67 protein-coding genes and 3 pseudogenes (2 of these 70 only partly in view) are annotated in these 56957 nt (G+C 40.7%); 11 read left to right on the top strand and 59 right to left on the bottom strand.

Annotation, left to right across the window (positions count from 1 at the left end; translation table 11 throughout):
- Positions 1–95 carry the 3' end of a recombinase family protein gene (locus tag CH76_RS01780; protein WP_036141996.1) on the top strand. The gene continues 1771 nt to the left of window position 1, outside the view, so the window shows 95 of its 1866 coding nt (coding positions 1772–1866); its start codon lies beyond the left edge, outside the window; it ends in the stop codon at positions 93–95.
- A gap of 34 nt (positions 96–129) precedes the next feature.
- On the opposite strand, the gene CH76_RS13640 is transcribed toward CH76_RS01780, so the two are convergent.
- From CH76_RS13640 to comGA, 3 genes are read right to left on the bottom strand one after another with little or no spacing between them, the layout of a single operon-like run.
- Entirely contained in the window at positions 130–231 is a 102-nt protein-coding gene (locus CH76_RS13640) for a prepilin-type N-terminal cleavage/methylation domain-containing protein (protein WP_081892591.1), read from the bottom strand.
- Positions 232–242: 11 nt separating this feature from the next.
- On the bottom strand, positions 243–1292 hold the full coding sequence (gene comGB / locus CH76_RS01775) for a competence type IV pilus assembly protein ComGB (RefSeq protein ID WP_036141994.1): 1050 nt from the start codon (positions 1290–1292) through the stop codon (positions 243–245).
- On the bottom strand, positions 1289–2284 hold the full coding sequence (gene comGA / locus CH76_RS01770; protein WP_036141992.1) for a competence type IV pilus ATPase ComGA: 996 nt from the start codon (positions 2282–2284) through the stop codon (positions 1289–1291). Before comGA ends, comGB begins: the two co-directional genes overlap by 4 nt.
- Positions 2285–2573: 289 nt before the next feature.
- Between comGA and CH76_RS01765 the strand changes: the two genes are divergently transcribed.
- The gene (locus CH76_RS01765; protein ID WP_036141988.1) at positions 2574–2816 is read left to right on the top strand and encodes a DUF2626 domain-containing protein; all 243 of its coding nucleotides are present in this window, start codon (positions 2574–2576) and stop codon (positions 2814–2816) included.
- 40 nt (positions 2817–2856) lie between these two features.
- Here CH76_RS01765 and CH76_RS01760 read toward each other — a convergent pair whose 3' ends face one another.
- On the bottom strand, positions 2857–3501 hold the full coding sequence (locus tag CH76_RS01760) for an MBL fold metallo-hydrolase (RefSeq protein ID WP_036141985.1): 645 nt from the start codon (positions 3499–3501) through the stop codon (positions 2857–2859).
- 153 nt (positions 3502–3654) lie between these two features.
- Between CH76_RS01760 and CH76_RS13635 the strand changes: the two genes are divergently transcribed.
- On the top strand, positions 3655–3831 hold the full coding sequence (locus CH76_RS13635; RefSeq protein WP_036141981.1) for a DUF2759 domain-containing protein: 177 nt from the start codon (positions 3655–3657) through the stop codon (positions 3829–3831).
- An 89-nt stretch (positions 3832–3920) separates the two neighbouring features.
- On the opposite strand, the gene CH76_RS01750 is transcribed toward CH76_RS13635, so the two are convergent.
- From CH76_RS01750 to rpmG, 4 genes are all read right to left on the bottom strand, one after another.
- Entirely contained in the window at positions 3921–5822 is a 1902-nt protein-coding gene (locus CH76_RS01750) for an LTA synthase family protein (protein WP_036141979.1), read from the bottom strand.
- A gap of 236 nt (positions 5823–6058) precedes the next feature.
- The gene (locus CH76_RS01745; RefSeq protein WP_036141975.1) at positions 6059–6274 is read right to left on the bottom strand and encodes a YqgQ family protein; all 216 of its coding nucleotides are present in this window, start codon (positions 6272–6274) and stop codon (positions 6059–6061) included.
- A complete protein-coding gene (locus CH76_RS01740) occupies positions 6271–6849 on the bottom strand; it encodes a 5-formyltetrahydrofolate cyclo-ligase (RefSeq protein WP_036141972.1) in 579 nt (192 codons plus the stop codon). Before CH76_RS01740 ends, CH76_RS01745 begins: the two co-directional genes overlap by 4 nt.
- A gap of 57 nt (positions 6850–6906) precedes the next feature.
- Positions 6907–7056, bottom strand: coding sequence for a 50S ribosomal protein L33 (rpmG, locus tag CH76_RS13630; RefSeq protein WP_008408521.1), 150 nt, complete (start codon positions 7054–7056; stop codon positions 6907–6909).
- A 164-nt stretch (positions 7057–7220) separates the two neighbouring features.
- Between rpmG and CH76_RS01735 the strand changes: the two genes are divergently transcribed.
- Together CH76_RS01735 and CH76_RS01730 are read left to right on the top strand one after the other, a co-directional pair.
- Positions 7221–7601 (top strand): hypothetical protein, encoded by a 381-nt coding sequence (locus CH76_RS01735; RefSeq protein WP_036141970.1) that lies wholly within the window; start codon positions 7221–7223, stop codon positions 7599–7601.
- Complete coding sequence (locus CH76_RS01730; protein WP_036141966.1) at positions 7598–8020, top strand: hypothetical protein; 423 nt, start codon at positions 7598–7600, stop codon at positions 8018–8020. The genes CH76_RS01735 and CH76_RS01730 overlap by 4 nt, the downstream gene beginning before the upstream one ends.
- A 31-nt stretch (positions 8021–8051) precedes the next feature.
- Here the strand turns inward: CH76_RS01730 and phoU are convergent, their stop codons facing one another.
- The 8 genes and pseudogenes from phoU to CH76_RS01690 all read right to left on the bottom strand — a co-directional run bounded on the left by phoU (position 8052) and on the right by CH76_RS01690 (position 16132).
- Positions 8052–8711 carry a phosphate signaling complex protein PhoU gene (phoU, locus tag CH76_RS01725; protein WP_036141964.1) on the bottom strand — a complete coding sequence of 220 codons (660 nt, stop codon included), beginning with the start codon at positions 8709–8711 and terminating at the stop codon, positions 8052–8054.
- A 12-nt stretch (positions 8712–8723) separates the two neighbouring features.
- A complete protein-coding gene (gene pstB / locus CH76_RS01720; protein ID WP_036142236.1) occupies positions 8724–9530 on the bottom strand; it encodes a phosphate ABC transporter ATP-binding protein PstB in 807 nt (268 codons plus the stop codon).
- Between the two features lie 36 nt (positions 9531–9566).
- Positions 9567–10445 (bottom strand): phosphate ABC transporter permease PstA, encoded by an 879-nt coding sequence (gene pstA, locus CH76_RS01715; protein WP_036141962.1) that lies wholly within the window; start codon positions 10443–10445, stop codon positions 9567–9569.
- A 1-nt stretch (position 10446) separates the two neighbouring features.
- Positions 10447–11391 carry a phosphate ABC transporter permease subunit PstC gene (gene pstC / locus CH76_RS01710; protein ID WP_036141959.1) on the bottom strand — a complete coding sequence of 315 codons (945 nt, stop codon included), beginning with the start codon at positions 11389–11391 and terminating at the stop codon, positions 10447–10449.
- Between the two features lie 65 nt (positions 11392–11456).
- Positions 11457–12424, bottom strand: a pseudogene (locus CH76_RS01705) (PstS family phosphate ABC transporter substrate-binding protein).
- 161 nt (positions 12425–12585) lie between these two features.
- Positions 12586–14781, bottom strand: coding sequence for a penicillin-binding protein 2 (locus CH76_RS01700; RefSeq protein WP_036141957.1), 2196 nt, complete (start codon positions 14779–14781; stop codon positions 12586–12588).
- Positions 14782–14925: 144 nt separating this feature from the next.
- The gene (locus tag CH76_RS01695; RefSeq protein ID WP_036141953.1) at positions 14926–15531 is read right to left on the bottom strand and encodes a superoxide dismutase; all 606 of its coding nucleotides are present in this window, start codon (positions 15529–15531) and stop codon (positions 14926–14928) included.
- 118 nt (positions 15532–15649) lie between these two features.
- Positions 15650–16132: a DUF456 domain-containing protein gene (locus CH76_RS01690; RefSeq protein WP_036141949.1), complete on the bottom strand. Its 483-nt coding sequence runs from the start codon at positions 16130–16132 to the stop codon at positions 15650–15652.
- 113 nt (positions 16133–16245) lie between these two features.
- On the opposite strand from CH76_RS01690, the gene CH76_RS01685 reads away from it, so the two are divergent.
- The 3 genes from CH76_RS01685 (at position 16246) to CH76_RS01675 (ending at position 18522) form a co-directional block, all read left to right on the top strand.
- Positions 16246–16758, top strand: coding sequence for a DUF1189 family protein (locus CH76_RS01685; RefSeq protein ID WP_036141946.1), 513 nt, complete (start codon positions 16246–16248; stop codon positions 16756–16758).
- A 95-nt stretch (positions 16759–16853) separates the two neighbouring features.
- On the top strand, positions 16854–17960 hold the full coding sequence (gene ispG / locus CH76_RS01680) for a flavodoxin-dependent (E)-4-hydroxy-3-methylbut-2-enyl-diphosphate synthase (protein WP_036141944.1): 1107 nt from the start codon (positions 16854–16856) through the stop codon (positions 17958–17960).
- Positions 17953–18522 carry a hypothetical protein gene (locus CH76_RS01675; protein ID WP_200877317.1) on the top strand — a complete coding sequence of 190 codons (570 nt, stop codon included), beginning with the start codon at positions 17953–17955 and terminating at the stop codon, positions 18520–18522. The genes ispG and CH76_RS01675 overlap by 8 nt, the downstream gene beginning before the upstream one ends.
- A 32-nt stretch (positions 18523–18554) precedes the next feature.
- Here CH76_RS01675 and CH76_RS01670 read toward each other — a convergent pair whose 3' ends face one another.
- Positions 18555–19637: a PLP-dependent transferase gene (locus CH76_RS01670; protein ID WP_036142234.1), complete on the bottom strand. Its 1083-nt coding sequence runs from the start codon at positions 19635–19637 to the stop codon at positions 18555–18557.
- Between the two features lie 294 nt (positions 19638–19931).
- Here CH76_RS01670 and CH76_RS01665 point away from each other — a divergent pair, with 294 nt between their 5' ends.
- The 3 genes from CH76_RS01665 (at position 19932) to CH76_RS01655 (ending at position 22226) form a co-directional block, all read left to right on the top strand.
- On the top strand, positions 19932–21113 hold the full coding sequence (locus CH76_RS01665; RefSeq protein WP_036141938.1) for a YbfB/YjiJ family MFS transporter: 1182 nt from the start codon (positions 19932–19934) through the stop codon (positions 21111–21113).
- Positions 21114–21167: 54 nt separating this feature from the next.
- Positions 21168–21398, top strand: coding sequence for a CsbD family protein (locus CH76_RS01660; RefSeq protein ID WP_036141935.1), 231 nt, complete (start codon positions 21168–21170; stop codon positions 21396–21398).
- Between the two features lie 99 nt (positions 21399–21497).
- Complete coding sequence (locus CH76_RS01655) at positions 21498–22226, top strand: metallophosphoesterase family protein (protein WP_036141932.1); 729 nt, start codon at positions 21498–21500, stop codon at positions 22224–22226.
- Positions 22227–22243: 17 nt separating this feature from the next.
- On the opposite strand, the gene cyoE is transcribed toward CH76_RS01655, so the two are convergent.
- The 42 genes and pseudogenes from cyoE to ndk all read right to left on the bottom strand — a co-directional run.
- Entirely contained in the window at positions 22244–23176 is a 933-nt protein-coding gene (gene cyoE / locus CH76_RS01650; protein WP_036142232.1) for a heme o synthase, read from the bottom strand.
- Positions 23177–23418: 242 nt separating this feature from the next.
- Complete coding sequence (locus CH76_RS01645; RefSeq protein WP_036141929.1) at positions 23419–24060, bottom strand: alpha/beta hydrolase; 642 nt, start codon at positions 24058–24060, stop codon at positions 23419–23421.
- A gap of 18 nt (positions 24061–24078) precedes the next feature.
- Entirely contained in the window at positions 24079–24636 is a 558-nt protein-coding gene (locus CH76_RS01640) for a hypothetical protein (protein WP_036141926.1), read from the bottom strand.
- A gap of 22 nt (positions 24637–24658) precedes the next feature.
- Positions 24659–25366: an O-linked GlcNAc transferase gene (locus CH76_RS01635; protein WP_036142231.1), complete on the bottom strand. Its 708-nt coding sequence runs from the start codon at positions 25364–25366 to the stop codon at positions 24659–24661.
- A gap of 75 nt (positions 25367–25441) precedes the next feature.
- Positions 25442–25915 (bottom strand): thioredoxin family protein, encoded by a 474-nt coding sequence (locus CH76_RS01630; RefSeq protein WP_036141924.1) that lies wholly within the window; start codon positions 25913–25915, stop codon positions 25442–25444.
- Between the two features lie 66 nt (positions 25916–25981).
- Positions 25982–26278 (bottom strand): YpoC family protein, encoded by a 297-nt coding sequence (locus tag CH76_RS01625; RefSeq protein WP_036141921.1) that lies wholly within the window; start codon positions 26276–26278, stop codon positions 25982–25984.
- The gene (gene nth, locus CH76_RS01620; protein WP_036141917.1) at positions 26271–26936 is read right to left on the bottom strand and encodes an endonuclease III; all 666 of its coding nucleotides are present in this window, start codon (positions 26934–26936) and stop codon (positions 26271–26273) included. Before nth ends, CH76_RS01625 begins: the two co-directional genes overlap by 8 nt.
- Before the next feature lie 12 nt (positions 26937–26948).
- Positions 26949–27656: a DnaD domain-containing protein gene (locus CH76_RS01615; protein WP_036141914.1), complete on the bottom strand. Its 708-nt coding sequence runs from the start codon at positions 27654–27656 to the stop codon at positions 26949–26951.
- 54 nt (positions 27657–27710) lie between these two features.
- Positions 27711–29006 carry an asparagine--tRNA ligase gene (asnS, locus tag CH76_RS01610; RefSeq protein WP_036141912.1) on the bottom strand — a complete coding sequence of 432 codons (1296 nt, stop codon included), beginning with the start codon at positions 29004–29006 and terminating at the stop codon, positions 27711–27713.
- 28 nt (positions 29007–29034) lie between these two features.
- On the bottom strand, positions 29035–30228 hold the full coding sequence (locus tag CH76_RS01605) for a pyridoxal phosphate-dependent aminotransferase (protein WP_036141909.1): 1194 nt from the start codon (positions 30226–30228) through the stop codon (positions 29035–29037).
- On the bottom strand, positions 30225–30725 hold the full coding sequence (locus tag CH76_RS01600) for a DUF5590 domain-containing protein (protein WP_036141907.1): 501 nt from the start codon (positions 30723–30725) through the stop codon (positions 30225–30227). The genes CH76_RS01605 and CH76_RS01600 overlap by 4 nt, the downstream gene beginning before the upstream one ends.
- 36 nt (positions 30726–30761) lie before the next feature.
- Positions 30762–33530, bottom strand: a complete 2769-nt coding sequence (gene dinG / locus CH76_RS01595; RefSeq protein WP_036141904.1) for an ATP-dependent DNA helicase DinG — start codon at positions 33528–33530, stop codon at positions 30762–30764.
- 18 nt (positions 33531–33548) lie between these two features.
- Positions 33549–34730 (bottom strand): hypothetical protein, encoded by a 1182-nt coding sequence (locus CH76_RS01590; protein ID WP_036141902.1) that lies wholly within the window; start codon positions 34728–34730, stop codon positions 33549–33551.
- Positions 34723–35568 (bottom strand): hypothetical protein, encoded by an 846-nt coding sequence (locus CH76_RS01585; protein ID WP_036141899.1) that lies wholly within the window; start codon positions 35566–35568, stop codon positions 34723–34725. Before CH76_RS01585 ends, CH76_RS01590 begins: the two co-directional genes overlap by 8 nt.
- Positions 35565–36068 (bottom strand): sigma-70 family RNA polymerase sigma factor, encoded by a 504-nt coding sequence (locus CH76_RS01580; RefSeq protein ID WP_036141896.1) that lies wholly within the window; start codon positions 36066–36068, stop codon positions 35565–35567. The genes CH76_RS01585 and CH76_RS01580 overlap by 4 nt, the downstream gene beginning before the upstream one ends.
- Before the next feature lie 89 nt (positions 36069–36157).
- Positions 36158–36541 carry an aspartate 1-decarboxylase gene (gene panD / locus CH76_RS01575; RefSeq protein ID WP_036141893.1) on the bottom strand — a complete coding sequence of 128 codons (384 nt, stop codon included), beginning with the start codon at positions 36539–36541 and terminating at the stop codon, positions 36158–36160.
- A complete protein-coding gene (gene panC, locus CH76_RS01570; protein WP_036141891.1) occupies positions 36542–37360 on the bottom strand; it encodes a pantoate--beta-alanine ligase in 819 nt (272 codons plus the stop codon). It lies immediately after the preceding gene.
- Positions 37357–38196: a 3-methyl-2-oxobutanoate hydroxymethyltransferase gene (gene panB / locus CH76_RS01565; protein WP_036141888.1), complete on the bottom strand. Its 840-nt coding sequence runs from the start codon at positions 38194–38196 to the stop codon at positions 37357–37359. Before panB ends, panC begins: the two co-directional genes overlap by 4 nt.
- A 209-nt stretch (positions 38197–38405) precedes the next feature.
- The gene (locus CH76_RS01560; RefSeq protein ID WP_036141885.1) at positions 38406–39392 is read right to left on the bottom strand and encodes a biotin--[acetyl-CoA-carboxylase] ligase; all 987 of its coding nucleotides are present in this window, start codon (positions 39390–39392) and stop codon (positions 38406–38408) included.
- Positions 39373–40542 carry a CCA tRNA nucleotidyltransferase gene (locus CH76_RS01555; protein WP_036141883.1) on the bottom strand — a complete coding sequence of 390 codons (1170 nt, stop codon included), beginning with the start codon at positions 40540–40542 and terminating at the stop codon, positions 39373–39375. The genes CH76_RS01560 and CH76_RS01555 overlap by 20 nt, the downstream gene beginning before the upstream one ends.
- Positions 40532–41671 (bottom strand): N-acetyl-alpha-D-glucosaminyl L-malate synthase BshA, encoded by a 1140-nt coding sequence (gene bshA, locus CH76_RS01550; protein WP_036141879.1) that lies wholly within the window; start codon positions 41669–41671, stop codon positions 40532–40534. The genes CH76_RS01555 and bshA overlap by 11 nt, the downstream gene beginning before the upstream one ends.
- A gap of 15 nt (positions 41672–41686) precedes the next feature.
- Entirely contained in the window at positions 41687–42091 is a 405-nt protein-coding gene (mgsA, locus tag CH76_RS01545) for a methylglyoxal synthase (protein WP_036141876.1), read from the bottom strand.
- A 14-nt stretch (positions 42092–42105) separates the two neighbouring features.
- Positions 42106–42900 carry a 4-hydroxy-tetrahydrodipicolinate reductase gene (dapB, locus tag CH76_RS01540; RefSeq protein WP_036141872.1) on the bottom strand — a complete coding sequence of 265 codons (795 nt, stop codon included), beginning with the start codon at positions 42898–42900 and terminating at the stop codon, positions 42106–42108.
- On the bottom strand, positions 42897–43232 hold the full coding sequence (locus CH76_RS01535) for a nucleotide pyrophosphohydrolase (RefSeq protein WP_036141869.1): 336 nt from the start codon (positions 43230–43232) through the stop codon (positions 42897–42899). Before CH76_RS01535 ends, dapB begins: the two co-directional genes overlap by 4 nt.
- Positions 43233–43344: 112 nt before the next feature.
- A complete protein-coding gene (locus CH76_RS01530) occupies positions 43345–44025 on the bottom strand; it encodes a zinc metallopeptidase (RefSeq protein ID WP_036142230.1) in 681 nt (226 codons plus the stop codon).
- A gap of 41 nt (positions 44026–44066) precedes the next feature.
- The gene (locus CH76_RS01525) at positions 44067–44675 is read right to left on the bottom strand and encodes a DUF1405 domain-containing protein (protein WP_036141866.1); all 609 of its coding nucleotides are present in this window, start codon (positions 44673–44675) and stop codon (positions 44067–44069) included.
- A gap of 68 nt (positions 44676–44743) precedes the next feature.
- Positions 44744–45559 carry a menaquinol-cytochrome c reductase cytochrome b/c subunit gene (locus CH76_RS01520; RefSeq protein WP_036141863.1) on the bottom strand — a complete coding sequence of 272 codons (816 nt, stop codon included), beginning with the start codon at positions 45557–45559 and terminating at the stop codon, positions 44744–44746.
- Between the two features lie 43 nt (positions 45560–45602).
- On the bottom strand, positions 45603–46277 hold the full coding sequence (gene qcrB / locus CH76_RS01515) for a menaquinol-cytochrome c reductase cytochrome b subunit (RefSeq protein ID WP_036141859.1): 675 nt from the start codon (positions 46275–46277) through the stop codon (positions 45603–45605).
- Positions 46278–46298: 21 nt separating this feature from the next.
- Complete coding sequence (locus CH76_RS01510; RefSeq protein WP_036141856.1) at positions 46299–46808, bottom strand: ubiquinol-cytochrome c reductase iron-sulfur subunit; 510 nt, start codon at positions 46806–46808, stop codon at positions 46299–46301.
- A 155-nt stretch (positions 46809–46963) separates the two neighbouring features.
- Positions 46964–47413, bottom strand: coding sequence for a DUF2487 family protein (locus CH76_RS01505; protein ID WP_036141853.1), 450 nt, complete (start codon positions 47411–47413; stop codon positions 46964–46966).
- Between the two features lie 90 nt (positions 47414–47503).
- Complete coding sequence (locus tag CH76_RS01500; protein WP_036141851.1) at positions 47504–48025, bottom strand: YpiB family protein; 522 nt, start codon at positions 48023–48025, stop codon at positions 47504–47506.
- 4 nt (positions 48026–48029) lie between these two features.
- Positions 48030–48569, bottom strand: coding sequence for a tetratricopeptide repeat protein (locus tag CH76_RS14245; RefSeq protein WP_369792346.1), 540 nt, complete (start codon positions 48567–48569; stop codon positions 48030–48032).
- 3 nt (positions 48570–48572) lie between these two features.
- Positions 48573–48626 (bottom strand): annotated as a pseudogene (locus CH76_RS14240) (hypothetical protein); the annotation flags it as partial.
- Positions 48614–49297: a tetratricopeptide repeat protein gene (locus tag CH76_RS14235; RefSeq protein WP_369792345.1), complete on the bottom strand. Its 684-nt coding sequence runs from the start codon at positions 49295–49297 to the stop codon at positions 48614–48616. The pseudogene CH76_RS14240 and the gene CH76_RS14235, both read right to left, overlap by 13 nt.
- Positions 49298–49368: 71 nt before the next feature.
- Positions 49369–50663 (bottom strand): annotated as a pseudogene (gene aroA / locus CH76_RS01490) (3-phosphoshikimate 1-carboxyvinyltransferase).
- Between the two features lie 13 nt (positions 50664–50676).
- Entirely contained in the window at positions 50677–51774 is a 1098-nt protein-coding gene (locus CH76_RS01485) for a prephenate dehydrogenase (RefSeq protein WP_036141848.1), read from the bottom strand.
- Positions 51771–52871, bottom strand: a complete 1101-nt coding sequence (gene hisC / locus CH76_RS01480) for a histidinol-phosphate transaminase (protein WP_036141845.1) — start codon at positions 52869–52871, stop codon at positions 51771–51773. Before hisC ends, CH76_RS01485 begins: the two co-directional genes overlap by 4 nt.
- Before the next feature lie 16 nt (positions 52872–52887).
- Complete coding sequence (aroH, locus tag CH76_RS01475; RefSeq protein ID WP_036141843.1) at positions 52888–53250, bottom strand: chorismate mutase; 363 nt, start codon at positions 53248–53250, stop codon at positions 52888–52890.
- Positions 53247–54338: a 3-dehydroquinate synthase gene (gene aroB / locus CH76_RS01470; protein WP_036141840.1), complete on the bottom strand. Its 1092-nt coding sequence runs from the start codon at positions 54336–54338 to the stop codon at positions 53247–53249. Before aroB ends, aroH begins: the two co-directional genes overlap by 4 nt.
- Positions 54339–54340: 2 nt before the next feature.
- Positions 54341–55522: a chorismate synthase gene (gene aroC / locus CH76_RS01465; RefSeq protein ID WP_036141837.1), complete on the bottom strand. Its 1182-nt coding sequence runs from the start codon at positions 55520–55522 to the stop codon at positions 54341–54343.
- Positions 55523–55695: 173 nt separating this feature from the next.
- Positions 55696–56469: a protein-glutamate O-methyltransferase CheR gene (locus tag CH76_RS01460; RefSeq protein WP_036141835.1), complete on the bottom strand. Its 774-nt coding sequence runs from the start codon at positions 56467–56469 to the stop codon at positions 55696–55698.
- A 134-nt stretch (positions 56470–56603) separates the two neighbouring features.
- On the bottom strand, positions 56604–56957 hold the 3' portion of the coding sequence (gene ndk / locus CH76_RS01455; RefSeq protein ID WP_036141833.1) for a nucleoside-diphosphate kinase. Its footprint extends 63 nt past the window's final position; only the last 354 of its 417 coding nucleotides appear in the window; its start codon lies off the right edge, out of view; the stop codon is at positions 56604–56606.

Genomic DNA, 56957 nt, shown 5'->3' with positions numbered 1-56957 from the left:
AAGACATTAAAATGAGTAGTTATAAAATTGCAGATCGCGCTAAAATTAATCAAGGTACTGTACTTAAATACATCAAAAAATATAACCTAAGGTAAGAACATACACTTTATGTTGCTACCTTAAGTTACATTAGATAATACGATAGTTGTTGTTTTCAGTTATTAACACAATCGCAATAATAAATAAAACAACAAGCATTTCAACTAGAGTAAAACCTTTTTCATTTCGCACAAAAAAACCTCCTAAAATTTCATCATATTATAAATAGGTACTAATAGGCTGACATAAGCCGCCACAATACAAAGCGCAATAATTACAAATAACAAGGGTTGCATAGCACTAATTAAGCGCTCTAACCACTTTGTTGTGCGCTCCTCTAGCAACTCACTATAAATTAATAACTCCTTACTTAAAAACCCGCTTTTTTCGCCATGCTCAATAAACATCAGCAGTTGTGGCGCTAAATCATCACTTAACGCAATGACTGTTGGCAGTGGCGTGCCCTGTAACACTTGTTCATGTGTTGCCATAGCAATATAACGGATATAAGCGTGGTACGTTTGCTGACGCAAAATTAGCAAGCTGTCTTGCAAAGAGATGCCTGCATGTAGCAGCGCGCCTAAGTGTGCGGCAAACTGTCTTGTTAAACGTGTTTTATGAATAGTGCGCCAAAGCACAAGACGGCGCTGAATACGAAGTTGTTGTTCAATGGGTTGTTTACGAATGTAGTAGGTCACTGCAATAATGCTGAGGGATATACTAACAAAGAGGAATAAAAAGAAGTCAGGTAAATACAGTAATAGCTCATATAGCCGCACCTCATCAGCGGCAGTTGTTTGTCGCTCTGCAGTAATTGCAGCAATACGTGGAAAAAAGGCTGTGCGAAAAACTAAAAACATAAAAAATAAGAGTGTAAGTAACGTTGCTGGATACAGCATCGCCTGCCTAAATTTTTGTTTAAGACGTTCTTCTGTAGCAATTTGTTCAGCTACACGTGCAAAGGCAGCAATCATCTCTCCGTCACGCTCAGCAATTGTAAAGGTAATTAAATGATGCGGGGCTACTGCAAAAAGCTCCATTACCTCTACTACACCATGCCCCTCACGCAACTGCTCCATAATTGTTGTTGTAGCAAGTTCCACATTTTTCACATGGTGCGGTAGCAACACAATAATAGCCTCCGAAAAATGATAGCCTTCTGCTAATAACTCACTTAGTTTTTTCATAAAGCTCACCTTATCCTTAATAAACAAATCACGCTTACTGCGCCGCTTGGCTAGCCACTGCTTCAAGAACTCGTCTCCAAGTTGGCAATGCAGCGCTTTTGATAAGCTAAAGACAGCTCTGTTGGAATGCTATACCAGTCCCCTGCACGAATCGCACTAAATGCTTCGCGTAGCGCATCACCCTGCAAAATTTCATAAATTGCGGTGCGTTCATCAGCAACTGTTATAAGTTGCTGTGCAACAATACCAACTACACTTTGGCGCAAATCTTCAAAGCTAATGCCAAGCGATAACATACGGTACAAGCATCCTACCGTATCTTTAGCATGTACTGTCGTTAATACGAGATGCCCTGTAAGCGCTGCTTCAATCGCTACCTTCGCTGTATCCGTATCTCTAATCTCGCCTACCATAATCACATCAGGTGAGTGCCTAAGAATAGCTTTAAGCCCCGTGGCATATGTAACACCTGCACGTTCATTCACTTGGATTTGTAAAATATTTTGTTGGTTACTTTCGACAGGGTCTTCGAGGGAAATAACATTGCGGTTTAGTGCATGTGCACTGTGATGAATAAGGGAGTAAAGTGAGGTTGTTTTGCCCGAGCCTGTAGCACCCGTTAAAATAATAATGCCTTGCTCGGTTTGTGTGAGCGCAAGCAATGACTTAGCGCTTTGTGGAAAATAACTAAGGGTTTCTAGCTCTGTGGACTGATTTTGTAGTAACACCCTTATAATTAGGCTTTCTTTCATTTGGACAGCTGGTAGCGTGGATACACGAAAGGCGTAGAGGGTAGTGCTAATCTGTTGCTTAAAAGCACCGCTTTGAGGTTTGCGTTTCTCACTAATATCAAGCGAGGACAAAAATTTAAAATAGGAAATCATCCGCTCTCCTAAATCCGTCGTTATCTCCCCTACCTCCATGCGGTAATTATTACGTTTAAAATACACATAATAATTTGTTTCAAGTGGGGTTAATTGAATGTCAGAGGCGTTAAATTGAATTGCTTTTTGTAAGAGCTGGTCGCACTTTTTTTCAATAACTGATTCTACTACCATATGATTGGCTCCTTTCTGCTTGTGCTTACTTGCAGTATAAAGCGTTACTTTCGAAATGAAAAGACCAACGACGAAAGTTACATTTTGCTAGTCTTTTTTGCTATATTATTTTATTTTGCGTGATTTTGATGGGAGATAATTCATTTTTAGCGCCTTTTTTATTATCAATTTTGCCAAAATCCTTTTCTTTGTCACAAGTTAATTGAAGTTGCGGTTTACATCTATGGAGGTGTTCACTTATAATGAAGTAGAGATTATTTTGTCTTTTTGTAAAAGGAGGGAATTATGAATGGATAACGTGTATAAAATGCTAGGTTTCTGGACAGGGATCTTTGCAGTTATGTTCTACCTTGGTGGTATGAATGAGATTTCGCTATTATTCTTAGGTAATACTGGTCTATTTATTTTATTAGGTTTCTTAAAATTATCAGAACGCATGTATATGTACATTTTCGGAGCATATTTAACGATTTTCTTCGCAGGCTTCACGTACTATACAACTTTCATTCACACACCTGGTGCAGGTCACTGATAATAAAAGCTGCTGTCATTGCTGACAGCAGCTTTTTTCATTAAAATCCATTTAAAAATGGATTGTTTTCCATCTCATCAGCAGGTGTAGTATCACGTCCATGCCCTGGGTAAATGACCGTATACTCTGGCAGCGTTAATAATTTATCATGGATAGATGCCATTAATATATCTGTAGAGCCACCGTATAAATCCGTACGCCCTACACTACGCTCAAATAATGTATCCCCTACAATGGCAAAACCGTCGTCTTCAAAAATATAACTAATGCTCCCTGGTGAATGCCCTGGTGTAAATACCGCCTTAAATGTAAAATCACCAATTGTCATTGTGCATTCTTCACGTATAATATTTTCGGGCAGTGGTGGTTGCACAGTATAGTTAGGTAACATTGCATACTTACCTGAGCCATTTTTATCTGGATTGCTTAACCAGCTAACTTCCTTCTCATGTAACCATAGTGGCACATCATAGGCTTGTCTGAGGCCATCTACAGCCCCAATATGATCAAAATGCGCGTGGGTTAATAAAATCGCTAGTGGTTTTAAGCCCTTACTGCGCAACTCCTTAATGATGCGCTCTGCCTCCTCACCTGGATCAAAAATTAAACAGTCTTTTGCCTTGTTCGATACGATATAACAGTTTGTTTGAACAGGCCCTAATGCATAACTTCTTACATTTAGCATTGTCATCACCTCACTAATAGTATACGCTATTTGACCATAAATGTTCATACAATGCCATATATTAGCCCTCGACAAATGTTATATTACCATTTACAATAAAGAAGGAATATTTTTTACGATAATACATAGTATTGTCGAAAGGAGTGGCTATTCATGAACTTATTAATGGTTATTTTCGGTTTAGTAGCGATTTTATCTGTAGTAGGTACTTTCCAAGCAATTAAAGAAAAGAATTTATTAAGTATTGTTTTCAACTTGGCAAGTGCTGCTGTGTTCGGCTGGTTCACAGTAATGACAATCATCGAACAAGGTTACCCACCAACATTATAAAATCGGTATAAAAATAGCGTTCGCTTAGGCGGGCGCTATTTTTATACCTACCGCACAAAAAAAGCAGCCGCATTAGCGACTGCTTTTTATTATTTCATAGCAGATTCTTTTAGGTTACCTGTCTTCTCATCATAAAAGCGCATTAAGTCACCATTAATAATAGCATCAGAGTTTTTCAACTCAAGTGACGCACGGTCAATAAACGGCTGACATGGTGCAACATCCTCAAGTGGCTCGCCTGTTGAACGGTCATAGCACACCTCACCTGCATACACATACTCATCTGTAATAAAGCGACCATCACGGAAGATAACAAAGTCCTCGTGCTCTGGTGAGAATAAATCCGCACCTAGCTGTAAGTCTTTTGATGTTTCGATACCTAATAAGTGTAAAATAGTTGGACGTAAATCAATTTGTCCCGCAACCTCATCCATTTCCTTACCTTCTCCCGAACCTGGGATGTGTACGAATAATGGTACAGATTGCAGTAACGCACTATCATAAGGTGTAATTTCTTCTTTATCTAAATACATAGACATCGCCTTATTATGGTTTTCTGAAATACCATAGTGGTCACCATACATTACAATAATTGAGTTATCATAAACGCCCTGTGCTTTTAATTCGTCAAAGAATTTTTTCACAGCTTCGTCCATATAACGTACCGTTTGGAAGTAACGATTTAACGTACCCGAGTTTGAATCATACTCATTAATCATCTTATCCTCTTCATCTAAGTAAAATGGATAGTGATTTGTTAATGTGATTAAGCGTGAATAGAATGGCTGTGGCATTTCGCCAATATGCTTAGCTGACTGCTCCATAAATGGAATGTCCTTCATACCCCAGTTAACAGCTTCACCTTCACCAATTTCGTATGAATTAACATCATAGAACTTATCAATATTTAATGATTTATACATCATATCGCGATTCCAGAAAGATTTATTATTAGGGTGCATCACATTGGTGAAGTAGCCATTTTCATTTAAGCGGTTAGCTAATGAATTATACGTATTACCACCATGTGTAAAGAATACAGCCCCACGGCCTAAACCAAATAATGAGTTTTCAAAAATAAACTCTGAATCGGAAGTTTTACCTAAACCTGTTTGGTGATAAAACTCATCAAAATAAAACGTATCTTTGTCTTTAGTTAATGAGTTAAGGAAAGGTGTTACCACTTCTCCGTTCATTTCGTTGTTAATGACAAAGTTTTGCAGTGACTCTAATGATACAGCAATAACGTTACGTCCTTTATACTTACCAAACATCTCTGCGTTAACGGTTGCTTGATTTGAACGAATGTAGTTGTTTACTTCTACTAATTCGCTACCATCTGCAAGTGCACGCTGTGCTGAAGATTTAGATTGGATGTAAATATCATATAAATGGTAGTTATACGTACCAATATTTTTCACTAATAATTCGCGGTCAAAACTACGTGTTAATAGTTGAGGTCGCTCTGTTTCAGCTAAGCCTAAGTTTAAGAATAACATCGCAACAGCGAGTACAAAGTACGCACGGCGGAACTCTACATTTACTTTAAGCATGCTCTCTTGCATTTTTGGTGCTAACTTCATCGCAACGATTAATAAAATCACGTCAGCAAAGAAGAAAATATCCGTTAATTGGATTGTCTCTAATGCTGAGTTACCTAAGTCACCAAAGTTACTTGTTTGCATTAATACAGGCAACGTTACAAAGTCGCTAAAGAAGCGATAAAACGCTGCGTTACCATATAATACAATAGACAATAGGCTAGCTACCGTAATAATATATCGATTGCGTCCCTTTGTTGTTTTAAAAAATAGTGAAATCCCATAAATAAATAGTAAAAAGCTAAGTGGATTGATAATTAAAATTAAGTGCTGCATCGGGTTTTCAATTTTCATATCAAAACTCGTGTAGTATACCACTACCGTTTTAATCCACGTTGCTAGTATGGCAAGAATTAAAAGCGAATGCTTTGGCCATTTTTTTGACTCCATTCTCGACATCCTTTCTCTGTTGTTTGCGAGTGCAATCATGTGAAACAAAATCTATCGTAATCTTTTTTACAAAAATACGCAATAATTATCTATCAGCTTAACAAATTTTACGCTGAAAGGAAAATGTATCGCCTATATTAATAGTATACGTTTTTGTAAGCGTAAAGTTTCATTTATGTAAAAGTGAGTAGCTTTTCACACAAATAAAGAAAGACACCTAGTAATATGAAGGTGTCTTACGCATCGTCTTGTTGTAATTTGCTGCGTTCTTTTGTTTCGCGCTGGCGAATTAACAATAAAGCCATTTGATAATCCTTAACATCTAGTACCTGCGCCTTGTACAGCTCTTTTATTTCGTCTTCCATTAGGGTTAAATCGCCGAGTGGGTCACGCGTGTAAATAAACGTGCCATACCCTTTTAATAAATCATAAATATCTGCCATGGTTTTCATTGGCTGTCCCTCTCTCGTACACAATTTATAACGGCCGTGCTTGTCACGAGCGTATCAATAGGTATATCATACACATCTCGTGGCACATTGTCACGCACTTGGTTATCAAAGGCTAGCGCGATTGTTGGCAGTGGATTTGTTGCTAAAAAGCGATCATAATAACCCCCACCAAAGCCAATGCGGTAACCTTGAGGTGAAAATACGACACCTGGTGTAATAACAACATCAATATTACTTGCCGCTAGTTTGTCACAAATTAATGGATTAGGTTCACGTAAATCCATATAGACGGTTTCGAGTGCCGAAAAATCTTCGAGTATGTAAAATTGCATCGTTTTAGTTACCGTATCACATTTTGGTACAGCAACCGTTTTGCCGAGTTGCCAAAGTGCCTCAATGATAGCTGTTGTATCCACCTCAGGTCGGCGCGATACAGTAATTGCGATTGTAGTTGCTTCCATTATAATAGGTAAGCTTAAGAGCTTATGTCCGAGCTCATGTGAGTCATTTACGTATGTACGGTAGGTCATTGCTTGTAGTTCCGCTAAAACTTCTTTGCGTAGCTGTTGCTTCATCTAAACACCTCCAAAATAAATAAAAGCCAAAACCACCGAGGGCTTTGGCTAGAGCGATTACTTTGTTTCACGGTGAAGAGTGTATTTCTTCTCGCGAGAGCAATATTTTTTAAGTTCAAGACGCTCTGGATTGTTACGCTTGTTTTTCTTTGAAATATAGTTACGTTCGCCGCAGTCTGTGCAAGCTAGAGTAATGTTTACGCGCATTATTAACCCTCCCACTCTATATGTTAAATTTTAATTTTTATGAGCATGTTTCATACGACTTTTCAATTATAACATAATCCTTAAAAAAATCTAGTATCATTTCATATTAAGTTTGCATATGCTAAAATAGCTATAATACACTACTACATATGAGGTGACGATGCATGACCTTACCCGTAATCCTAATGATTTTAGGACTAATTGCTATTGTAGGCTCCTTCTTTTTAAAAGATGGTGCTAAGCAAACCGAAAAACAGCTAGATGATTTATCTATCAGCGTCTTTCAGGAAACAAATAACTTAAAAAAACGCTTAAAAATTGTCGAAGAGGAGTTGCTATTAGAGCCACAATTTCATGTTAAAAAACCAAGTGTGGCAAAAACAACAAAAGCGCCAACGCCTCCTGCAAAACCGATTCACGACATTTTAAAAAGCCAAGTCATTGCACTTAATAAACAAGGCTTGTCTATTGCTGAGATTAGCACGCGTTCTACACTAACTGAGGAACAAGTACGCTATGTGCTTGCAACAGGAGGTTCGCAATGAGACGCGGCACAGTACGTGCATTTGGTATAGGGCTATTTGTTGCGGGTGTGCTTGCATTTTTTTATGAACAACTACCTGCAAACGCACCAGCAGTTGAGCAAGCAGTTATTACAAAGGAAGAAAAGCCTGCTAAACCTGCTACTGAAAAACCGAAGCCTGTTGAAAAACAGCCTGCTAAAGAAGCGCCTCAGCAACCTGAACAACCAAAAGGCGACGTCATTTATCAGCTTAAAATTTATAGCGGTGCTACACCAACTTCTATTGCGGCAGATTTGCAAACTGCTGGTATTATTGATGACCGTGAGGATGCAGAGATTTTTCTTTCCACAGAAAAATACGCGCGCTCTATCCAAGTCGGCGTATATAATATTACAGACGACATGACACTAGAAGATATTGCGGTAGCGATTACGAAATAAAGAGGACCGGCATGCGCCCGTCCTCTTTTTATTATGAATTTAATTCGTAGTGACGTCCCTTTACTAAATAAAATAAATGCTCGGCAATGTTAGTTGCATGATCTGCTGAACGCTCAAGGTAGCGGCAAATAAAACTCAAATGCGATATTTGTTTTGTTTTATTAGGATGCTCTGCCCCTGCTCGAATTAAAAGCTCAACGGTAGCACCATATAAATCATCAACATAATCGTCAAGGTCTGCAATTTCCTTGGCAAGCGCGGTATTTTCCTCCATAAAGGCGCGCATAATACCTTGTAACATCTCTACCGCCTTTTGACACATAGCCTCAAAATTAACCATCGGAAAAATAATTGGCTCTTGCCCAATACGGATTGTTTCCTTCGCAATATTGACAGCATAATCACCAACACGCTCCATATCAGAGGCTGCCTTAGTAATGACCATTAAGCGACGTAAATCGGTTGCTACAGGTTGTTGTTTAGCAATTAATAAAATAACGCGGTCATTGATCTCTTCTTCTAAATGATTAATATCACTGTCATCCTCAATGACTTCGAGTGCCTCATCTAAATTTTGCTCTACTAATGCCTGAAACGAGCGTTGTAGTGCCGCAATACTCATTGTACATAGCAACGCTAATTGCTCCTGCACGGCTTGTATATCTGAATCAAATCGTTCTCTCACTGACATAATATGGGCTCCTTATCCAAATCGACCTGAAATATAATCTTCTGTACGCTGATCAGCAGGATTTTGGAAAATATTATCCGTTTGATCATACTCAATTACTTCACCATTTAAGAAGAAAGCGGTACGGTTTGAAATACGTGCCGCCTGTTGCATATTGTGCGTAACAATAACAATAGAGTATTTCTCCTTCATCTCTTGCACAAGCTCCTCTACTTTTAACGTAGAGATAGGGTCAAGTGCACTTGTTGGCTCGTCCATTAAAATTACATCGGGCTCAATCGCAAGACAGCGCGCGATACAAATACGTTGTTGCTGTCCACCTGATAGCCCATAAGCATTTTGATTAAGGCGGTCCTTTACTTCATCCCAAATGGCCGCACCTCGTAGGGATTTCTCAACAATTTCATCTAATATTTTTTTATTTTTAATACCATGAATGCGTGGACCATACGCAATATTATCATAAATTGATTTAGGAAATGGATTTGGTTTTTGGAATACCATACCTACATGCGTACGTAGCTCCTCTACCGCATAATCCTTTGATAAAATATTACGCTCACGATATAAAATCTCACCTGATGTACGAACGATTGACACGAGTTCTACCATGCGATTTAACGTTTTTAAATACGTAGACTTACCACAACCTGAAGGACCAATAATGGCTGTTACCTCATTTTCATAAATATCAAGATTAATATTTTTCAAACCGTGATGCTCACCATACCAAAGGTCTAAACCTTTTGTTTCGTATACAATATTTTGCTGGGGCGTTGGTGTACGTAATTTTTCTTTAGTTTCAATTGTTGTTTTCATAGGTGCTTCCTTTAACATAACCATATGACACACTCCTTAGTAACGTTTTTGAAATTTATTTCGAATAAATACTGCAATAGAGTTCATGAAAATTAATACAGCCATCAGCACAATAATGCCCGCTGCTGCCACATATTGAAACTCCTCTTGTGGACGCTTAGCCCAGTCATAAATCTGCATAGGTAGTGCTGTAAACTCGCTCATAATACCGCTCGGTAAAAATTGCAAAATAACAGGGATACCAATAACAACAAGTGGCGCTGTTTCGCCAATCGCACGAGATAACGCTAAAATACTACCTGTTAAAATCCCAGGTATTGCAGCGGGTAACACTACTCGAACAATAGTTTGCCATTTTGTAGCACCCATGCCGTACGATGCCTCGCGCTGATCATTTGGTACAGCTCGGATTGCTTCCTGCGCCGCTACTATAATAACGGGCAAAATAAGTAGACTCATTGTTAAACCTGCTGCTAGTACACTTTTACCAAAGCCAAAGGTACGAACAAAAATTGTTAAACCTAGTAAACCAAAGACAATCGACGGTACGCCTGCCAAATTAGATATATTCATACGAATAAAGTCGTTGAGCTTATTTTTCTTTGCGTATTCTTCTAAATAAATGGCTGTCCCTACACCTAAAATAATAGACACAGGTGCTACAACTGCCATTAGCCATAACGAGCCAATGAGTGCTGCTTTAATCCCCGCTTTCGCCGGGAAGCGTGAAGCAAAGTTTGTAAGGAAGTCCCAGTTTAAATACCCTACACCTTGTGTCATAATACGATACAACAAAATCGCTAGTGTAATTAGCGCAAAGCTAGTCGCTAAGAAAAATAATACACGCCAAATTTTATTGTAAGCTAAGCGTTTCGACATCCGCTTCATTACTAGCGCATCGTCCATATACTTCATATTAATACTCCTCTCTAAAACGTTTTGAAATATAGTGCGCAAGTAAATTCATTACGAGTGTGAAAATAAATAGCGTAAAGCCTACTGCGTAAATTGAATAGTAAATTGTTGTACCATAACCAGCATCTCCTGTTGCCACCTGTACAATATAGGCTGTCATTGTTTGGACAGAGTCCGTCACACCTAAATCAAACTTCGGTGTAGAGCCTGCTGCTAGTGACACAATCATTGTTTCACCAATAGCACGTGATACTGCTAGTACAACTGAGGCAATAATGCCTGATAGTGCTGCAGGTAATACCACTTTTAACGATACTTCTAATTTTGTTGAGCCTAGCCCTAGAGCACCCTCTCGCATAGCTTGAGGTACACTCGACATCGCATCCTCAGATAGCGAGGTAATCATCGGTAAAATCATAATCCCTACGACGATACCTGGGCTTAACGCGTTGAATACTTTCAGCGACGGTATCAATTGTTGAAGCATTGGTGTTACAAACGTTAAGGCAAAGAAGCCATAAACAATCGTTGGCACACCTGCTAACACCTCTAAAATAGGCTTAATTACGCGGCGAGCACTCTCACTAGCGTACTCACTTAAATATACTGCAGATGCAATACCTAATGGCACTGCCACCACTACCGCAATTAACGTTACCTTTAGCGTACCTGCAATTAAAGGTAATATACCAAACAGAGGCTCTTTACCAGAGAACGGTAGCCACTCTGTCCCGAATAGGAAATCGGTAATTGATACTCTCTGAAAAAATTCAAATGTCTCAAAAATCAGTGTAAATACAATAGCAAATGTTGTTAACACAGAAAAAGCAGCTGCCATAAATAATAAAATAGGCATGGCTTTCTCCACTGTATTTTTTAGGCCTTTACCTTTTGATTTGGCGATTAGTTCCTGGACGCTAGGGTCGCCGGGTTTATGCGAACTCATACATACTCCTCCTATAATGCATAAGGAGGGGCGTGATTATCACAGCCCCCACTTATAAGTTGTCATTATTTCAATGCTTCTAACTTAGCTAGTTCTTCTTTATATTTTTCCTCCGGTAAGCTCACATAGCCTACTGTATTTGCCATTTCGCCTGCATTTTCCATTAGGAAGTGCATAAAGTCATAAGCTGCTTCATTGTCTTTCATCGCTTCATTTTTTACATACGTAAATAATGGACGTGACAATGGTGAGTATTCTTGTGACTCAATTGTGTCAGATGTTGCTCAATGCCATCAATAGTTACAATACCTAGCTTATCCTTATTTTCTAAGTAGTAAGCATAGCCGAAGAAGCCAAGTGCATTTTTGTCGCCAGATACACCTTGTACTAGCATATTAGGGTCTGCAGAAAGTGTCGCTGTTTTAACAAAATCTTCACCCTTTAAAATGACTTCATCAAAGTAATCATGCGTGCCTGAGTCAGTACCTGGTGCGAAGAATACAATTTCCTCGTCTGGCCATGATGGATCAATATCTGACCATTTTTTTGTTTTGCCATCCTCTACCCAAAGCTGTTCGAGTTGCGCTACAGTTAAATCTTTTGCCCAGTCGTTTTCAGGACTAACCACTACAGAGATACCATCATAAGCAAGCTGTAGTTCTGTAAAGTCCACACCAGCTTCTTCTAGCTTTTGTTTTTCTTCGTCCTTCATATTACGTGAGGCATTTGAAAAATCGGTTTCCCCAGCGATGAATTTTTCAAAGCCGCCGCCTGTACCTGAAATACCTACAGAAACTTCTACTTTAGGTTGAACACCTGCATATTCCTCAACTACTGCTTCGACGATTGGCGCTACCGTAGAAGAACCATCACCCGCTACAGAGCCCTGTAATTGCTTTTCTGTATCTGTTTGTTCTGTTCCTTTGTCTGTAGTGTTGCCACCCTCACTTGCTGTGTTACCGCCACCACATGCACCTAGCATTAAAGCTGAGCCTAATACGGCTGTCATCGTTAAGTACTTCCACTTTTTCATTATTCATTGCCTCCATGACATATAATTAAAGTTTTACCTTACAACCTTCACTATACGGATGGATTATTGATAGCATATAAATGAACTGTTAAGAGAATGTAAAGGAATGTTTTACTTTGTAAACAAAAAATCAGCAGCGCCCCTAAAGGCACTGCTGATTTTTATTTTCCCTCACCTTCGCGGATAACTTCTTCCGACCAAGCAGGTTGTATTTTTTTCATCGTATCTGGTGTAAAGTCACCAGCTTTATTATGTTTCGCTTTTACTTCAAAATAAGCATCTACTGCTTTACGTGCAATATCACTTGCCGCTTGGTCATAGCCAAACGTACTCGTTGTCATATACGGCATAACTACAGCATACGCTACCTCTGGATTATCATACGGCGCAAAACCGACATGCGTTAAGTTTAATGTATACGCGCCGCGGTAGTTTTCGTTTACACCGAAGTATTGTGTCTCGGCAGTACCCGTTTTACCTGCTGCTTGGTACTTCGCATCTGCGAAGAATGAACGCGCTGTACCACGCGCTCCTGCGTATACTGCACGGAAGCCTGCTTGTACTTGTGCAATCTCTTGACTACTATTGTTAATGCGGTTAATTACTTGTGGCGTACGTTGCTCAAGTAAATCACCAAAGATTTTACCGTCTGGTGATGGCTGGCGTACCTCTTTTAAAATATGAGGTTTTACACGGTAACCATTATTTGCAATTGTAGAAACATACTGCGCTAGTTGCATTGGTGTATACGTATCATACTGACCAATCGCAAAGTCCATCGCTTTACCCTTCTCTTGTAAATTGTCACTACCTTTTACGCCGACTTGCTCGTTTGGTAAATCAATGCCTGTTTTAACACCTAAACCAAATTGGTGGTAAATGTTACGCATTTTTCGGTACGTATCATCACTCACGTTAAATGGCATACGTGGGTAATAGTTAGGAATGCCACCAATGCGCATCGCCACATAGAACATATACACGTTGGATGAACTTTCGAGTGCATTAATATCTGTCATCCAGCGGTTATTATAACCATTTGTATTAGCAAGTGACGTACGTTTTTGCCCACCAATATAAAGCGGTTGGTCCATTACACCCTCACCAACATTAAAAGCACCCTCTTGATAGCCACCAAGTACTGTTGCACCTTTAATTGTTGACCCTGCCTCGTACGCCATTGTATAAGCACCGTACGAAATATCTTCCATTTTACCGTTGTCAATTTGACGCCCAATTACAGATAATAACTCACCCGTTTGTGGATTCATCATCACAAGGAAGGTGCGGTCTAATAAATGCGAGCCGTAACGTGTCTTTTGTTTACGTAATTCATTCTCAACAATTTTACCAAGTCGATCTTCAAGCTCACTATCAATCGTTAATACTAAATCTTTACCAGGCTCACCCGCATATACAGTCTCTGTATCTACTACTTTACCTGATTTATCCGTAACATTTTTTACTACGGATTTTTTACCTTGAAGTAACTCCTCATACTGCGCTTCAACAAAGCTATCACCTACGCGGTCATTACGTGAATAGTCACGCGCTAGGAAGTGGTTAAGTTGGTCATTTGGTATACCACGCTCTGGCGTTGTTGTACGCCCAAGGATAGCGAGTGGTGAAAGTTTAACACGCTTCCAATCCGTTGTCGTATTTACACCTGGTAGCTCTGATAGACGTTCAGATACACGCGCAAACTCGGCATCCGTTACATCTTCACTTTTAATAATTTGTGGTGATAGGTTATAGCCTGACACCATTTCTCGGTAAATGGCTAGCACCTCTAACTCATGACCTTCTAAGTTCTTTAGGTCATCTTCAGTAATACGTTCACGTGTTAAATCATCTACTTGTTTAGTAAATTCTTTTTCACTGCCTTCACCTAACTTAGCCCGAATTTTTTCACGCTCTTTCTCAGGCACTTTTTTCATAGCTTCATCAGGATTACGCAAAATCCAAAAATCCTGCTTATCACGTAGCGTTACTTTTTTCGTTGGTTGTTCAATTAATTCTGCCAACTGTTCGGCAATGTCTAACATTTCGGATTGCTTAGTTGATTGTAATTTTGTATAGGTAATCGCATTTTGTGGATCATTATCCACTAACACTCGTCCGTTACGGTCATAAATACGGCCACGAGGTACACTGGTATTAACAGGTACTTCTTCTGTACTCTCTACCATATTGACATAATACTCTCCCTTTACAATTTGCAAATAACCTAAGCGGAAAATTAGCGTCGAAAAAATTAAAAAGATAAAGAAAAAAATAACGTTCATGCGAAAGTTAATTGTAGATTGCTGTTTTGCCTTATGTTCTTTTAGTTTTCTGCTAGGCTCATTACTACGCATTAAACGCCCTCCTACTCATTTATACACATACGTTTAAGTATACCACCACAAAAGTGAAGTTTCACTATTATAACGGTGGGCTATTTAAAAAGTTGCATAAAAAAACGGCAAAGCTCCTAGGAGCTTTGCCGTTAACATGCGTTATTATTTAGCTGCAGCGAATTTTTCTGCTACAACGTCCCAGTTTACAATGTTCCAGAAAGCTGAAATGTAGTCAGGACGACGGTTTTGGTAGTTTAAGTAGTACGCGTGCTCCCATACGTCTAAGCCTAGGATTGGTGTTTTACCTTCCATGTATGGTGAGTCTTGGTTTGGTGTAGAAATTACAGCGATTTCGCCGTTATCTACTACTAACCATGCCCAACCAGAACCAAAGCGAGTTGTTGCTGCTTTAGCAAACTCTTCTTTGAAAGCATCGAAGCTACCGAATTTTTTGTCGATTGCTGTTGCTAATTCACCTGTTGGTGCATTAGCGCCACCTGGAGCGATAACTTCCCAGAATAGTGAGTGGTTAGCGTGACCGCCACCATTGTTACGTACTGCAGTTTGTTTGTCTGCTGGAAGTGCGTCGATGTCAGAGATTAATGTAATAAGCTCTGTACCTGCGAAGTCAGTTCCTTCGATTGCTGCGTTTAAGTTCGTTACATACGTATTGTGGTGTTTAGTGTGGTGGATTTCCATTGTTTGTGCATCAATATGTGGTTCTAGTGCGTCGTACGCGTAAGATAATTTTGGTAGTTCATGTGCCATGATTAAGTTCCTCCTTGGAATGTAAGTAATATCTTGCTACAACTTTAGATTATCAAAGTTGGTCAAACCATTCAATGAAAAAGCATCATTCTGTTACAATTCAGTCTTTTGACTGAAATTATACGACTAGGATAATAAAAATAACGACCATAATCGTTTGAATGATACCTTTTGTTACCATAGATGTTAAGAAGCCCACAAGTGAACCAAGCCCACTGCGCAACGCTTCCTTAAAAGTGCTTCCTGTAACTACTAGCTCTGCTACTACTGCAAACACAAATGGCAGGATTAAAATACCGAAAAACGGAATGATAAAGGGGCCTACTAACAGCCCAACCGTACTTCCCCACATACCTGCTTTTGTTCCGCCGAATGCTTTAACACCTACTAGGCTGGCGATTGTATCAGCAGCAAAGAGCAAAATAACAAGGAGCACTTGCCCTAACCAAAACCACCATGGTAGCACACTAAAGGTGAAAAACAAGCCGTATACAATAAACCCTGCAAAGATAAATAGTACCGACGGAATAATCGGATATATTAGCCCAATATAAGCGATTACAAACAGCGCAATAATGAGTGTCCATGCGATGACTGTCATAGTGTTTCCCCCTCATTCCTTAAAAGTCTTTTCCCTCTTTTTACGTGAGTTAAAGCAAAAGGTTTCAAAATGCGTGAAAAGTCATGGTAAAATGACCGTTGGAGGAGAATCAGATGACCCATACACAACTTTTTATTATGAGTTTAACAAGCCCTAAAAAATTAGGCGCTGTGCGTTTCATGCCTATTGGCAAGGTTTTGCAATACGCCTTCCTATTAGTAACCATATTAACCGTATTTTCGTTTGCACGCTTTACTACGGGCGTAACAGATAGCACGTTAGATATGAGTGGCCTAATGGAGTATGTTGAGGATATTCGCTTCCTATTGTATCCTGTAGCATTTATTTTATTATTCATTGTAAATACCTTATTATTATTTGCACGCATTAGTCTTTACGCGCTTGTTGGTACATTGTTTATGCACAGCATGCAACGTCGCGGCGAGTACCGTAACGTTTGGCGTACAGCAACGTTTGCGATTACATGGGCAACACTGCTCAGCATCGTTTTTGAGTTTGTACCTATCCCAGCAATTATTACAACGAGCATTGCCATTTTTATTACGATGCTCTTTATTTTTATCGGGCTAACAAAATACCCTAAGCTGCCACCTACGACAAAATAGGAACTTTTAACGGTTCTGCCTTGTCCTAAATTTGTGACACTGCTAAAATAGTTTGAGTGATGACCATGTATGGTCGAAAAAGGAGAGACTAAAAAATGAGTGAAATTGTTCACCGTTCAAAAACACGTCCTGTACGTGTTGGTAATTTAACGATTGGTGGTAGTAATGAATTATTCATTCAAAGTATGACAACGACAAAAACGCATGATGTAAAGGCTACGGTTGCAGAAATCCTTCGTTTAGAAGAGGCAGGTTGCCAAATCGTTCGTGTTGCTGTACCTGATGAGCGTGCCGCTGATGCCTTAGCAGAAATCAAACGACGTATTACGATTCCTTTAGTGGCAGATATCCACTTTGATTATAAGCTTGCCCTAAAAGCTATCGAAGCAGGCGTTGATAAAGTACGTATTAACCCTGGTAACATTGGTCGTCGTGAAAAAGTTGAAGCAGTTGTTAACGCGGCTAAAGCAAAAGGCGTGCCAATTCGTATTGGAGTTAACGCAGGTTCACTAGAGCGTCATATTTTAGATAAATATGGCTACCCAACAGCTGATGGTATGGTTGAATCAGCACTACACCATATTAAAATTTTAGAAGACCTAGACTTCCACGATATTATTGTATCGATGAAAGCTTCTGATGTTAACTTAGCGATTGAAGCCTATGAAAAAGCTGCGCAAGCTTTTGACTACCCACTACACTTAGGTATTACTGAGTCAGGTACACTATTTGCAGGAACAATTAAATCTGCTGCAGGACTTGGCGCAATTTTATCAAAAGGTATTGGTAACACACTGCGTATTTCATTATCTGCTGATCCAGTAGAAGAAATTAAAGTAGCGCGTGAATTATTAAAATCATTCGGCTTAGCATCAAATATGGCAACTTTAATTTCTTGCCCAACATGCGGTCGTATCGAAATCGACTTAATCTCTATTGCTAATGAAGTAGAAGAATATATTTCAAAATTAAATGTACCCCTTAAAGTAGCTGTACTTGGTTGCGCTGTAAACGGTCCTGGTGAGGCGCGTGAAGCTGATATTGGTATCGCGGGTGCACGTGGCGAAGGTCTATTGTTTATGAAGGGTAAAACAGTTCGTAAAGTGCCTGAGGAAACAATGGTAGAAGAATTGAAAAAAGAAATCGACAAGCTAGCAGCCGAAATGGAAGCAAAGCGCGATGAGGAACAAGCTAATGCTTAAGCCTCGCTTTGGTATTGATATTGATGGCACAGTAACGACGCCTGATACGTTACTGCCTCATATTAACAAAGCTTACGATGTTACCCTCACATTAGATGATGTAACAGAGTATGATTTTCTTTCTGCCTTTCCTCACCCAGTTGACCGACAAGAGTTTGCTGAATGGTTTTTAGCTAATGAGCGTCATATGTATGAAGTATCAGATATTTACCCAAACGCTAAACGCGTATTAGATGAATGGCATAAAAAATACGAGCTGATTTATATTTCAGCTCGCCATGATGGCTTAGTTGATGTTACAACGGAATGGTTTACGAAACAACAATTACCGTATGACCGCATTGAGCTTATTGGTAGCCATGATAAATTGCGTGCGGCAAAGGACGCGGCAGTTGAGGTGTTCTTTGAAGATAAGCATGACAATGCTGTTATGCTTGCCGAAGAATTAGACATTCCTGTCGTATTATTTGATACACCATATAATCGTCAAGCCACACCTAAGCAAGTAATCCGCGTTAACTCATGGCTGCAAGCCAATGATTGGATTAAACAAAACTTTTAATACTAAAGGCAGAAGCATACCGCTTCTGCCTTTTATAATGCCGCAAACGCCTGCTTTAGATCCGCAATAATATCCGCTACTTCTTCCACGCCTACCGAAAAACGTAATAAACGATTGCATACACCTCGCGCTATCCGTTCTTCATATGGTATGTCAGCATGGGTTTGAGTAGCAGGGTACGTAATAAAACTCTCCACGCCACCTAGGCTCTCTGCAAAAGTTACAAGCTGTAAACTACGCAAAAATATATCGATGTCCTGCTCACGTTGTAAACGAAATGATACCATGCCGCCCTCGCCTGCATACAGTACATCCGTCACTTGAGTATGGTTTTGTAAAAAGGCTACAACGGCTTTAGCATTCGCATCGTGCTGACGCATACGTAAATGCAATGTTTTTAAGCCGCGTACAATCAACCAGCTGTCCATTGGTGACAGCGTAAAGCCACTTGTATTATGCAAGAAAGCAAGTCGTTCACATAACTCTTCTCCTTTAGCTACAACAAGACCTGCTAGCACATCATTATGCCCGCCAAGGTATTTTGTTGCACTGTGTACTACAATGTCTGCACCGAGAGTTAAAGGTTGTTGGAAATACGGCGTTAAAAATGTATTATCCACCACTACAATAGCATCCTGATTACTAAACTGCGCAATATCATAACGTTGCATTAAAGGATTGGTTGGCGTCTCTAAAAAAATCATAGCAGAAGGTGTGGCCAATGCTTGAGTTAGTGCACTTGCATCTGCAAAATTAACATAGCTAACTTCTATACCATACTGCGCTGCTAAATACGTAAATAAACGATAAGTGCCACCATAAATATCATTTGGCACTACCACCCGATCACCTGCCTTTAATAACCCCATTACTAATTGAATGGCCGCCATGCCAGAGCTACAGGCAAAAGCGGCATCGCCTTCCTCTAACTTAGCAATACCCTGTTCTAACACGCTTCTTGTAGGATTCTTTGTACGCGTATAATCATATCCTGTTGATTGCCTAAGACCTGTATGCTCATAAGCTGTCGAAAAATATACAGGCGTGCTAACCGCGCCTGTTTTACTATCACTATGATTTCCGAGTTGCACTAATGTCGTTGCAATGCTTGTCATCATTTACCCGCTCCCTTCGTCTTGTGACGTTACAGTAGCACCTCTATACACACAGCACAATAATTTATTAGAATATTTCATCATTTATTCACACAATACCTAAGGTGGTACATTTTATGGCAAAACTGTGTCATTTAAGTGAAGTATAACTTTTTAGCGCCTATGCCTTTTGTTAATCATGCAATTATTTTCTGTTTAATCCATAATATTTACGCTTTCGTATTGAATTTTCCGAATATTACCTCTATGATAAATGAATAAAATATTTTTCAACAATAACAAAGGGGTATGGGCATGAAAAAAAATCACATGGGTGTGGTGTTTGGAGGCGTACTACTTTTAGTGGTGGCAATGGGGATTAGCCGCTTCGCCTTCACACCAATCTTGCCCTTTATGCGTGAGGACGTGGGGTTTTCCGTAGAGACTGCAGGCTTTTTAGCTTCTAGTAATTACATCGGTTACTTCGTTGGCGCATTATGGGCTGGCTTTATTACCAAAAATCGCAAAGGTTTTTTATTACTAGCTGTATTAATCAACGTAGCATCGGTCGTTTTAATGGGGATTATTGATAGCTATACGATTTGGTTAATACTACGCTTCGTGGCAGGGGTGACAGGAGGCTTAGTATTTGTTTTAACATCTAGTATTGTTATGGATTATTTAGCACAACACTTTCTTGCAAGCTGGTCAGGTTACTTATTTGGTGGCATCGGGCTTGGTATCGCCTTCTCTGGTTTGTTCGTGCCATTTTTAGAGGCAGCTTACACATGGAAAGGCGCTTGGCTCGGACTTGGTGTATTATCATTACTCTGCGTACTCACTACTGGCTTTTTATGGCGTAAACTTGTTGTGAATAACATCGAAAAAGCATACGCAGATGATAGCACACCAAAATTAACAAAGGGCTTTATGCCATGGTTTATCGCAGCTTATGGGTTAGAGGGACTTGGCTATATTATTACTGGCACTTTTTTAGTGGACATTATTCACGGTATCCCTGAGCTACAATCCTACTCCTCTATTAGTTGGGTCATCGCAGGACTTGCAGCAATTCCATCCGCACCCGTATGGAGTACATTAATTACGAAATACTCACCAATTAAAATTTTATCAATTGCTTATTTATTACAAGTATTCGGTATTTTATTGCCCGTATTTTCTCAATCTATTTTTAGTGTATTTTTATCTGCTTTTTTATTTGGTATGACGTTTGTCGGCATCGTTACAATGACAACAGGCTACGCTCGTCAGCTTTTTCCTACTAAGAGCGGTCCTGTCGTATCCATCCTGACAACATTTTATGCCTTTGGTCAAATCATCGGTCCAATTGCGGCAAGTAAGCTAGCTACTCACTATAATAGCTATAATGCTGCGTTAATTTTTGCGGGAAGCATTGTATTTTTAGGGCTAATCATTATGTGGGTTGGTTGCGTAGTTACAAAAAAATCTGAAATAATTGCTATAAAAAATGTTTAACCTTCTGCACATTGGGAACATTATAACCATAGACAAAAAAAGGAGGACATTAACATGTCAAACAAATTTACAGATGATTTAAAAGGTACAGGTAACGAGCTTAAAGGTGAAGCAAAAGAGCAATACGGTAAAGCAACAGGTGATGTTGGTAAACAAACTGAAGGTAAACTTGATAAATTAAAAGGTGCAGCGCAACATAAATTAGCAGATGCTAAAGAAGCTGTAACAAACAAAGTAGAAGAAATCGAAAAAAAGTTTGAAGACAAAAAGCACGAAAATAAATAAGCTATACTGAAATGTCATCGCCTATGGCGGTGGCATTTCTTTTCATTTTAAGCGCTTTTCTTTTATACTAGGGCTATAACAACTAAAGGATTTGATACAATGGGACGTATTTTAGCAATTAGTGATATGCACGGACAACACGCTATGTTAGTCGCATTATTAGATAAAATCGCTTTACAACCTGATGATACCTTATTATTTATGGGTGACTATGTAGACCGTGGTCCACAATCTAAAGAAGTGCTCGATACGGTATTATCGTTGCGCGAAACACACGGTGCTACATTGTTAATGGGTAACCATGAAGCCATTATGCTACGTGCTTTTACCGCCAACCATAGTAAACCTTGGGAACATTGGATAAATGTTTGCGGTGGGATTGAAACACTTGAGAGCTATGGATTACGTGTAGCTGATTTTGATACAACTAACTTACCTTTACTTAAGCAATTACCTACAACTCATCCACTACGCGCACACCTCCAAGCTATCGAAACAATGGGTTACTATGTGGCTTATGATGATGTGGTATTTGTACATGGCGGCGTTGATCCGGAGCTACCACTAGACGAAACACCAATCTCTACCCTGCTATGGATTCGTAAGGAGTTTCATATGGGCTACCACGGCGAAAAAACCATCGTCTTTGGCCACACACCGTCCTACCGTCTACATGGTACAAAAGATAATACGGATGTGTATTACGGGCCCAATCGTATTATTGGTATTGATGGTGGTGCTACATTTGGTGGACAACTACACTGCCTTGATTGGACAAATAAGCGTGTATATTCTGTGCAAGCAAAAAGCTGTGTCGCTCAATCTTGAGCAACACAGCTTTTTTATTAATACAATTTAAAAATCACACCGACTAGGCAATAAATAATAATAGTAGAGAATAAAATCGTCATGTGCAGTAATGAAAAGACAAACATTTTTGTTGCCCATTTTACTTGGTCCGTATTGGTGTGGTAGCCATAAATACTCATAACTAGCCACGCAATGCTTAATAATAAAGCAACTAGCATAATACCAACGCTAAGTGAACCAAATAAGAAACTTAGTAAAATTAAAATAATTAAATAAAAGTTCGTTTGGTAATACGTACGTTTCATACCTTTTGCTACAGGTAGCATTGGAATGTTAGCTGCTTTATAATCTGCATGCTTACGAATGGCAATAGCATAGAAGTGAGGCATTTGCCATATTACCATGACACCAAACAAACCTAAAATTGCAGGGTGCGTTAAATTACTCGACACAACAGCCCAACCAATTAATGGCGGCATTGCTCCCGACAGACTGCCAATCTCTGTATTGTAAATCGTATAGCGCTTTGTCCATATCGTATAAGGCCCTACATATAAAAATACACCTAAAAAGCCTAAGAACGCTGCAAGTGGTGATGCAAAGTATAATGCAATAATCCCAACAACTAATAACACTACTGCAAGAATGGCTGTTGTTTTAACAGGCATTTGCCCCGTTACGGTTGGACGCGACTGTGTTCGTGGCATAATCGCATCAATATCACGGTCATAAATGTTATTGAAGGCACCAGCTGAGCCGATGACAGCTGCACTACCTATTGTCGCTAAAATAATTTGCACAATATAATCCATTATATTTGCCTGTGTATGATACAGTGCTAATGCTAAACCCGCCCACATTGGGATTAAGTTTGACTTAATAATACCCGTCTTAACGGTTTGCGCTAGCATGTCTGTCATTTTAGGCTGAAGTTGTGGCTCAATACTAATTTTTTGTTCATCGTGCATATGCGTTAAGTCCTTTTCCATTTGTTTTCATCAATCCAACTTTCTCAGACAGCTCATAGCTGCCTTACTATTCTACTCTTTTCTTTATCACATTGTATGCAAATAAGTAAAATTATGCGCTGCTAATGTTCAATCATTGGATTTGAAAAGCGTACGTCTTCTATGATAACATTGCTGGTTCAGAAAATGAATACGTAACCGCTCACAGTTGTGAAAACCGTGTGTGCATTTTGTGAAATCACTTAGACTTTTGCGATATGTTGATGTAAAAAATCATTGAAATCTGCGCGATTTTGTGGCGTTACACCATGACCATCCTCGTAGGTCATCAACGTCACATTGGCATCACATGCCTCTAAAAATACAGCTGCTTGCTCCGCTTCTTTAAATGGATAAATATAATCGTACGTACCATGTGAAATAAAGAAAGCGACTTGTGAAATATCTTTCTTCACATACTCCTCTTGTACAAACTTTGGTAAAAAGCCACTAAGTGCCGCAACACCTGTTACTTGATTACCTAAAACAAAAGCTGATGACTGAGCAATTACTGCCCCCTGATTAAAGCCAACTACATACACTTGCTGTGGGTTAATCGAAAACTCGATTAAAGCTTGTTCTACAAACTGCGAAAAAGCTACAACTACTTTATCAAAAATAGCGCGGACAGGTTGTTCTTCTTCACCAATTGTGAAGAAAGCATAACCATTGCCATGCGCAATTGGGCCACGTATAGCAAAAATATGTGCAGGTACTGTATCTAGTAATTGCAATAAATCTTGCTCATTACTCCCCATACCATGCAATAAAAAAATGGCTGGATAAGTTGTGGTAGGTTGTTCGTTTTTTGGTCGATAATGTGTAAATGAAAATGGTGTGTTCACGCAAATACCCCCTCTTAATTAATGTAATGTAAGCTGTCGTGCAAACTGATCAGCATAATAATTCACATAGCCGTCAATGACACGAAGTGTTTCTGTAGCATCACCTTCAAGTAATGCCTCACGACTATCTTGCATCGTGCAAACGGTTAAAAAATCGACGCGCAATGCATGCGCAATGGACATATAGGCGTAATCATACATAATAATTTCCGCTGTTAGCTCCTTAGCCTCGTACTCCTCATGAAACACAGGTAGCAATACTTTGGTTTGTTCGTCCACCTCTTGGCGTACTTGCATTTGTCCTGTCAAGAGCTCGGTTTCGACGACAGCTGCTGTAAAAGCAAGTTGCCCTGTTAAAATGGCGCTAAAAATTGTATGCCATACTGCCGCATTGCGCTCATAATAGGCAAGGTTTAACATCATTTGGTCACAAAAGGCCTGCTCCTCTCTCCCCTCACGCTTATCATCAATCGCTGCCTGAATAATCGTTTGAAAGTTTTCGACTTCTGCATTTTTTACGAGTTGGTAAAAGCCTTGCTCTACCCATGAAGCAATTTGTTGTTGTAGTTCTGACATGCTGTCACTTCCTTACTGTAAATTACGAAAACACGTAGTTTTCCATTTCGTCATATGTGGTTTGTATCGCAGCCTTTAAAGATGCTTGCTCCTCGCGACAATACGTTAGGGCATCTTCTAATGTTACTGCCGCATTGGCTAGAAAGGCAGGCTCTTGTAAATCTTTCGCTAATTGGATTAAAACCAGTGCCTGATTCCATTGCCAACGTGGGTTTTTAGGGTCTAGTTGTATCGCTTGCTCTAAAAAACCAAGGGCATCAAAAGGCATCCAACCAAAGCGGTGCATAGTTTGCCCTGTTAGCCCCCAATACAAGCCTTTATTAGGGTTAGCGGCAATCGCTTGTTGAAAACAATGTACAGCCTCTGGGTAATGGTGCGCTAAAATAAACAGCTCCCCCTGTACAACAAAGCTTGCTGCACGCTCATTAGCTGTCCCTTCTTTTGCGCGTTGCTCAAGCTGTGCAATGCACGCCTTAAACTCTGCTTCATCCGTATGCGTACGAATAAACTGCACCTCATCTAAATCCTCATAACTCTCATCTGCACGCTCAATTGACTGACGCTCTAAATAATGCGTAATTTTTGGGTACTTATCATACTCATACTCCTCAAATAATGTGAGGTATTTAGCAGCTAATGTTTGTTCATCTGCATCTGTTGATGTCGCAGCAATCTGTTGCGCCTCCGTAAAACATTTCATCATGGCACCACGATAAAAATAGTCATTCATTTTATGCACAATGTCACTCCCCTTTTACGTTAGTATAACAAAAAAAATGCCGCGATGGCGCGGCATTTACTGTGCTTACTTTTTAGCGTATGGTGTTAGGAAAGCTTCTAATTCTTCTTCAGGTAAGTTACCTTCGAAGCGCTCTACCTCAGCACCACCATCAAAGTGAATGAAGGTTGGCGTTGCTGTAATATTGTACGTATCCCACTCATCATACTCTAATAAATTAATTTGGTTTACTTCAATGCCCTTATCCTCTAAAATTGGCATTAATTTTGGTGTTAATGCACGGCAATGCGTACAAGTTGGACTAAAGAAGTATGCATTCACTTCTTCACCGCTATCAATTTTTGCTTTTAAATCTTCTGGTAATGTAATGTTTTGGTAGTTTTCATCTTGCAGTAAATCTATTGTAGGTTGTTGTAACTTTTTGTCACCATAAGGATTATCAACACTTTTCAGCTTATCCTTGTTCGACATATTTGTCAGTAAAATAATAGCGACTAATAATACAATTACAACGCCGCCAATGGCTACTAGCTTTTTCACAAAAAGACCTCCTCAATTTAAACTCTACTCGATTATAGTAACAATCATGCTAAAGGTAAACTATTTTCACTTGCTACGCTGAATACGTACACGTGCGATGCGTTTTTTAGTTTCTTTATATAGCTCATCTAGTTGACGGTAGCACGCATATTGCCCTGGGCGTGCTTTAATAAATGCTAAACGCTCACGACCATTAGTAGGCAATAAACTATCGTCAATAAATGCCTCGTAATGCGCGATGGCTTTTTCCATCTCCGCTTTTACAGTCTTATCACGCGCGCTATGCAAAGCATGAATGGTTTGCTCAAGTACTTGCCATTCTGCGTACCACGCATCGACTTTGTCTTTTGCTAAATTAGGCATCTTGCTTCACCAATCCTTTACGAAAGCGCTTTTGTCCTTCACGACATAAGCTAAAGAGTGGGCAAGCATGGCAACCTGGATTTTGTGACTTACAATGATAGCGCCCAAAGAAAATAAGCTGATGATGGGTTTTTGTCCATGCATCAATTGGTGTTTTTTTCATTAAGGTTTCTTCCACTTGTAGCACGCTATCCTTCCAACGACATATACCTAAGCGTTTAGCTACGCGCTCAACATGTGTATCTACAGCAAGTGCTGGCACACCAAAGGCAACGGATAGCACAACGTTGGCTGTTTTGCGCCCAACACCTGGTAAGCTCTCTAGCCCCTCACGCGTTGCTGGCACTTCACCATCATAAACATCGAGTAGGCGCTGTGATAGCGCTTGAATATTTTTTGCCTTATTGCGATATAGCCCAATAGAGCGAATATCCTCTTGCAACTCCTCTAAAGATACGGCTAAATAATCAGCAGGCGTTTTATATTTTTGAAATAAATCTTTAGTTACACGATTGACTAGCTTATCTGTACATTGTGCAGACAATAGTGTAGCAATTGTTAGCTCGAAAGGATTTTGATGCACGAGCTCACAATGTGCATTAGGAAACATGCGGTCCATTTCCTCTAGGCAAAACTGCCATTGCTTTAATGTTAACACGGCTTCCTCTCCTTACTCCTCGTCCTCTAACCAGTTATAAAAAGGTACCTCATCTACAAACGGCTCCTGTGATACAGGTGGTGTGTAGGTTTTTTCTCTAAACTGATTGGTTTGCTCTTGCGCCTGTTGTGGCGTTTGGATATTTTTCTTTTGCCATTCAAATAAAATACGGTCAATGTATTTAAGACTCATTTTGCCCGCAAGTACGGCTTCTTTTAGTGCCTGCTTAATGAGCGCAACGGAATGCCCGTCCTCATCAAGCCACTTGCCAATGGTTTCGATCTCCATAGGCGAAAAGAGACGACCAAACTCCGCTTCAAACATGCTAAAGAGCTCGCCCTCTTCATTCGTTTCCTTTTGCTCAATAATCGCTTGTTCATCAAGCTGTACACGCTCTGTCAATCGCTCCCATAACGGGTAAAGCGAAAAGGTTTCGTAAATAATGCCCTTTTGATCCTTCATCTGCGCAATCTCTAACAATCCTTTTTGCATTAAACGTTGCAAAATAGTGGAAATAGCATTTGTCGATAAGGTGGAGCGTTGCATGAGTTGTTGCGGGGTTGGAAAGCTCGTACCCTCTGTTTGAAACGCAATTAAATGCATGATGACAAGTGCTTCCTCGTCTGTCATGCTAATTGCCTTATAGTGCTGAAATAATAATTGTGGGATGAGCACTTGTTGTTGCTCTAGCCAAACACGAAAGGTTTGTTCATTCGCCATACTAAAACTCCTTTAATGAAAAGAGGATGCCGCACAAGACGACATCCCTACTATTTATGGATACAGGCGGTTTAGTAAACGTGGGAATGGAATACTCTCACGCACGTGCTCTGCACCACTAATCCAAGCTACTGTACGCTCTAGCCCTAAGCCGAAGCCTGAGTGAGGCACTGAGCCTTGTTTACGTAAATCTAAATACCAAGCATATGCATCTTCATCAAGGTCATGCTCATTAATGCGTTGCTTCATTAATTCGTAATCATGAATACGCTCTGAACCACCGATAATTTCGCCGTAGCCTTCTGGCGCAATTAAGTCGGCACATAGCACAACATCATCACGGTCTGGGTGCGGTTGCATATAAAATGGTTTAATTGCTGTTGGGTAGCATGTAATAAATACAGGCATATCATAATGCTCAGCAATTGCTGTTTCGTGTGGTGAGCCAAAGTCATCGCCCCACTTAATATCTTCAAAGCCCTCTTTGTGTAAAAACTCAATTGCCTCATCGTATGAAATACGTGGGAATGGTGCTTTGATTTTTTCAAGCTTCGCTGTATCGCGACCTAAACGCTCAAGCTCGATTTGGCAATTTTTAAGTACAGATTGCACGATGTATGAGACATACTGTTCTTGTACTTCTAAGCTTTCGTCATGCTCAACAAACGCCATCTCTGGCTCAATCATCCAAAACTCGATTAAGTGACGACGTGTTTTTGATTTTTCTGCACGGAAAGTTGGCCCAAATGAGAATACTTTACCTAATGCCATTGCTGCTGCTTCCATATACAGTTGACCTGATTGTGATAAGTACGCATCTTCATCAAAATATTTTGTATGGAATAACTCCGACGTACCTTCAGGCGCTGAGCCTGTTAGGATTGGTGGGTCAACTTTTACAAAGTGATTTTCGTTAAAGAAGTTGTACGTTGCACGGATAATTTCGTTACGGATCTTCATAATCGCATGTTGTTTACGAGAACGTAACCAAAGGTGACGATTGTCCATTAAAAACTCTGTACCATGCTCTTTTGGTGTGATTGGGAAGTTATCGGCTTCATGAATGATTTCGATATCCTTCACTTGTAGCTCACAACCAAATGTTGAGCGCTCATCCTTTGTTACTTCACCAATAACATACATTGATGTTTCTTGCGTTAAACCTTTTGCCTTAGCAAAAAGCTCCTCGCCTGCTTCAGCTTTTACTACAATACCTTGCACAAAGCCTGAGCCATCGCGTAATTGTAAAAACGCAATTTTACCACTTGAACGTTTATTTGCTAACCATGCGCCAAGTTTAACTGTTTCGCCGATATGGTTAGGCATATCTTGAATCATAATTTTTTTCATGTTGTCCTCCTAAGTTGCTAGTAAAGCATTAGTCTTGCCATTTTGCTTTAACAAATGTAGTAATACGACGGATTGCCTCTTCAATTAAATCAAGAGATGTCGCATATGACAAGCGAATTGTGCTTGGTGCACCAAAGCCTGAGCCTGGGATTACCGCAACATTTGCTTCTGTTAATAATGCACTCGCAAACTCATCCACTGAAGCAAAGCCTGTTTTTTGTGCGGCTTCTGTTACATCAGGTAATAAATAAAATGCACCTTGTGGACGAATTACGCTAAAGCCAGGAATTGCCTCAACCTGTGGGAATACCTTCTCTAAACGTGCTTCAAATGCTTGTCGCATTTCTTCTACTGCATCTTGTGAACCGTTGTAGGCTTCTACTGCTGCATACTGTGCAGTAGTTGTTGCATTAGATGTAGAGTGTGATGCTAAGTCTGTCATCGCTTTAATAATTGCTGCATCGCCTGCCCCGTAGCCAATACGCCAGCCTGTCATAGAATGTGATTTTGCTACACCATTCACAACAATTGTGCGTGCTTTAACTTCAGGTGAGACTTGTGCAATTGAAAAATGCTTAACGCCACCATAAACTAATTTCTCGTAAATTTCATCTGATACGATTAAAATATCTTTTTCGACGGCTACAGCTGCTAGCGCTGTTAGCTCCTCTTGTGAGTAAATCATACCAGTCGGGTTACTTGGTGAGTTAATGATAACCGCTTTTGTTTTTGCTGTAATAGCTGCACGTAATTGGGCTGGTGTCATTTTGTAGTTTTGTTCAGCTGTCGCCTCAACATAAACAGGTACACCGCCTGCAATTTTCACTTGCTCTGGATATGATACCCAATACGGGATTGGGATAATCACTTCATCGCCTTCATTTAATAACACTTGGAATAATGTGTATAATACATGCTTAGCTCCTACGCCAACCATTACTTCATTTGGCGCGTACTTTAAATTATTGTCGCGTTGTAATTTGTCAATAATCGCTTGTTTTAAAACAGGAAGACCACCTGCTGGTGTGTACTTTGTTAAACCTTTTTCCATCGAATCAATCGCTGCATCTAAAATATTGCGTGGCGTGTTAAAGTCTGGTTCACCTGCGCCTAAACCAATTACATCAATACCCTCTGCTTTTAATGCCTTTGCTTTAGCTGTAATTGCTAAAGTTGTTGATGGTGTTAACGTCTTCACACGTTCTGCTAATACATTCTTCACAAGTCATCATTCTCCTCAGTTACTGTAATGTGTTTCCATTGCTCTCCGTTTTCATGCTGGTAGTACATATAATTTAACTGATTGTGGCTATCAATATACGTAATTTCCCAAACAGCGCCAGGCTCCTCGTAGCCTAACTTAGTGTGGAGTACACTTTCTACTTCTGCTTGCTCTTGCAACTTAGTTAACGCATCACTCTTTGAAATGCCATCTTCAAGCCACACTTGTTGAATGGCTTTTTTCGAAAAGTTAGCGGGTACAAATATCGCTTTTTTATCGTTATTTTTGTCGGTGCCAATCACGGTAATATAGGCTAAGGAACCATTATATACATAGGCATTATTAGCACTGGTTATGACCTTTTCTGTGAGCGCCAAATCCGTCGCCTTTTTTTCGACATTACGATAACTTGACTGCGCACTAACGAGTAGCGTTATACCAATAGCTAAACCAGCAATGATTACGACAGATACTACCGTTATCAACCATTTTTTCATTGTATATCTCCTTTATTTACAAAAGTAACGTAAGCGCTATCTTTCATCGTTTTTATTATACCAATTTTCGAGTTGTAAAACCATATCTGTTAATGGAACTTTATGCACAGGAATGCTCGGCAGTGCGGCAATAAATGCTTTGCCATATGCCTTTGTTTCAATTCGACGATCAAGCACAATTAGCGCACCCTTATCTTGTGAAGATCGAATCAAACGACCAAACCCTTGCTTAAAGCGCAGGATAGCTTCAGGTAGGGACAGCTCATAAAAAGCATTATGCCCCGCTGCCGTAATACGCTCCGCCTGTGCCTTAAAGAGTGGTGCCTCTGGTGCGGAAAATGGCAAGCGTACAACAATTACTGAGGCAAGTGCGTCACCTGGCACATCCACGCCTTCCCAAAAGCTGTTAGTACCAAATAATACAGCGCGTTTAAATTTTTGAAAAGATTTTAAAATACGCATGCGACTGCCGCTCGTAATACCTTGCGCAAATAACATATAATCTTGCAATAGTTCGCTTTCCTGTATTAATTCCACTGTTTGTCTTAACATTTGTTGCGAAGTGAATAGTACAAAACATCGTCCCTCTGTCGCACGCACCGTTTGTGTAATGGCGTAAGCTACCATTTCGATATACTCATGTTGTGGCACCTGCTGAATGTCGGGCATGTCCGTCACAATAAAAGTGGATGCCCCAGCATAATAACTCGCTGGTGCATGAAGCTGTAGTACACGTGTCGTTGCTGACAAACCAAGCTGTGCAGTAATAAAGGTTGGTTGCTTTGGCACCGTCATTGTACCTGAGGTAAAGATACGTGCACATTTGCCAAGCTTGGTTACTGCATCTTGAATAACAGCCGCCACATCAAGCGGATGTTGGACAATACGCAAGCTGCTAGGCACACTGCGCTTATCCAACTCAAGCCATGCTGTATTGCTTGAGTTAACTTCGATAAATAAAGCACGCCACTGATGTAGCATTAGTTGTACTTGTTGTACTAAGTAACGCCAATCCGCTAAAATTTGTTGCTCACTTGGCGCAAGTTGTACAAGTTCATTGCTAAACTGCGCTGTAATTTCAAGTGCACGCGTAAGCCATGCCTGCATCGCATCTGCTACGCTTGTATAATACGTTAACGGTATCGTCAACTGTGGTAAAAATAATGTCTGCTTATGGTCTCGCTTTCTAGGAAAATGTTTCATCGCATTTTTGGCAAGCGCATTTGTAACCGTATCAAACTGTTCTACCATACGGCTAAACAAACGCTCCGCTTCCTGTAATAAAAATGGTGAAACGCGCTCATACTTACGCGACGCTTCATATAATAATCGAAACGTCGCATCGTCGTCATAACAGCCAATTTGTCCAAAAATATATTTGCCATACGTATAAGAAAACATTTGTGTCTCACGTTGCATGGCCGCTTGAATTAATTGATGCGCCTCATCAAAAATCCAACCATCTACTTGCGCAAAAACACTCGCAGCCTGCTCTGTATGTGCAAGTACCATCGCATGGTTTGTCACAATAATTGTCGCGTGCTTACATTGTGCCAGCGCATAATTATAATAATCAAATGGCTTAGAGGGCGCGCTATCTTGCTCTTTACGTAACTTATCAACTACGAGTTGACCGCCACCTGATACGTTAAGCTCATTAGTATCCCCTGTCACGGTTTCCGTTAGCCACACTAGTACTTGTAAAAGTGTTAAAGTTTCGTCATAGCTACGCTCAGTATAATTAAGCATCGTTTGTACTTTAGTTAAATCAATATAATTCCGCTTACCTTTTACCATAGCTATCGCTAACTTAACACCAAGTAACTGCTCAACTTTTGGGAGGTCTTCTGCAAATAATTGCTCCACAAGATGCGATGTGTACACACTAATCGCCACTTGCTTACCTTCACTTACCGCATAACTAATCGCTGGTAGTAAATAGCCTAGCGTTTTTCCAATACCTGTTGAAGCTTCAATCACTACCTCGCCTTGTGTATGCAATGTCTGATAAATTTCGTCCATCATCTGAAACTGTGCAGGGCGTTTTTCGAAATTATGCCACACATGCTGTAGCAGTTTTTCCTTTGCCTCATCTGTTGCGGGATAGCGTAAAGTTGTTGGCTGTGATTGAAGCTGTGTTAATTTCTTTAAAGCTAAGCCGCCGTATTGCATAAAGTCTTCACTCGCAAGTTGCGTACGCTTCCAAGCAAGCACACTAAAGAATAACTGTGCAATGTCGGTTTTAGCATTAAAGCTTAAGCGATGCATTGCCTCAAGTGTAGGCTGGGGTAAGCCGCGTAATTTGTCATAACACGCAATTAATAATTTAGCTGTCGCGAGTGCATCCTCATCTGCACGATGGGCGCGCGCTAATGTAATACCTAAATCTTGCGCGAGGTCACCTAGCTTATAGCTTAGCGCGCTTGGGTATAAAATTTTAGCAAGCTCTACCGTATCCACTTTTTCGCCGCGCCACTCAGGTAAACCTACACGCTTAAATTCGGCTTGTAAAAACGGTAAGTCAAAGTCCGTATTATGTGCAACAAACACACAATCCGTTAATAATTCATATATTTTTTTTGCATGTGCTGTAAAAGGTAACGCTGTTTTAACATCCTCATCCGTAATATGCGTTAAATCTTGAATAAAGAGCGGAATACTTCGCTCTGGGTGGATAAAGGTCGTAAACCGATCTACTACTTGCCAATCACGCACAAAAACGACCGCAAATTGCATCATGCGGTCGCCATTTTTAGAGGAATGCCCCGTCGTTTCGATATCGACTACAGCATAAGTTTTTCCCATTATACTTCAACTCACAGTTCACTTAATGTTTGCATTTATTTTATCATACTGTGCGTTATTATGCTTACTTACACCTGTCTTTAACGTCTCAAGCACATCCTCAATTTGTACTGGTACGATAAACTGGTAACTACCAAAGCCAAAAGCAAATTTTGCGCGTGGTGCTATTGTTTTTGGCAATGGCTTCATATGCGTGGTTATAAACAAGGTTGCGCCTTTTGGTACATCAAGCGGTAGGTCCGCTTCGTCATAAGGCACACCATCTATGACAAGTCGCTCAAGTGCAACTAAATTACGATACGATTGAAATTTGCCTAAAGTTAATGCCTCTGTTGTTTTCACACTCATATTTGTTGCACCATCCGCAAATGATGCCCCCTGTTTCGTAAATTTTTCGTCCTCTAGTTGCGTTATTGTATGGTCAAAAGATAAATAACGGACACTACCATCGTCAAAAGCTAAGCGTGCTGTTGTTGGTAAAAATGTTGGCGATACAATGTAATGCATGACTTCTTGGCCATTATTTTGCCAAAGAATTTCGCCGCCACTCGATGCAGGAGCCGTAGCCTCAGCATCAAATGAAACCGTATCGAGTGATAAATAAGGTTTAGAGACCGTATGCTCCACTACTTGTTGGTCAACACTTTGCGCCTTGTCTGACAAGCTAACTTGAGTAAGTGTTTCGTCTTGCGTCACAAAAGTAATAGGTAACTCACTTTTCGTCATATACGTAACTTCATAAACATATGGCGTAGGAAAGCTTGTATATATTCTGTACAATGCAAAGGTTTGAATAGCAATACCCATCAGTAAAATAAATGTAAAGAACACCGGTGGTAGCACTGTTACTTGCCAAATAATAAGGAGGAGCGTAATCATGGTTAATAGTGCGCGCATATCAAGCCCACCATTAAGGGTGAAACTGTAAAGCACAATATTGACGATAAATAAGCCGTGGAGCCACCCTACTTTTTGAGATTTGGTCTTAACAGCACTAGCATACAGTAGCCATAGCGCACCGAGTAGCACAAAGCCACCACTATAGCTCGGCAATGCATAGCTCACAAGGCTTAAACTAACAGACGTCAGCACAACCCAAACCGCTAACGTATTAGCTCGAAGTAATACAAAACAGGCAATGATTTGTACAAGTGGATGTGGTAGTGCCATTAGCAGTAAACCAATGGTTAAGCTATTCATAATTTGCCTCCTCATAATAATCCCAAATAATTTTCCCTTGGTCCGTTGTAAGCGCAATACGGTCTACCCGCTTTGTATGCGCAAGACGTAGCACAACGGTCTGATCTACAGGAAGTGTATATGGCAAGGTCACTTGCCTACCATCAATATAAAGCGGGGCATCGCTCGCAATAGCCGTCAATGTAACAGGCTCATCTACTTTTAGCGAAAGCTCCCGCTGAAATAAACCTTGCATCGTCAATGCCTTGACGGTTGTTTTTGCATAAGGTTTGGTAAAAGGTAGTAACCCATGCGATGTGGCAAGCGCTACATATTTTTTATTGACAGCAGGTGGTTGAGTAAATGTAATTTCATATACTACGGTATAGGCGTGCTGTTCTATTTGACGAATTGTTGCACGTTCGGCAATGGGCAGCAAACCAATATTTAAGCTATACACATCAAAATGGTCTTGTTTATTTACTTCTACATAAGCCGTTTGTAATGTGCTATCTGCGAGTAAGGTCGGCTTAATTTGAGCTGCTTGAAACACACTTACATTATAAATAATAACAACTACAAGTAACCCAACGATGGCATAAATGATACGCTTGCGCCACCACGCCACTACTAAAGCAATGGCTACAATAACTGCTAAACCACCTTGTAATGCAGTTGTTGTGTTATTACTAGCACTTGTTGGCGCAGTAGGCAGGGCAATCATACTAAAAAACAGGGCAGCAACCGCAACTAACCATAAGGGATTAGCCATTTTATTTGGCGCGATGCTCCGATTAATACGTCCACGTACAGCCCTTGGCACAGGGATTTCATCTACTTGTCGTTTAAAGTCCTTCATTCGCTCGCCTCCATCTCGTTGCGTAATTTTTGCAATGCGCGGTACAAAATTGTTTTTGTTGTGCCTAGTTTTAAACGTAACATTTCGGCAGTTTGACTAATTGTATAATCATAATAAAAGCGTAAAATGATGACGTCTTTTTCTTGAGGTGATAGCACGCGTAAAACGTCAGCTAAAATTAATTGTGTAGGCTCTTCAATATGTACTGGCTCAGGTAAGTCATCATAGTCAACATATGTCATACGCCCACGTTTGCGTAAAAAATCATGAGCCGTGTTAATCACAATCCGAGTCAACCATGTCGTAAAGTGCGCTGGTGCTTGTAACGTGGTTAATTTTTGATGCGCCTTCAAAGCCGATTCCTGTACGACATCTAAGGCATCTTGTTCATGTTGCACATAAATATAGGCCATGCGATACATTTGGGCCTCATGTTGATAGAGTAATTGGCGAAAGGCTTTTTCATTGCCTTCTATAGCTCGCATAACGGTTTTCTCCACACCTCGCACCTCCTTTACTTATTAGACGTTAACTCTCCTATGTTTAGCTTTAACAAAATAAAAAAAGCCAGCAAATGCTGACTTTTTCGTTACCCAATCGTTAATGGTGGCTCATCATATACCAATTGTGTAATGGTATTTCCTTCTCCCATAATCGCAATGCGCGGCACATTTTTTATTGCTTGCTCTGTTGTCATTTGCGCATAAGCAATAATAATAATAATATCTTGCGGCTGTACTAAACGCGCGGCTGCTCCGTTAACACAAATGACACCACTGCCTCGCTCGCCTGCAATCGTATAGGTTTCGAAACGTGCGCCATTATTATTATTAACAATGGCTACAAGTTCGTTTGGTAAAATACCAACGGCCTCTAAAATATCTTGGTCAATCGTAATCGAGCCGACATAGTTTAAATTAGCCTCTGTCACCTGTGCGCGGTGAATTTTAGCGTGCATCATCGTTCGTAACATTTATACAACCTCCCAAATGATATTGTCAATTAAGCGTGTCTTGCCAATAAAAACAGCTACAGCTAATACAAGATGCTTAGTTGAAGCTGTTGGATCGGCTAAGTCAGGGTAACTAAGTTGTGTTAAATAATCAATTTTACCACCTGTTGCTTGCTCAATAGCAATGCGCGCCTCGGCAATCGTTTGTTGCCCTTGTTGAATGCTTGTTAGCTCTTTAAATATAGCTGGCGCTTTCGCTCGCTGTTCTTCGGTTAAATAAACATTGCGTGATGACTTAGCTAAGCCGTCTGCTTCTCTTACAATGGCTACAGGACAAATTTCTATAGGGAAATTAAAGTCACGCACCATTGTTTCAATAATCGCAAGTTGCTGCGCATCCTTTTGGCCAAAATAGGCGCGTGTAGGTTGCACAATATTAAATAATTTTGCGACGACTTGCACAACACCATCAAAATGCGTAGGACGTGATTTACCGCAAAGCTCACGTGCCATTGCGCCAGCCTGTACTACTACACTGCCTTGCGTAGGATACATTTCTTCTACATTGGGTGCAAAAACAAATGTAACGCCTGCTTGTTCAGCTAGTTGGCAATCACGCGCTAAATCTCGTGGGTAACTTTCAAAATCTTCATTTGGCCCAAACTGCGTAGGGTTAACAAAAATACTCATGACGACAATAGCGTTTGCTTGTTTAGCAGCGGCTACGAGCGCTAGATGTCCTTCATGTAAATAACCCATTGTTGGCACTAAGCCAATAGATTGCTTACGAAGCGGTGCTAGTTCAGCACGGAGTGCCTCAATTGTTGTTAATACCTTCATGCTTTTACCCCTCCATACAATGCCTCTATGGTTTCTTCTGCCATAGAAAAACTTTGCGCTACTGTAGGAAACACACCAGCCTTTACTTGTTGCGTATAATCACAAAGGGCTGTCGTCATTAGCGGGTCAACATTGGCATATTGGTTTACAAATTTCGGTACATGATGTTTGCCATAACCTAGCACATCGTGATAAACGAGCACTTGACCATCTACTTGTGCACCTGCACCAATACCAATAACAGGAATGTGTAAAGCTTCAGTTACTAACTGGGCAAGTTGATACGGTACACACTCTAGCACAAGTGCTACAGCGCCAGCCGCTTCACAAGCTTTTGCATCTGATAGCAATTGCTTTGCTGCCTGTACCGAACGTCCTTGTACTTTATAACCCCCAAGCACTTGAGCAGATTGTGGCAGCAAACCTAAATGCGCCACACACGGGATGCCTGCTGTTGTTAACTTATGCAGTGTAGCTATAACATCGCCTGCACCCTCTAGCTTTAATGCATTAGCACCTGTTTGTTGCATCATACTAGCTGCTGTTTGTAACGTGACATTACTATCGCCATGGTAAGATGCAAACGGCATATCTACCACTACAAAAGTATGCGGCGCGCCTCGGCGTACAGCCTTAGCATGATGCACCATATCTGCTACAGTAACAGGTAGCGTTGAGTCATAGCCAAGCACTACCATACCAAGTGAATCTCCCACTAAAATCATATCCACTTGCGCTTCCTCTGCTTGACGTGCAGCAGGATAATCATAGGCTGTCAGCATAACAATCTTTTCGTGCTGTGCTTTCATGTGGTAAAAATCAGTTGTTGTTTTCATTGAAGTTCCTCCTTTTATTGAGGAAGAAAACAAAAAACCCTTCTATCTAAAAATGGACAGAAGGGTAGTGTTAGCTACGTGTGTTTTCTTCCGTCCCTGTCCCTACGGATCAAGGCAGACTATCATTGTGTAAACTAAAAAAACAAGTAGGTACTGTTCGCATTAGATACAGTCCTACTTGTCACTATACAAGAGTTTTTTAAATTTTTCTACAAAATCTTAATATCTGCGGTATAAACCTCAACAACCTCACCGTTATCTTTTTGTACACGTAGTACGCCATCAGCGCTAATACCAATAGCCTCACCCTCAAATACTTCACGTGGCGTTGTAACATGCAGACGTTGTCCAATTGTACAAGATGCTTCTTCCCATAGCTCACGGATACGACCAAAGCCATGTTTCACATACATTTTAGAATAATGCTCTAGGAAGTAAAGGAAGTTTGCAATGAGTGCAGGGCGATCGATTTCTTCACCCTCCTCAATTTTTAATGAGGTCGCAATTGGGCGTAGCTCCTCAGGAAAATCCTCCTCATCTTGGTTAACATTAATCCCAACACCAATAAGTAACGCCTGTACAACATCTGACTCTGCTTGCATCTCCGTTAAAATGCCTGTGCACTTTTTACCATTAATTAAAATATCATTTGGCCATTTAATTTTAGGGTCACTAATATTTAGCATAGCTTTCATTGTATTTACTACCGCTACTGCGGTTACAAGTGTAAACTGTGGTGCACGGTGTGGTGGAATGTCAGGACGTAAAATAATCGTCATCCAAATGCCTTTACGACGCGTTGACTCCCACGGGCGCATCATACGCCCTTTACCTGCCGTCTGCTCTTCACTAATTACGACTGTACCATGCTTAGCTCCGTCCTGTACAAGTCGATGGGCAACCGTTTGCGTAGAGTCTACTACGTCATAATAATAAATTTCCTTACCGAATTCTTCTGTACGTGTCGCAAGCTCTGCTTTAATTTGTGCAGCCGTTACGGTATTTGGCACACCTGTTAATACATAGCCTTTTTTCTTAATCGTTTCGAAAGAGTAGCCCTCCTCCTCAAGTGCCTTCATATGCTTCCAAATCGCTGTACGCGATACATTAAATTCATCTGCTAATTTTTGTCCTGACACAGCCTCGCCGTTTGAGGCAAGTAATTGCTTAATAATTTTATCTTTCATTGTTGTCATTGCAGTACCAGCTCCTTATATGTTGTTTAGTATTTTCAACTTCACCGTATACCACTGCACGCTCAATAGTTGCTAGCGCTTGTTGTAGCCATTTACCTGGCTTTTCCTTACGCCACTCCTGTAGGTCATTACCGTTTACGGCTAGCTCTTGACGTGATTGAATAGGTAATGCTCGCTTATGGGCTAGCACCTCCTGCTCTGACACACCAGCACTAGTAAAATGGCGTGCCATATGTACCGCGCCAACAAGTGTAGCCTCATCAAATGTATAATAATCTGTTCGTGTAAAACCGCGCTCCACTAAGGCATCAAAAGCTAGTAATAGTTGTTTTACTGCGCGCTTTTCTTTATTTGTTAAACGGTATTGTTGCATTAGCTCAAGCTGTGTGCGATTAAAGTGCAACATATACGCCCAGCCTTCTACTACAGTACGTGGTATAAAACCAAACCACTTCTGTGCGTGCCAAACACCAGGTAGCACGTCAGCAATACTTGTTTCTTGCATCAGTGCAATAGCTGCTGTGACATGTTTACCCACGAGCATTTTATCAAGCTCCTGCTTTACACGCTCTATTGCAACAAATTGCAAATCCTGTGCGTGCTGTACCATCGCCTGCTTAGTATCAGGCGCTACTGTAAAGCCTAACTGTGCGGTAAAACGCACTGCCCGTAACATACGGAGTGCGTCTTCCGCAAAACGCTCTTTAGCATTACCTACAGCTCGAATAACTTGTTGTTGTAAATCCTGTTGCCCATTAAAATAATCAATGACCGTACCATCTGGCTTTAGCGCCATCGCATTAATTGTAAAATCACGACGCGCTAAATCTTCACGCAACTCGCGTACAAATTGTACTTGCTCTGGGCGGCGGTGGTCAGTATACTCACCATCCACCCGAAATGTTGTGACCTCAACAGGTGCAAGCGGATGAACGATGAGCACTGTACCATGCTCGATGCCTACATCTACCGTTGTTGCAAATAAAGGCTTCACCTCAAGTGGTAGCGCACTCGTTGCTACATCTACATCATTAACCGCTTTACCAAGAAGCGTGTCACGCACTGCACCACCCACTACATACGCCTCAAAGCCCACTTGCTGTAACGTCGCAATCACTTCAAAGGCAGCTTGCCATTCCTTACTGTTCATAGCGGCTCACCACTTCGTAATACAAAGCTTCGTATTCAGCTACAATTTTACTTGAATGGAAGTTGTTATACACTGACTGTACAGCAGCCTCGCAAAAGGCTTGGTGCTTTTCGTCATCTTCCACTAATTGCATCACACGTTTGGCAGCTAATTCAACGTCGCCAAGTGGCACTATATAGCCATCTACACCATCTTCAATTACTTCAGGTATACCACCAATTGCTGTACCCACACATGGTACACCGCAAGCCATTGCCTCAAGTAGCACTAACCCAAAGGATTCTTTTTCGGATAGTAGTAATTTAACATCGCTAATCGCATACAGCTCTGTTAAGCTCTCCTGTTTACCTAAAAACAACACATCCGCTTCATGCTCATACGTACGCACACAGTCCGTAATACGTTGCTTCTCTGGACCGTCTCCTACAAGTAAAAGCTTCGCTGGCATTTTTTCACGCACACGCATAAAGGTCGCAATAACATCTTCCACACGCTTAATTTTTCTAAAGTTAGAAACATGAATAATAACGCGTTCATTATCCTTAATACCAAACTGCGCTTTTAGATTACCTGTTTCTACCGGATGGTACTCCTGCTCATCTACAAAATTATAAACCGTTTCAATGGCCTTTTTTGTATTAATAAGCTCATACGTTTGTTGCTTAAGTGAGTTAGATACTGTGGTGACAATATCTGATTCATCTATCCCGTATTGAATGGCGCGAGCTAAGTTAGAGTCTTGCCCTAATACCGAAATATCTGTACCATGCAATGTTGTTACAATGCCAATGTCACGCTTACTCATACCACGTGCTAATACAGCACATACCGCGTGCGGAATAGCATAATGTACATGCAACACATCAAGCCCCTCATCTTGAATGACGTCTGCCATCTTACTAGCTAACGCAATATCATAGGGTGGGTATTGAAATACAGCATAGTTATTAACCGATACTTCATGAAAGAATACATTGGGATACATTTTATTTAAACGAAATGGTACACTCGACGAAATAAAATGAATCTCATGCCCCTTCTCCGCTAATAATTTACCTAATTCTGTAGCAATAACACCAGACCCGCCAACTGTCGGGTAGCATGTAATGCCTATTTTTAATTTTCGCATAGCGTCATCCCTTTCCTACGAGCGGTTTTGCTGAATGAGACGCCAATCTACGAAACCTTCTTGCAAACCTTTTAATAAAATTTCTGCCGTGCCCATATTCGTTGCGAGCGGCACATCATAAACATCACATAAACGTATTAATGCTGACACATCAGGCTCATGCGGCTGTGCTGTTAATGGGTCACGGAAGAAAATCACCATGTCCATTTCATTGTTGGCAATCATAGCGCCAATCTGCTGGTCTCCACCAAGTGGACCCGAACGAAAACGTTGAACAGGTAAATGCGTAGCTTCTATTACACGCTTGCCCGTAGTTCCCGTCGCATATAAAGTATGTTCACGTAAAATACCGCTATATGCAATCACAAACTCCACGAGTAATTCTTTTTTTTGGTCATGTGCAATTAATGCTATTTTCATGTGATTTTCCCCACTTAAATTAAATTTTCCAAACCATAAACAACCGTTTTTTGCTTCATTACTTCTTCAACACAATAAGCTACACCTGACATAAACGAGCCGCGGTTAAATGAGTCATGACGAATCGTTAATAATTGACCATCTCCACCAAATAGCACTTGTTGATGTGCTACTAAACCTGGTAAACGGACCGAATGAATATGCATGCCATCAAAATTAGCACCACGTGCCCCTGCATGTGTTTCTGTTTCATTAGGGTGACCTTGTTGTTTGCTTTGGCGCACCTCTTGAATCATTTGTGCTGTTTTTAGCCCTGTACCGGACGGAGCATCTAATTTTTGATCATGGTGCATTTCGATAATTTCAACATCCGGGAAGAAACGTGCTGCTTCCTTAGCAAACTTCATCATTAAAATTGCGCCAACCGCAAAGTTCGGTGCAATAATACACCCAAGCGCTTTTTCCTCTGCGAAAGCCGTTAGCTCTGCTAGTTGCTCATCTGTAAAACCTGTCGTACCTACTACAGGGCGAATACCAAGTGCCAACGCTTCCTTGGTATGTGCATAAACAGACTGAGGGTTAGTTAAATCAATTAACACCTCAGGTTTTGTCGCTGTGTGTAGCGCCTGTAAATCGGTAAATACAGGTGCTGTATAATCCGTTGGAAATAATCCTGTCTGTGCTAATGTTTCCCCAATTTCCTTATAATCTAACACAGCTACTAATTCCATATTTTCTTGTTTCATTACGGTATGCACCGCTTCTTGCCCCATTTTGCCACGTGCTCCTGCAATTGCTACCTTAATCAATTGTCCTCATCCTTTCGTGTCCAGCGATCCTTATCGCGTATTTCAAATTTATGTAGTACTTTGTCAAGTGCCTCATCCATTGCAATCCCCTGCGAATTAGCAAAGCAAATTAATACAAAGAAGAAGTCGCCAAGCTCCTCTGCCATATTGCTCTTTGCCTCTGTTGCTTTTTTCTTTTTTTGACCATGCACATGCTGCACCTCGCGCGACAGCTCACCAAGCTCTTCACTTAAGCGTGCTAACATTTCGAACGGTGGAAAGTAGCCTTCTTTAAATTGATCAATATACTCATCCACACGCGTTTGCAATTGTTGCATTGTTGGTTTTGTCATCTTTAACACTCCTTATTACTATATACTATTAGCTTACCATTCGTATGGTTTCTTGCCTATATAGAGAATTGACCTATCAAAAAAAGACATCTCACAAGGAGATGTCTTTTACTTAGTCGTCTGAACGCATGCCTGTATAAATTAATAATAAACGAGCAAGTTCCATAACAGCTACTAATGTTGCAGCAACATACGTCATAGCAGCTGCGTTTAGCACCTTACGTGCGCTACGCTCTTCATTATTACGTAAAATACCTGTTGCTACAAGTTGATTCATTGCACGTTTTGAAGCATCAAACTCTACAGGAAGTGTTACTACTTGGAATAACACACCCGCTGCTAATAAACCAATACCTGCTAATAATAGCCCTGGAAGATTTGCAAATAAACCAATCATCACAAAAATCCATGAAGCACTCGAAGAAATATTAGCTACAGGCACTAATTTACTGCGTACTGTTAAGAAAGTATACGCCTCAGCATGCTGAATGGCGTGGCCTACCTCGTGGGCCGCTACTGCATTACCCGCAATACTTGTTTCATAATAGTTGCTTTCTGATAGGGCAACCGTTTTTGTTGCAGGGTTATAATGATCTGATAAAAAGCCTTGATTTGGTACGACGCGTACATCAAATAAACCATTATCATCCAAAATTTTTCGTGCAACTTCCGCACCTGTCATACCTGATTGTGCATGGACATCTGAAAACTTACGATATGTCGATTTTACTTTAAATTGTGCATACATTGGCAATGCCAAAATGACAATAAAATAAACGATATATAATCCAATTCCCACTGTTCTCTCTCCCTTACATAAACTCTACGTCTAGTTTACTTACTCGGAATCGTTTCGGCAACCAATCCGCGCTTTTTTATGCAATAAATCGCTATTCCAATACATCCTATGGATAACCAGAACGTTACATAACCAATATAAGGCATATAACGGGTTAATGGACCATACATCGGCATTTGACCAAATACATAATCAATCACATCATTATGCAATGTCCAAATACCCGCGACTGCTACATGCCAGTACGTAAAGCTATAATATGCCAAATACACAATAGCCTGCACTGCCATCGCACCATGAGAAAAGACCAGCATCCAACCGTCAAAGCCAAGCTCACCAATTTCAGTGAGCATAAGTAGGTTCATATCTACTGCCCATACCCCGTATTTCACTAAAGTAATGAGCGCTAATGCTTCCATTAAGCGCCACTGCTTGCCCATCAACCAAGCAATTAAAACAAAACAAAAGAACAGGCTTGCGGTAGGACTATCCGGCACAAAAATATAAAAAATCGGTCGTGTAATAGCTAGTTGTGCGCCATACCAATAGTAACCATAAATTGTACCTAAAGCGTTAATCACTAATAGTAACCATAAAAACTTACGTGACGTTACAATATATTTGAGTTGGGCTAGTAACTGCATTAGCATATCTCCTCATAAAAAAAGAAGTGTCAGCTAAGTTTATGCAACTTATTTGACACCTCTAAATCTTATTCTTCTTCTTTAAGGCTAGAGATGAACTCTGCTAATTCTTTAAGCTCTTCGTCAGAACCTGCGAACGTACCACCTGGCATACCTGGTGCTTTACCTTCATGCGCGATAGTTTCAATTTCTTCAGCTTCTAAACCTGAGTTAATTAACATTGGACCTGCTCCACCTGTTAAGTCGCCACCGTGACATCCGATACATGAGGCAGCTGGACCTGTCTCATCCATCCAGATTTCATAACCTGGCATATCTTTAAAGTCTTCAATATCGACTTTTGGACCTTGACCTAAGTCAGAAGGTTTAATCTCACCTTGAGCTTTTGCAGCGTCCCAGTCATGGTTAGCAACAGACTCCCAAGTTAAGTAGAAAATAGACGCGATTGCTAAAAGCATAAATGCTGTTGGCAATGGACGCTTAGATGGACGACGCTCTGGCGTTGTATCTAAGAAAGGCATTAGCATTAATGCGCCAAATGCTAAACCTGGCATAACGATTGCTCCGATAATATTATATGGACCTGAAGCAAATGAGTACTTTAATAATTGGTACACGAATAAGAAGTACCAGTCTGGTAATGGAATATACGATGCGTTTGTTGGATCCGCAGGGCCCTCAAGTGGCGATGGGTGACCAACAGTAAGCAGTAGATAACCGATTAAGAATACAGCCCCTACCATCCATTCTTTTAATAAGAAGTCTGGCCAGAACGCTTCTGTTTTACCAGGGTATTCGGAATAATCTTTTGGAAGATTCGGCATACGATGATTCGCTTTAATACGAGAGTCACCGACGAACTTCATTCCTTTTCCGCGATGCATAGTGTCCCCTCCTTTATATACTTAAAAAAAATAGTTCATTAAATCATAGTGGACCTGAAATACCTTGACGACGAATCATGATAAAGTGAGCTGCTAATAATGCAAATAGGGCAGCTGGTAAGAAGAATACATGAATCGCGAAGAAACGCGTTAACGTTTGAGCACCGATAATTGTAGTATCACCCGCTAATAATACTTTAATCATATCACCAATAAATGGTACTGAACCTGCAATTTCAAGACCTACTTTAGTCGCGAATAATGCTTTCATATCCCATGGTAATAAGTAACCTGTGAAACCTAAACCAATCATAACACCAAAAATACCTACACCAACAACCCAGTTTAATTCACGAGGTTTCTTATAAGAACCTGTGAAGAATACACGAAGCGTATGTAAGAACATCATTACGATAACTAATGAAGCTCCCCAGTGGTGCATACCACGAACGATTTCGCCGAATGCTACTTCGTTTTGTAAGTAATAAACTGATTTCCAAGCATTCTCAACGTCAGGTACATAATACATTGTTAAGAACATACCTGATAAGATTTGGATTACTGTAATGAAGAATGTTAATCCTCCGAAACAGTATACGAATGCAGAGAAGTGATGGGCAGGGTTTACGTGTTCTGGTACTTCATGGTCGGCGATATCACGCCAAATTGGTGTAATATCAAGTCGTTCATCGACCCAATCATAAATTTTATTTAGCACTGATTTCGTACCCCCTTACAATCATTTTTTAACTAACGTATTTGGTCGTACTGGACCGATTAATAATAGTCCATCTTTTTCTTCAACTTCGAACTCATCTAGTGGGCCTAGAGGTGGTGTACCTGGAACGTTTTCACCATTTTTATGGTAACGTCCTGCGTGACATGCACAGAAGAACTCGTCTGGGTGGTTTTTGTCGCCTTCCCAACCTACTGTACAACCTAAGTGTTTACAAACTGGTGATAAAGCTACTACTTTATCGCCTTCTTTATAAACCCATGCCATTGCAGTTACATCCGACTTATACCATGCATCAATTTGCTCGAATGAGAAGTTAACTTTTACTGGTGTATCAGTTAATTCTGCAACCTTTTGATCAGTTGGAACGAAGTCACCTGCACCTTTACTTTGTAAAACTGGGTCAATCGCGAAACGAACCATTGGCATTAACATACCTGCCGCCATGAATCCACCAACACCTGTTAATGTGTAGTTAAGGAACTGACGTCTTGAAACTCGATTGTTACTCATCTTTTTCCCCCCTCTAACTTAAAGGTCAGTCCAACGGACATACTTTTAATAAATAGTAATACTAGGACATATCCATGATATATCAATAAAATAGGTAGGTCAATATCGCATTCAATTCATTTGGCAAGTTTGTGAACATTTATTGAATGTATTTTCTAGGCTTGCGACCATTTTGCAGAAAATACCGGAATAACTTGCGCTAATTGGTCTTCTAAAATTTTGTTCTTAACTGTCGCATCCATTGATTCTAAAGGAATTGATGGTAGCCATACAATATTATGGGTTTGTTGCAAAGTTGTTAACGCATGATCAGATGTCATAAAAAAGACATGTTTAAAGCCTGCTGCCTGTAATTGTTGTTCAAATAACATAACAGCACCACTTTGGTCTACACCTGTTAAATAAGTTACAGGTGGCATTAACATAATGCGCCCTTTAAATTGATGTTCAATAAAATTTGTTAGGTTAAGCAAATAATCTGAAGCTGAGCTACTTTGCTTAATCCCTTGCTCTGTTAAATCAATTTGTACAAGCGGTACGATAACCGTATCAATAAACTGCTTGTTAGTTAAAAAATCGCCTACATCTTTAACATTAAAAAGCATATTGTCCCCTCCAACTAAAAATAACGCCATTGTTCGGCAAAGTCTCGTTACCTAATGTAACATACTTAGCACGACAATAGCGTTATTTTTTTAGCTTTTTAAGCGTTCATATTGTTCGCTCAATTGTAAGAAGCGTTCCCTGTCACCTGCGTCAAGCGCTGCATCAAGCTCATTAAGGAGTTGTTGCTCGTTATATTGCACAGCTAGTTGCGCTGCAAGCTCAGCAATACCGTAACTTGCCTCTACTTTGGCTGGCCCGTAGCTATGTTCTTCTAATACTGCAACATAGTGTGGGCTCTGCATCGCATTTGGCAAAATCATTTCGATATAAACGGGCTCTTCATGCAAGCGTATGTCATGAAATGCTTTTTCTGCATCAAGTACCAATAAACCATGGGAGTAATATTGAAAGGCAATTGGTCCTTCTGTAGCAAATATAATAGCGCGTGGGCAATGATGTGCCTGCTCAACAAAACTTACGCGCGCTAGTGCTTCCTCATCGCTCACTAAATAATTTAAAATCCATACGCTTTCGCGCGATACGACGTCATGATTAGCTAAAAACCATTTAATAAAAAGACGCTTATCCTCTACCGAAACAGAAATACTCAATGTATCACTCCTCCTCTTGTAGTGTTGACACAAGTTCCGTCCATTCATCCACATAATCTTGTAGCTCATGTAATTTTTGTGCAACAGCGAGTGCATCTTGACGACGTCCCTCTTCTAATAGGAAGTAAACATATTCTGCTAAAAATGCCGCATCCTCGGAAAAATCAACATAAGCCTCATCATAATATTGTGCAGCCTTCGCATAGTGTTCTTCTTCTACATAGGCTTTTGCGATAAATGGATAGAGTGCTGTCCACTTAAAGTCTTGTGCATGTAATGTATCATTTAATTCAATAATTGCTTCGTATTGTTGTTGCTCTGCTAAAAATGCCATTAACGTCATAATGGCCTCCATATACTCAGGGTCTAATGCAATTGCTTCGCGTAGATGTTGCTCTGCATCCGCGGTTAAACCTTGCTTGAGCGCTAACTTTCCTGCGTATAAATAAAGTGCCTTGTCATACTCATCGCGCTGTAAGCCTTGACGGATTGTCGTATATGCATCCGCTAAGCGCTCCTCTATTTCATAGCACTGTGCAAGCAATAAATAAGCAGAGAAGTAATCAGGGTCAAGCTCTTTTAATTCTTCTAATGTTTTAATGGCATAGGCATACTGCTCAGATTGAAACGCCGCATAGCTGCGCCAAATAATGTATCTGGTTTAATTTCTTCGTCTAAGGCAAGTTTATAATATCGTAGCGCCTCCTCATAAGCCGCTCCTGCGCGGTAGACGTCTGCTAAACGTTCTGCTAATGATAAACCACCCATATGTGTTTGTTGCGTGTATAGCTCCTCATAAAGACGTGAGGCCTCTAAAAAGCGCCCAGTCTCTGCCAGTAGCTCAGCCTTAGCAAATTGTAATAGTGGCTCATTTGGTAAAACAACAAGTGCTTGTTCAAGTCGTTGCATCGCCGCTTCAAATAGACCTTGCATTTGGTAATAGTCAGCTAATGCTAATAGCGCCTGTGGGTACTCCTCAGCTTCTTCGTTTACTTGCATTAAAAAATCAAGCGCATTGTCTTCGTCGCCTAACTCCATTGCCACATTTGCGCGGTCAATCAATAATTGCGGCTCATCAGGTAGTAAAAACAATAAGTTTTGCAATATATCATCCGCTTGTGTTAAATAACCATAATGCATAAGTTGCTCAGCAATGGCATATTGGTCCTCAGGTAAAGCATCTATCATAAATTGTGAAAGCATTGCGTCAACTGTAGCTAAGTCACCTTGTGCAATGGCTTCGGTTAATTGTTCATATTGTTCGTTCATCATGTCACCCATTCTTTTATCATATCCTCTATGTTAGCGGACTGACCGTAAGACGACAAGAAAAAAAGCCTCTACTAAGAGAGACTTTTTGTAAGCTGTTCAATATGCTCAAAGAAATTAGGGTAAGAAATAGCGATGCATGCCGTATCATCAATGGTAACTTCACCATCCGCAATCAATGCGGCAATCGCACCCATCATACCAATACGGTGATCACCGTAGGAACGCAAATGTGCACCGTGTAATGGCGTTGGTCCTGTAATTACCATGCCGTCATTCGTCGCCTCAATCGTTGCCCCTAGTTTTGTTAATTCATCGACTACTGCTGTAATACGATTTGTTTCTTTGACCTTTAACTCCTCTGCATCACGAATAATTGTTGTGCCATGTGCTTGTGTTGCCAGTAACGCGAGAATTGGAATCTCGTCAATTAAGCGTGGAATTAAAGCGCCACCAATCGTCGTTGGCTGTAGTGTAGAGCTTGTGACAGTTAACGTAGCAGTTGGCTCAGCACCGTTTGTTTCATTGCTTACGTGTAAGTTAACATTCATTGCACGTAGCACCTCAATAATACCGTCACGCGTTTCATTCATGCCGACATTATCAAGCACTACTTCACTATTTGGCACAATCGCTCCTGCTACTAAAAAGAATGCCGCAGACGAAATATCCCCAGGTACAGCTACATGTGTAGCTGTAAGAGTTTGCCCACCAGCGAGTGTTGCCACACCACCCTCTGTAGCTACAGTGACACCAAATTGACGTAACATACGCTCTGTATGGTCACGTGATACAACATCTTCGCGCACAATTGTAGTACCCTCAGCATGAAGACCTGCAAGTAAAATAGCTGACTTTACTTGAGCACTCGCGACAGGCATTTTATAATCAATTGCCTTCAGTATTTTACCTTGAATAGCAAGTGGTGTAAACTGCCCATTCGCACGGCCGCGAATATCAGCCTCCATTAAACGTAACGGGTCAACTACACGACGCATAGGACGCTTAGCAATTGACGCATCACCCGTCATGATACTGTGTACCTTTGAACCTGCAAGTACGCCAAGCATTAGACGTGTTGTCGTGCCTGAGTTACCTGTATACAAAACTTCACTCGGCTCTTGCCACGCAGCAATACCTGGACTTGTAATGGTCACATTCGTTCCCTGCACGTCAATCGTTACACCTAACTTGCGAAAGCACTTAATCGTATCAAGCAGTCTTCACCTAATAAAAACCCCTCAACTGTTGTCGTACCAGCTGCCATAGCGCCAAACATAATGGAACGGTGTGATACAGATTTATCGCCAGGCACAGTTACTGCGCCTTGTAGGGTACAATTTAAATAATGTAATGTTTTTTCTGTCATAGCTATGCCACCTTTACGAAATAAATGTTTCAAATTTAGCGCGGCGCTCAATCGCCGTTGCTGCTCGCTTGCGGTCTTCTTCATTTTGGAAGCTAATGACTAGCACACCAAACACATCCTCACGCGACTCCACAATACGCAAATTTGTAATACTAATAGCTTCGTCTGCTAAAAAGCCTGTGATTTCCGAAATAACACCTGGGTAATCAGGTACATCAACATATAAATCAAAAGATGTAAAGAATGCGCCAGCACCAATAGGTAGCTCATCACGCACTGCTTTAGCCGAGGCAAAATAGTCCTCAATAGCTGTCTCATCATCTTCTTCAAGTAAATATTGTACCCGTGTCATTTCCTTTTGCCAATCTTGCAGTTGCTTAATAAGCTCTTTGCGATTTTGCATTGTAATATCACGCCATAAAATCGGGTTAGACGATGCAATACGCGTCACATCACGAAAGCCCCCTGCCGCTAATGAGCGCGTCATTGGGTAATCATCGTCTTCGGTACGAAGCTGATGCACTAATGAAGCCGCAACAATATGCGGGAAGTGACTCACAACCGCTGTCATATGATCATGTTCATGTGCTGACACACTTACTACTTTAGCGTGTGTAAATTTTAAGAGGCTCTCAAGCTTAGCCATATTAATAATTTCTTCACCAGCTAGCGGCGTAAGCATATAGTAAGCATTTTCAAACAAATGCGGCTTAGCGGCTAAAACACCGCTTTTATGTGAGCCAGCCATTGGGTGTCCACCAATAAACGTAATACCCATCGCTCGTAACTCACCAGCTTTTTGCATAATCGCTTTCTTTGTACTACCTGTATCCGAAATAATAACGCTTGGCTTAAGCTCCCACGTTTTAATAGCTTCCATCCACTCTAACGTCGCGTTAACAGGCGTACCAAAAATAATAACATCTGCCTGCGCACTAACCGCTTTAGGATCTTCTACTGCTTCATGCACAATATGTAGCATAGTGGCTTGCTCTCGCGTTTTAGCATCACGATCATAGCCAAAAATACGTACCTCTGGTGCTTTTTGAAGCGCTAATGCAATTGAGCCGCCAATTAACCCTAGCCCAATAACTAAAACATTACGTGTCATACGAGCACTCCTTGCTCCTGTAGCACCGCTTCTAGTTGTTCAAAGAACGCATTATTTTGTTCTTCCGTACCAATCGTTACACGTAGGTAACCTGGTGCACCTAATGCGCGCCCGCTACGTACGATAAAACCGCGTTGCATCAGTTTTTCAAAAACAATATCGCTATCAGCTTTAATTTCAAATAGTACAAAGTTCGTCGCAGACGGATAATAGTGCAAACCATGTTTGTCACAAAACGCTTCAAATTGGCGCTTACCACGTTCATTAGCAGCTACACATTCTTTAATAAACTGTTGGTCAGCTACTGCAATTTTTGCAATCTCATGACTTAACACTGTGTTATTAAATGGTGCTCGTACAGGGTCAATTTTTGCAATGATAGATTGATGTGCAATACCATAGCCTACACGGAAGCCTGCTAAGCCGTATGCCTTAGAAAATGTACGTAAAATAATGACATTAGGGAACTCATGAATTAATGGCAGGGTATTTTTGTGACGCTCATCTACCACATACTCAAAATAAGCTTCATCTAATACTACAAGAACATCTTTAGGCACCTGCGCTAAAAAGGCGCGTAATTCGTCATCTGCAATCACAACACCTGTTGGATTATTTGGGCTACACACCCATACAACAGAAGTATTGTCGTCAATTGCCTCAAGCATTTTTGGTAAATCATGTGCGCCGTCTACTACGGGCACTTTACGAACTTCTGCCCCCTCAATATCTGCATTATGCCAATATTGTGAGAAGGTAAGGTCTGCCATTACTGTATTCACACCTGGGTAAAGTAATGAACGCGTAATCATCGCAATTAAATCGTCTGAGCCATTACCAAAAATTAATTCATTTTCGCTTACTTGTAAATGTTGTGCCATCACGGTACGCAAGCTTTGAGCATAGCCATCTGGGTAAATCGCATGATTCACCGCTGCCTGTTGTAAAAATTCATTGATTTTTGGCGAACATCCAAATGGGTTTTCATTTGATGCTAGCTTTACAACTTCTTGCAGGTTATACATTTCCTTTACCGCTTCAATTGGTTTACCTGGTTGGTAAGCCTTCATATTATGAATTTGCTGTTTCCACTTCATTCGTACCGTCTCCTCTTCATTTCACTAAGTCTGGTCGTAATTTAATCGCATCATTTAAATAAATGTGCTGCACCTCTGCTTGAGCTACCTGTACCTCAGCGTGCATAAGCACACGAATACATAGCGGCAAAGCTTGTTCAACATTCATCTCATGCATACACATTACAGGCACATACTGCCACCCTTCCATTAAACGCACTGCACGCGCAGGAAAGGCTGATGTAATATCTGGTGTCGTTGAAATAATAACAGAAGTAATATCCTCTGCTGTCACTTGGTTAGCAGCTGCCATCTTTGCAACAAGTTTAGCTGTTTCCTGCCATACTTGCTCCGCCTCATCAGCTGTTACTGTAATTGCGCCTCGTAAGCCTCTAATCATACAAGCTCCTCCTTCACTAATGCACGTAGTTCGCGGTCAAGTTGCTCACATTGCGCTAATGTTACGGTTGTAACCGCTGGCTTACCAATTGCCGTTAAAACAACAAATTGTAGCTCACCATAGGCTACCTTTTTATCCTTCATTAAATATGTCGCAAGTTCCGCAAAATCATAGGAAAATACGGCATCTAGTGGGTACGCGTTGCGTTGTAAATAAGCTATAAATGCTTGCGTATCTTGTCGTGTAATTGTGCCCTCTTGCTCGCTCAGTAATAGTGTAAAGATTAAGCCAATCATAACTGCCTCGCCATGCGCAATTTTACCGTAGCCTGCTGCAGCTTCGATGGCATGACCATACGTATGGCCTAAATTTAAATATTTTCGCACAGACTGCTCTGTTTCATCCTCTGAGACAATAGCCGCCTTAACTTCAATGCCCTTTTTCAAGTCAATAGCTAAACGTGAAAGAGTCATTTCATCCTGCTTAATTGTTAGTAGTTCATTTAACCAAGCTGCATCTGACAAATACGCGTGCTTCACAACCTCAGCCATGCCTGAGCGTATTTCTCGTGGTGGTAAACTTGCTAAACATGCAATGTCATAAATGACCCCTTGAGGCTGATAAAATGCACCAATCATATTTTTACCTAGTGGATGATTAATCGCTGTTTTACCACCTACTGCACTATCATGCGCTAAAATCGTCGTTGGCACTTGAATAAATGGAATGCCACGCATATAAGTTGCGGCAACAAAACCTGTAGCATCACCTACAGCGCCACCACCAAAGGCTATAGCTAACGTTTTACGCGAAGCACCTAGCTCTAATAAAAAGCTCTGTGCAGCAAAATATTGTTCAAATGTTTTGCTAGCCTCACCGCCTGGAAATATAAAAAGTTCGTACGCATAAGGGAAGTTAGCTGTAAAATAAGCTTGTTGCGCCTCCCATACTGCCTCATCTGTAAAGACTACAATTTTATCTGCCTTCTCTAGCTGACTGCTTAGTGTTTGCATGGCCTCCGTAAGAATGCCCTGTCCAATCACAACGTCATAGCTATGTGATGCTGTCGAAACCTTGACCTGCTCCATAATTAAAACTCCTTCGTGTACTGACGGTGCGTTTCAATTTGTGCTTGTAGTTGTGGCAATTGATCACCATGGAACTGCTCTAAAATAGCACTTGCAATTTCCCATGCAATCACATGCTCAGCTACTACAGAAGCCGCTGGTACTGCACTACTATCAGAGCGCTCAATACTCGCCTCAAATGCTTCTTTTGTTTCAATATCTACACTTTGTAGTGGCTTATAAAGTGTTGGAATCGGCTTCATCACACCACGTACTACGATTGGCATACCTGTTGACATACCACCCTCTAAGCCGCCTAAACGATTAGTTGTACGCGTATAGCCTTTGTTCGCGTCCCACACAATTTCGTCATGCACTTGTGACCCTTTAAGTCGTGCCATTTCAAAGCCTTCGCCAAACTCTACACCTTTAAAAGCATTAATGCTTAACATAGCAGCTGCTAGCTTAGCATCTAATTTACGGTCATAGTGTACATATGAGCCTACACCTGCTGGCATTCCTTCAACAATAACTTCTACCACGCCGCCAATCGTATCGCCCGCTTCTTTTGTTGCATCAATCATCGCAACCATTTCTTTAGAAGCTGTTGCATCTAAGCAATAACATGGGTCATTTTCTACGATTTCACGAATCTCCGCTACTGTTTTACCTGTCGCTAATGTTGTATCTGCCTTAACGCCACCTATTTCGATAACGTGAGCAATAACATTAATGCCAAGCTCCGCTAATAATAGCTTAGCAATCGCACCTACTGCCACACGTACTGTTGTTTCGCGTGCAGACGAGCGTTCAAGCACATTACGTAAATCACGATGACCATACTTCATACCGCCTACTAAATCGGCATGTCCCGGACGTGGTCGTGAAATTTGACGTTTAATATCATTTGGGTCCACACCTTCTTCTAGTGGCTCAACCCCCATAATCTTTGTCCAGTGCTTCCAGTCGTCATTCGTTACCACTAGAGCTACAGGCGAGCCTAGTGTTTTACCGTGACGCACGCCACCTACAATTTCTGCTGTATCTGTTTCAATTTGCATACGACGACCGCGGCCATGACCACCCTGTCTTCGTTTTAAATCATGATTAATTTTTTCTAATGATATGGGTAATAATGAAGGTAACCCTTCAATAATTGTTGTTAATTGAGGTCCATGAGACTCTCCTGCTGTTAAGTAACGCATCTGCACTTTCTCCCTTCAACTCACTAAAGTATATGTCTTACACTATAACATAATTTATTTTAAAAAACAGCGCTAAATTCTTAATTGTTTGACACAAAGAAAAATTCGAATAGTTGCGCAATTTATTATAAAAAAATGCGCTTCGCCCCTTAAGCGATTAGCGCACTTTTACTTTATTGCATTTTACGATAGAAGAAAGTATCTTCTACTTCAAATTGATAACGTGCTGGTGAAAAAATTTGCTCTGTTGAGCCAACAAACAATACGCCACCTGGCTTCAATGCTTTACTAAAGTTTTGATAGATTTGATCTTTCGCTTCCTCAGTAAAGTAAATCATTACATTACGGCATACAATTAAATCATGATTACTATCATATGTATCCTTCAATAAATTGTGCTTCTTAAATGTTACACAGCGTTTAATTTCATCTTTAACACGATAAAATTCGCCTTCTTTTTCAAAGTACTTCGCTTTAATATCAGCTGGCACCTCTGCTAACGAACGCTCTGGGTAAACACCACGCTTTGCTTTAGCAATCGCATTGTCATCTAAATCCGTTGCCATCACTTGAATTTGCGACAATGGTAAATGTTGTGCTAACACCATAACGAGTGAATAAGGTTCTTCACCTGTTGAGCAAGCTGCACTCCAAATTTTAAGGCGACGATTATTTTGCAGTAAACGTGGGAAAATCTTTTTTTGTAATACTTCCCAACGTTTGCCGTTGCGGTAAAATTCTGAAACATTAATAGTCATGCGATCTAAAAACTCGTTCATCATGTCACGATCTGTCTCAACAGCTCGTAAAAAATCAACAAAGTTAGCATAGCCTTTTTTTTCATAGAGAGAGGTTAGTCGTCTCTTCATTTGCGCTTCTTTGTAGAGCGCCAAATCAATACCTGTTTTTCGTTTGATTCCTTCAACGAATTGTTCGTAACCTGACATGCTACATCTTTCCTCTCCTTCTGTTGTACCTATTATTATAGCTGATGTCGCTATTTTCGGAAACCGTTTTACGGAACTTTGCCATTTAAACAAAAATACGACCTTGCTACGAGAGCAGGTCGCATAATAAACGATTATAGTGCGTCTTCACCGAAGAATAACGCGATTTCACGTTGTGCTGATGCAAATGAATCAGAACCGTGGATAACGTTGTGTGATACTGTTGTTGAGTAGTCACCGCGGATAGTACCTGGTGCAGACTCAAGTGGGTTTGTAGCACCCATCATTAAGCGACCAACAGAAATTACGTTTTCGCCTTCCCATAACATTGCAAATACAGGACCTGATGTGATGAATTCTACTAATTCGCCGAAGAATGGGCGTTCAGAGTGCTCAGCATAATGTTGCTTAGCTAATTCCTCTGTAATTGTCATTAATTTTGCTCCACGTAAGTGGAAACCTTTACGCTCGAAACGGTCTACGATATC

The sequence above is a fragment of the Lysinibacillus sp. BF-4 genome, assembly GCF_000743635.1.
Lineage (GTDB): Bacteria > Bacillota > Bacilli > Bacillales_A > Planococcaceae > Metalysinibacillus > Metalysinibacillus saudimassiliensis.
Note: the sequence above shows the minus strand (reverse complement) of the source record. Positions and strands in the feature narration are given on the sequence as shown.

Excerpts from the sequence above, each read along its gene's own strand:
- aroH (WP_036141843.1), bottom strand. The coding sequence starts at position 53,250 with ATGATTAGAGGCTTACGAGGCGCAATTACAGTAACAGCTGATGAGGCG.
- asnS (WP_036141912.1), bottom strand. The coding sequence starts at position 29,006 with ATGAAAAAAATTATGATTCAAGATATGCCTAACCATATCGGCGAAACA.
- CH76_RS01615 (WP_036141914.1), bottom strand. The coding sequence starts at position 27,656 with ATGGCGAATGAACAAACCTTTCGTGTTTGGCTAGAGCAACAACAAGTG.
- CH76_RS01485 (WP_036141848.1), bottom strand. The coding sequence starts at position 51,774 with ATGACACGTAATGTTTTAGTTATTGGGCTAGGGTTAATTGGCGGCTCA.
- CH76_RS01585 (WP_036141899.1), bottom strand. The coding sequence starts at position 35,568 with ATGAAGGACTTTAAACGACAAGTAGATGAAATCCCTGTGCCAAGGGCT.
- CH76_RS01625 (WP_036141921.1), bottom strand. The coding sequence starts at position 26,278 with ATGCCTAATTTAGCAAAAGACAAAGTCGATGCGTGGTACGCAGAATGG.
- bshA (WP_036141879.1), bottom strand. The coding sequence starts at position 41,671 with ATGCGAAAATTAAAAATAGGCATTACATGCTACCCGACAGTTGGCGGG.
- panB (WP_036141888.1), bottom strand. The coding sequence starts at position 38,196 with ATGAAAACAACAACTGATTTTTACCACATGAAAGCACAGCACGAAAAG.
- phoU (WP_036141964.1), bottom strand. The coding sequence starts at position 8,711 with ATGTCAGTGAGAGAACGATTTGATTCAGATATACAAGCCGTGCAGGAG.
- CH76_RS01685 (WP_036141946.1), top strand. The coding sequence starts at position 16,246 with ATGACCCATACACAACTTTTTATTATGAGTTTAACAAGCCCTAAAAAA.
- CH76_RS01655 (WP_036141932.1), top strand. The coding sequence starts at position 21,498 with ATGGGACGTATTTTAGCAATTAGTGATATGCACGGACAACACGCTATG.
- CH76_RS01675 (WP_200877317.1), top strand. The coding sequence starts at position 17,953 with ATGCTTAAGCCTCGCTTTGGTATTGATATTGATGGCACAGTAACGACG.
- CH76_RS01555 (WP_036141883.1), bottom strand. The coding sequence starts at position 40,542 with ATGAACAGTAAGGAATGGCAAGCTGCCTTTGAAGTGATTGCGACGTTA.
- CH76_RS01690 (WP_036141949.1), bottom strand. The coding sequence starts at position 16,132 with ATGACAGTCATCGCATGGACACTCATTATTGCGCTGTTTGTAATCGCT.
- CH76_RS13635 (WP_036141981.1), top strand. The coding sequence starts at position 3,655 with ATGAACTTATTAATGGTTATTTTCGGTTTAGTAGCGATTTTATCTGTA.
- CH76_RS01590 (WP_036141902.1), bottom strand. The coding sequence starts at position 34,730 with ATGAATAGCTTAACCATTGGTTTACTGCTAATGGCACTACCACATCCA.
- CH76_RS01700 (WP_036141957.1), bottom strand. The coding sequence starts at position 14,781 with ATGCGTAGTAATGAGCCTAGCAGAAAACTAAAAGAACATAAGGCAAAA.
- CH76_RS01600 (WP_036141907.1), bottom strand. The coding sequence starts at position 30,725 with ATGAAAAAATGGTTGATAACGGTAGTATCTGTCGTAATCATTGCTGGT.
- CH76_RS01670 (WP_036142234.1), bottom strand. The coding sequence starts at position 19,637 with ATGACAAGCATTGCAACGACATTAGTGCAACTCGGAAATCATAGTGAT.
- CH76_RS01750 (WP_036141979.1), bottom strand. The coding sequence starts at position 5,822 with ATGGAGTCAAAAAAATGGCCAAAGCATTCGCTTTTAATTCTTGCCATA.
- CH76_RS01535 (WP_036141869.1), bottom strand. The coding sequence starts at position 43,232 with ATGACAAAACCAACAATGCAACAATTGCAAACGCGTGTGGATGAGTAT.
- panC (WP_036141891.1), bottom strand. The coding sequence starts at position 37,360 with ATGAAGGTATTAACAACAATTGAGGCACTCCGTGCTGAACTAGCACCG.
- CH76_RS01520 (WP_036141863.1), bottom strand. The coding sequence starts at position 45,559 with ATGCATCGCGGAAAAGGAATGAAGTTCGTCGGTGACTCTCGTATTAAA.
- CH76_RS01525 (WP_036141866.1), bottom strand. The coding sequence starts at position 44,675 with ATGCAGTTACTAGCCCAACTCAAATATATTGTAACGTCACGTAAGTTT.
- CH76_RS01665 (WP_036141938.1), top strand. The coding sequence starts at position 19,932 with ATGAAAAAAAATCACATGGGTGTGGTGTTTGGAGGCGTACTACTTTTA.
- ispG (WP_036141944.1), top strand. The coding sequence starts at position 16,854 with ATGAGTGAAATTGTTCACCGTTCAAAAACACGTCCTGTACGTGTTGGT.
- panD (WP_036141893.1), bottom strand. The coding sequence starts at position 36,541 with ATGTTACGAACGATGATGCACGCTAAAATTCACCGCGCACAGGTGACA.
- dinG (WP_036141904.1), bottom strand. The coding sequence starts at position 33,530 with ATGGGAAAAACTTATGCTGTAGTCGATATCGAAACGACGGGGCATTCC.
- CH76_RS01735 (WP_036141970.1), top strand. The coding sequence starts at position 7,221 with ATGACCTTACCCGTAATCCTAATGATTTTAGGACTAATTGCTATTGTA.
- CH76_RS01460 (WP_036141835.1), bottom strand. The coding sequence starts at position 56,469 with ATGTCAGGTTACGAACAATTCGTTGAAGGAATCAAACGAAAAACAGGT.
- pstB (WP_036142236.1), bottom strand. The coding sequence starts at position 9,530 with ATGAAAACAACAATTGAAACTAAAGAAAAATTACGTACACCAACGCCC.
- CH76_RS01635 (WP_036142231.1), bottom strand. The coding sequence starts at position 25,366 with ATGAATGACTATTTTTATCGTGGTGCCATGATGAAATGTTTTACGGAG.
- CH76_RS01660 (WP_036141935.1), top strand. The coding sequence starts at position 21,168 with ATGTCAAACAAATTTACAGATGATTTAAAAGGTACAGGTAACGAGCTT.
- mgsA (WP_036141876.1), bottom strand. The coding sequence starts at position 42,091 with ATGAAAATAGCATTAATTGCACATGACCAAAAAAAAGAATTACTCGTG.
- pstC (WP_036141959.1), bottom strand. The coding sequence starts at position 11,391 with ATGAGTTCGCATAAACCCGGCGACCCTAGCGTCCAGGAACTAATCGCC.
- CH76_RS01510 (WP_036141856.1), bottom strand. The coding sequence starts at position 46,808 with ATGAGTAACAATCGAGTTTCAAGACGTCAGTTCCTTAACTACACATTA.
- comGA (WP_036141992.1), bottom strand. The coding sequence starts at position 2,284 with ATGGTAGTAGAATCAGTTATTGAAAAAAAGTGCGACCAGCTCTTACAA.
- CH76_RS01505 (WP_036141853.1), bottom strand. The coding sequence starts at position 47,413 with ATGCTTTTTAATGTTAAAGATGTAGGCGATTTTTTAACTAACAAGCAG.
- CH76_RS01745 (WP_036141975.1), bottom strand. The coding sequence starts at position 6,274 with ATGAAAACCATGGCAGATATTTATGATTTATTAAAAGGGTATGGCACG.
- CH76_RS01740 (WP_036141972.1), bottom strand. The coding sequence starts at position 6,849 with ATGAAGCAACAGCTACGCAAAGAAGTTTTAGCGGAACTACAAGCAATG.
- hisC (WP_036141845.1), bottom strand. The coding sequence starts at position 52,871 with ATGAAGTGGAAACAGCAAATTCATAATATGAAGGCTTACCAACCAGGT.
- CH76_RS01760 (WP_036141985.1), bottom strand. The coding sequence starts at position 3,501 with ATGCTAAATGTAAGAAGTTATGCATTAGGGCCTGTTCAAACAAACTGT.
- aroB (WP_036141840.1), bottom strand. The coding sequence starts at position 54,338 with ATGGAGCAGGTCAAGGTTTCGACAGCATCACATAGCTATGACGTTGTG.
- aroC (WP_036141837.1), bottom strand. The coding sequence starts at position 55,522 with ATGCGTTACTTAACAGCAGGAGAGTCTCATGGACCTCAATTAACAACA.
- CH76_RS01695 (WP_036141953.1), bottom strand. The coding sequence starts at position 15,531 with ATGGCACATGAACTACCAAAATTATCTTACGCGTACGACGCACTAGAA.
- pstA (WP_036141962.1), bottom strand. The coding sequence starts at position 10,445 with ATGAAGTATATGGACGATGCGCTAGTAATGAAGCGGATGTCGAAACGC.
- CH76_RS01730 (WP_036141966.1), top strand. The coding sequence starts at position 7,598 with ATGAGACGCGGCACAGTACGTGCATTTGGTATAGGGCTATTTGTTGCG.
- CH76_RS14235 (WP_369792345.1), bottom strand. The coding sequence starts at position 49,297 with ATGATGAACGAACAATATGAACAATTAACCGAAGCCATTGCACAAGGT.
- CH76_RS01560 (WP_036141885.1), bottom strand. The coding sequence starts at position 39,392 with ATGACAACAATGAAAGATAAAATTATTAAGCAATTACTTGCCTCAAAC.
- CH76_RS01765 (WP_036141988.1), top strand. The coding sequence starts at position 2,574 with ATGGATAACGTGTATAAAATGCTAGGTTTCTGGACAGGGATCTTTGCA.
- cyoE (WP_036142232.1), bottom strand. The coding sequence starts at position 23,176 with ATGCACGATGAACAAAAAATTAGTATTGAGCCACAACTTCAGCCTAAA.
- CH76_RS01640 (WP_036141926.1), bottom strand. The coding sequence starts at position 24,636 with ATGTCAGAACTACAACAACAAATTGCTTCATGGGTAGAGCAAGGCTTT.
- rpmG (WP_008408521.1), bottom strand. The coding sequence starts at position 7,056 with ATGCGCGTAAACATTACTCTAGCTTGCACAGACTGCGGCGAACGTAAC.